Source organism: Sphingomonas sp. S2M10, from assembly GCF_012650175.1.
Classification (GTDB): Bacteria; Pseudomonadota; Alphaproteobacteria; order Sphingomonadales; family Sphingomonadaceae; genus Sphingomonas.
Genome location: NZ_JAAILI010000043.1, coordinates 57672 through 113053, shown reverse-complemented (window position 1 = coordinate 113053; position 55382 = coordinate 57672). Strand labels below are relative to the sequence as shown.

The following is a 55382-nucleotide window of genomic DNA, read 5'->3' as shown; positions in this document are numbered from 1 at the left end:
TGGACTCCCGCGCGATGACGATCGGCGCGCGCCATTCGAGCGTGTCCTCGGCGGCGCCGTCGATCAGTCCGGCGAGGCGCACCACGGCGCGCGCGCCGAATTCGGCAATGTCGATGCTGGCGGTGGTGAGCGCCGGCGAGATCAGGCGGGTGAGCGGGATGTTGTCGAACCCCGCCACCGCGATCTGCTCGGGTACCGCAACGCCGGCCCGCTTCAGTGCCATCAGCGCGCCCACCGCCATCATGTCGTTGGCGGCGAACACCGCGTCATACTCGGCATGCTCGGCCTGCAGCGTGGCGATCGCGGCGGTGCCGGAGTCCTCGTTGAAGTCGCCTTGCAACACGCGCAGTTCCAGCCCCAGCCGGGCGCAGGCGTCGCGGGTGCCGCGCAGACGCTCGCGCGCGTCGATATTGGCCTCGGGCCCGGCGATATGGACGATCCGCCGGCAGCCCCCTGCCGCGAGATGCTCGATCACCGCCACTGCTCCGGCAACGTTGTCTACGCGCAGCTCCGGGCGCACACCCTCGTGCGGAGCGCAGTTGACCAGTACCGACGGCATCGAGCGGGGCAGATGCGCGAACAGCTCGTCCGAGGTGATCTGCGGCGCCATCACCACCAGCCCGTCGACCCGGCCGCGCATGGCGTGGAGCGCGGTGACGCCGCGATCGGCCTCGCCGTGCATCACCATCAGCAGCAGGTGCAGACCCAGTTCGGACGCCTGACGATCCATGCCGCGCAGCAGTTCGGAGAAGAATTCGCCGTGCAGATCGGGAACGACGACGCCGATCGTGGAGGAGCGGGCAAGGCTGAGGTTGCGGGCACCGGCATGCGGGACATAGCCGAGCCGCGCCGCAACATCGCGAATGTGATCGCGGAGTTCGGGGCGGATGTTGGTGGCGCCGTTCAGCGCACGCGACACCGACGCCACGGACACCGACGCTTCCCGCGCGACATCACGGATCGTTGCGTTCGGCATGGCGTGGTTGCGTCCCCTCCTTCATCGCGGTTGAAACCGCTCGTTTTGTTGCTGGCGGTCTGAAGCTCTTGATGTAACCGGTTACATCAAGCAATAGCGGGTTGCAAGATTGATGATGCAGCGGCTGGAGTTGAGGCCGCGCCATGGGAGGAAACGCGTGAACGACGGCCAGATTTCGAGGCGTGCGGTGTTGATCGGGGCGAGCGCGGCGGCGGCCTGGGCGGCGAGCCCGGCGCGCGCGATGCTGCTCCAGGCGGGCGCCAAGAAGCTGCCCGCTGGGGTCGAGTCGCTGCTCGCCAAGATGACCATCGAGGAAAAGGCCGGGCAGCTGACCCTGATGGCCGCCGCCTGGTCGGGCGGCGCGGCGGTGACGCTCAATCCGGCGGGGGCTTCGTCCAACTTCGACGGCCAGCTGGCGGAGGTGCGCGCCGGACGCCTGACCGGCGTGTTCAACGGCAATGGCGCGGCGATGGCCAAGCGGATGCAGACCGTGGCGACGCGTGAATCGCGGCTCAAGATCCCGCTGCTGTTCGCCGCCGACGTGATCCATGGCTTCCGCACCGTCTTCCCGGTGCCGATGGGCGAGGCGGCGAGCTTCGACCCCAATCTGGCCGAGCGCACCGCCCGAGTCGCCGCCGTCGAGGCGGCAGCGGCGGGCATCGACTGGACCTTCGCGCCGATGGTCGACATCACCCGCGACGCGCGCTGGGGCCGCAGCGTGGAAGGGGCGGGTGAGGACGTGCTGCTCGGCAAGCTGATCGCAGCGGCGCGGGTGCGGGGCTTCCAGGGCGCCAAGGGGCTGGAGGCGGCTGACGCCGTTGCCGCCTGCGCAAAGCATTTTGCCGCCTATGGCGCCGTCGAGGCCGGGCTGGACTATAACACCGTCGACATTTCCGAACGGACGCTGCGCGAAACCTATTTCCCGCCGTTCGAGGCGGCGCTCGCGGCGGGCGCGCCGACCGTGATGGCGTCCTTCAACGAGCTGTCGGGCATCCCTGCGACTGCCAACGAATGGCTGCTGACCGACATTCTCCGGCGGGAATGGGGCTTCGACGGGCTGGTGGTCTCCGACTATACCGCCGACGAGGAACTCATCGCGCACGGCTTCGCCGCCGATGCGCGCGAGGCGACCAAGCTCGCGTTCCTGGCCGGTGTCGACATGAGCATGCAAAGCGGCTTCTACATCAAGCACCTGCCCGACCTGGTCGCCAAGGGCGAAGTACCGATGGCGCGGCTGGACGAGGCGGTGCGCCGGGTGCTGGCGCTGAAGGTGCAGCTTGGCCTGTTCGACGATCCGTTCCGCCGCATCGATCCCGCGCGGGAGAAGGCGCGGGTCCGCACCCGTGCAAACCTCGCGCTGGCCCGCGAGGCGGGATCGCGCTCGATTGTGATGCTCAAGAACGAGGGCCAGCTGCTGCCGCTGCCCCGCGCGGGCAAGAAGATCGCGCTGATCGGTCCCTTCGCCAGCGGGCTGCACGATCTGATCGGCACCTGGAATGTCTACGGCACCGACAATGAAGCAGTGGATCTGGCGACCGGCGTGAAGGCGCTGGTGCAGGATCCGGCGCTGGTGAGCGTTACCGAAGGGGCCGGGCTGGACGGCCCCATCGCCGGCGGGATCGAGGCGGCGGTGGCCGCAGCGAAGGCGGCGGACATCGTGGTCCTGGCGGTGGGCGAGCATGCCCGCATGTCCGGCGAGGCGCAGTCGCGCTCGGCCATCGTCGTGCCGCCGGCGCAGATGGCGCTGGCCGAGGCGGTCGCCGCCACGGGCAAGCCGATGGTGGTGCTGCTCCGCAACGGTCGGGCGCTGGCGCTGGAGGGGGCGGTGCTCAAGGCCCCCGCAATCTTGGTCACCTGGTTCCTGGGCTCGCAGGACGGGCCGGCGATCGCGGACGTGCTGTTCGGCGCGGTCGGGCCTTCGGCGCGTCTGCCGGTATCCTTCCCGCAGGCGACGGGGCAGGAGCCCTATCATTACGACCACAAGCCCACCGGCCGCCCCAACCCGGCAGGGCCGCTGCAGGAATACAAGACGCACTACCGCGAGTTCCCGAACAATGCGCTGTTTCCGTTCGGCCATGGCCTGACCTATGGCGAGATCGGTTATGGCGAGCTCGACCTGGGCGGCGGCAAGCTGACGGCGGACGGCAAGCTGACCGTCGCCGCCACGATCACCAACAGCGGAACGCGCGCGGCCGAAGAGGTGGTGCAGCTCTATATTCGCGACGTGGCGGCAAGCGTTACCCGCCCGGTTCGCGAGCTGAAGGCGTTCCGCCGCGTCGCGCTCAAGCCCGGCGAGCGCAAGCGGGTGACCTTCACGCTCACCCGCGCCGACCTGCTGTTCATCGGCCGGGCGTTGAAGCCCACCGTGGAGCCGGGGACGTTCCAGCTTTGGATCGCACCGTCTGCCGAAGCCGAAGGCGTGTCGGGCACGTTCGAGCTGATCTGACGGCTATTGCAAAGCAATAGCGGCCTCCGCCCATAGGGCGGAGGCCTCAGGTGGCCAAGTCGGCCAACGTGTTCTTGCGCAGGGGCAAAGCGAGGATTGCGGCCAGCGCTGCCAGCAGCAGCAGCGCGGGGCCGGCCAGCATCAGCCAGCGGATCGCGGCGAGGCTCGTCGCGGTCTGCGGTGCGCCCGCGACGAATCCGCTCGCCTGGTAGATCGCGCCGATCGCGAACCCTGCGGCGGCCAGTGCGGCCTTCTGGGCCAGGGCAAAGGCGCCGAAGGCGATCGCCTCCACCCGAACGCCGGTGCGTGCCGCGCCCCAGTCGACGCAGTCCGGCAGCAATGTCCACGCCGCCAGTCCGAAACCGGCAAAGGCGACCTGCATGCATAGCAGGAACAGGGTCGCCGCGGCGACGCCGGGGGCCGGCAGCAGCACGAACGCGGCGGGCAGGGCGAGCGCCAGTCCGCAGGCCGCCAGCCACGCGGCCCGTGCGCCCGCGCGCCGCGCCGCGATGGTCCAGAGCGGCGTCGCGATCAGGCTGGCGAAGGCCATCGCCGCCAGCGCACGCGGACCCGCCGGATCATCCGCCAGCACATAGCGGAAGAAGTAGAGCACCGACTGGGTTGTGAGCGCCGCCGCCGCCGCGCCCGCCGCCGCGGCGAGGTTCAGCGCGACGAACGCCCGGTTTCGTGCCAGCAGGGCCAATGCGGGGCCGATCCGGGGTGCGACCGCGATCGTTGGCGGCGGGCGTCGCTCGGGCACCCGCAAGGCGATCGCCAGCAGCAGCGGCACGCCGAGCAGCGCCAGCAGCGCGCTGGCCGCCGCATAGCCGCCCATCACCTGCACGAGCTGCGGGAAGATCCCCGCCACGAAGGTTGCGGCGACGGCGCCGAAGATCATTCGCAACCCGGCGAGCAGCGATCGCTCCGCGCTGGTGCCGGCGAGCCGCGTGGTCCAGGCGGCATAGGGGATGTTGGTGAAGGCATAGAGCGTGCGGAAGCCGAGCTGCGCCACCAGCGCCCATGGCCAGGCGCCCGCCGGCGCGGCGAACATCGCGACGAACGCCAGCCCCAGCGGCAGCGCGCCCCAACCGATCAGCCAGCGATAGGGCCGCCGCATCCGCTCGGCCACCACGCCCGCCGCAAAATCCGCGGCACCGTCCCACGCCGCGCCGATCAGGAACAGCGTGCCGGCCAGCGCGGGCGCCAGCCGCAGCGTGTCGATATAGAAAAACAGCAGGTAGAGGTTCACCGCCTGCCAGTAGAGGTTGAACGCGAAGTCTCCGGCGCCGAACAGCAGCAGGGCCGCCCGGGGCGCCGTCGCGGGCATATCGTTCATCGGGGCGGGGCAACCGGTGGCATTGCCGCTGTCTTAGCGGCCGCCGCGCGGCTGTCCACGCGCCGTTCAGAAGAAGCGGGGGATCGGCCCGCGCTGCGGCGTCTGGTCGGGCAGGTCGACGCCGATGCCGTCGGCATAGCACCAGCCCCAGCCTTCGGGTGGGTCATAGCCTTCCATGATCGCGTGGCCGGTTTCATGAAAATGCGCGGTGGCGTGGCGGTTGGGGGACTGGTCGCAGCAGCCGACATGGCCGCATGCGCGGCAAAGGCGCAGATGCACCCACCAGCTGCCGCGCTTCAGGCATTCCTCGCACCCCTGCGCGCTCGGCGTTACCGTGCGGACGGTTTCGGCATTCATGTGGGTGCAGCGGGGCATCGCGATCTCCTCCGCCGCGGGTGTAGCAGCGCGGCGGCGGTGGTGCGCCTGTACCTGTGGATGGGGATACGAAAAAAAGGAGCCGCAGCGATCGCCGCGGCTCCTCTCCCGGTGCGACATCGCCGGTGTCAGCGGCGGGCGTCGAGGCTCCAGCCCCCGGCGCCGAACGCGACGATCTGGAGCAGCCCGCCGGCCATCGCGACATTCTTGAAGAAGTGGATGAACTGGTTCTGGTCGCCCAGCGCCGCGTGGAAGGCGAAGGCGGTGGCGAGCGAGAAGGCAGCGAGCACCGCGGCAACGGCACGGATGCGATAGCCCAGGATGAGTGCCGCACCGCCGCCCAGTTCGACGAGCAGCGCGATGGCAAAGCCCAGTTGCGGCAGCGGCAGGCCGGACGCGGCGATATAGCCGATCGTGGCGGCGGGCGCGGCGAGCTTGGACAAGCCGCTCAACAGGAAGATGGCGGCGATGCCGATGCGGCCAACCAGCGGCAGGGCCGATTGAACCTTGGTAGGGGTCGCAGCGGTAGCGAACGGTAGGGTAGCCATGATGTGTCTCCAGTGATCGGCGGGGACCAATCTGCCTCGCCTCGTGACGGAGAGATGCGCGTTGTTGCTCGGTTCAGGGAGTGAAATAAATCTGCGCGGAATGTTCGATGAACTGGAAAAGCGTCTTTTCCACAATCTCGAACGAAATCGCCAAGACTATCCCGCTGATCCGAATATTTGCTCCGCGGTACAAGGTGCCCAACGCAGGAGGTTCCAATGGATCGTTCAACCCAGCCCGTATTGAGCCAGACCGAATGGGCGGCGGTCTCCGTCGCTTTCCAGGATGCCGCCGCTTGCGGCTGCGCGGCCGCTTCCGCGACAGCGCGCCCGTCGCTGCTGGGCCGCGTCTCCGATGCGCTGTTCGGGTCGCGCCGGCCGACGCCGCTCGCCGATCCCCGATTGGAGGCGATCCGCGCGTTCGTCTGCACCACCCGGCGGCAGCGCAAGCCTGCGGAGAACCTTGTCCCGGTGCTGGCCGATCACGGCTTCAACCCCGCGCAGATCGAAGCGATCGCGCTGCTCGCGATCTGAGGCGCGCGACATGGCCCACGCAACCGCGCATATCGGCCCGGATCTCCTGGAGACGCACCTCCAGGCCGGCCATCACCCGCTGCTGGCAGACGAACCCCCGAGCAACGGCGGCCAGGATGCCGGTCCGGCGCCTTACGACCTGCTGCTCGCCGCGCTGGGCGCCTGCACGGCCATGACGCTGCGCATGTACGCCGATCGCAAGGGCTGGCGGATCGACGCCCTGGATGTCGATCTGCGCATCCTTGGCACGCCCGAGGTCCGACATATCCGCCGCGTGCTGCGCATCGCCGGGCCGGACGAGGCTGCCCGCATCCGGCTTGCCGAAATCGCCGAGCGCACGCCCGTGACGCTGACCCTGAAGCAGGGTATCGCAATCCAGACCCACTTGGCGGAGCAGGCGGCATGACGACGGAACGCGCACTGGATGCGATTGCCCGCGATACCGGCGCGGGCAAGTTTCAGGTGGCGGTGCAGGTTGCGGGCGTCGCGCTGGTGCTCGACGAACCCGCGTCGGTCGGCGGTCTGGGATCCGGTCCGACGCCGTATCAGATGCTCGCCTCGGCGCTGGCGGCCTGCACGACGATGACGCTGCGCGTGTACGCGGTGCAGAAGGGCTGGCCGGTCACCGGCATCCGGACGCTGGCGGGCCATCAGCGCCAGGTGGGCATGGTTCCCGCCGACCTGTTCACCCGCCGGATCGAGATCGAGGGCGATCTGGATCCGGACCAGCGCGCGCGGATGCTGGAGATCGCCGATCGCTGCCCGGTGCACCGTACCCTGACCGGCGGTGCGCGGGTGGAAACCGAACTCGCTGACGCCATCGCGCCGACCGAGCCGGCCGCCGCCCACGCCGCCGATCTGGAGCATGCAGTCCGCGACGACTGACACATGTGTGTGTCGAAACATTTCTGATGCGACATCGTTGGGCCCTCCACAACATCGGGGGACGACATGGTTCGAGCTGCATGCATATCCGGGCTCGTTGCCGCGCTGCTCGCGGCGGACAATGCGCTGGCAGACGACGATCCCCGCTTCTGCCCGACCCGGCCGAGCATCGGGGGATCGAGCTGCACCACCGAGCCGGGCCGCGTTCATGTCGAGACCTCGTTCCTCGACTGGCAGCGGGACGACCGTGCGCAGGAGCGGGAGGATCAGATCCTCGCCGCCGATCTGCTGGTGCGGGTGGGCGTGGCGTCGAAGACCGAGGTTCAGGTCGGCTGGACGGGCTATGGCCGCGCGCGAACCCGCGACAAGGCCGGCGGCACGATGGAGACGGTGCGTTCGAGCGGCGACCTGCGTTTTGCCCTTCGCCAGCATCTTGCGGGAGAAAAGGGCAAGCCCTTCTCGGCGGGCATCGAAGGTTTCGTGACCGCACCGACCGGCAAGGCTCCGATCGGCGACGGCACCTGGTCCGCCGGCGCGATCGTGCCGGTGCAATATGATCTTACCGAGAAGCTGGCGGTTTCCTTCACGGGCGAGGCCGACGCCGCCGCCGACGACAGCGGGCAGGGGCGGCACCTCGCCTATAGCGGCATCACCAGCCTGCGCTACAAGCTGAGCGAAAGGGTGACGACCACCGCAGAGGTCTTTCTGGAGCGGGACAACGATCCCGCGGGCCACGAAACCCATGCGCTGGCCGCGCTCTCTACCGCATGGAAGCCGACCAAGGTGCTGCAGCTCGACGTGCTGGCCGTGGCGGGGCTCAATCACCGCTCGCCGGACGTCCGGCTGGTAGCGGGCGGGGCGGTTCTGTTCTGACCTGCCGGAGGCGACCGAATCATTTGCCCGGTGAAGGCCGCCTCGCGCGTCTGTCCTCGACGCACGCCGAGAGCGCCTGTTGGGAGCGCGCGCCGCCGCGCACGCATGTATCGAGAATGGTGCAGATCGTGGCGACAGCCGATGCATTCTGCTGCCGGTCCCTGGCGCCGCAATAGACAAGCGCCGCGCCGCGCAGCCGGTAATCGATCTTGGTCGCAAGCGGCCGGGCACCGGTGACAATGATTTCCGACTGCTCCTGCAGGGCGGAGGGTGGGGAGGGAAGTCCAGCCGAAGCCATTGCCATGATCAGAAGCGTCTCCGCCGGCATCATCGGTCGCGGATCTCAGCCGGTCAGCCATTCGAGGGCCGCGTCGATATCCGAGAAGAACGCCACGCCCTCGCGCGAGGTCAGCCGTTTCGCCTGCAGGCGCGCGAGGCTCTTCGCGGTGACGAAGGCCAGCTTGCGCGACCGGATGTCCTCGCTGCCCACCAGCCTGGAGAATTCCTCTACGCGCTCCTGGCTCTGAATGTCCATCTGGCGAATGTCGCACAGGGTAACGTGCGTATTGGGCGGGCAGGAAAGCGATGCGATCGCCCGGACCAGCTCCGCCCGCAGCTGCTGGATCGTCGCGCTGGCAAAGAAGCCGCCCATCGTCAGGCGGATCAGCTTGGCGCCTTGTTCGGGTGAGACGACGAACCAACCCTGCATCATCGCATCGCCCTCCATGTCTGTCTTGTCGCGCAAGGATCTGATCATGCCATCCGGCGGTCAAGACATGGTAGGTCGCCGGGGCCTTTTGACTAAACCTCGCCCAACTGCTCGAGATCCGCATCTCCCTGTCCGGCATCGACGAACCGCGCGCGCAGCCACGACGCGGCGGGTCCCGGCGGGGCGTCGCGCCGCCAGATCGCGCTGAAGCGGTACATGCCGCCCGGGCTCTCCGGCATGGCGAGGCGTACCAGCGTACCTGCGACGAGGTCCGGTGCGATCAGCGGCAGCGGCATATTGCCCCAGCCGATCCCCTCCCGGAGCAGCGCGTGCTTGGCGCCGAGGTCGGCGAGCCGCCAGGTCCGCGGGCTCATCACCGCGAAGTCGCGACCGGCGGTGAGCGGCGAGCGGTCGGAAAGCACCAGCTGGACATGGTCGCGCCCCGCGCCGGGCGGGATCGGGTTCATCCGGCCGAGCGGATGGTCGGGGGCCGCTACCGGCACCATCGGCACCGACCCGGCCGCTTCGCATTCGATGCCGTTCATCCCCTGCGCCAGCGGCCCGGAGATGCCGAGCACCGCCTTGCCGTCCAGCACCAGGCTGGTGATCGCGCCGAGCGCCTCGACGTGCAGGCGCAGCGTCACGGTCGGGAATTCGGCGCGGAAGGCGCGCAGCACCTCGCCGAGCCGGCGGGTCGGCAGCATCACGTCGACGGCGAGGTTCACCTCCGCCTCCAGCCCGTCGAGCAGGCCCTTCACCTTGGCGCGCAGCCCGTCGATGCCCTGCGCCACCGTCCGCGCCTCGGCCAGCACCGCTTCGCCGGCGCTGGTGAGGCGGGGCTTCTTGGTGCCCTCGCGGTCGAACAGCAGCACGCCCAGCTGCGCCTCGAGATTGGCGATGCCGTAGCTGATCACCGACACGGCGCGGTTGAGCTGCCGCCCGGCGCCCGCGAAGCTGCCGCTGTCCACCACGGCGAGGAAGATGCGGAGTTGGTCGAAGGTGGGCGTGCCCGGGTTTGACATTTCGATTTCCTGGAACGTTTCGCTCCAACTTATCCCACTGATTGGAGAAGTCGAGCCCGCCTATATCCCGGCCATCGAAACGGCGCCGCAGCCCGGCGCGCCCCCGCAGGGAGACCTAGGATGATCGAACTTCGCCCCTTTTCCAGCCTTGGCGGTGCCAACCATGGCTGGCTCGATGCCAAGCACCATTTCTCCTTCGCCAACTATTATGATCCGGCCCGCACCAGCTGGGGCAATCTGCGCGTGTGGAACGACGACACGATCGCGCCGCAGACCGGCTTTCCGCCGCACCCGCACCGCGACATGGAGATCATCACCTATGTCCGCGAGGGCGCGATCACCCACCAGGACAATCTGGGCAATCACGGCCGCACCGTGGCCGGCGACGTGCAGGTGATGTCGGCAGGCACGGGCATTGCGCACTCCGAATATAATCGCGAGGACGAGACCACCCGCATCTTCCAGATCTGGATCCAGCCGACCCGCGGCGGCGAGAAGCCGAGCTGGGGCACGCGCCCCTTCCCCAAGACCGACCGCGCCGGCCAGTTCGTGGTGCTGGCCAGCGGTTTCGAGGGCGACGGCGACGCGCTGCCGATCCGCACCGATGCCCGGGTCGTGGGCGCGACCCTGCGTGCCGGCGAGACGGCGGAATACACGCTGGGCAGCGATCGCCGCGCCTATCTGGTGCCTGCCACCGGCGCGGTGGAGATCGACGGCGTGCGGGTGAACGCCCGTGACGGCGCCGCGATCAAGGACGTCGAGCGCGTGAAGATCACCGCGATCGAGGATAGCGAGATCGTGATGGTCGACGCGGCCTGAGGCGGGGAAGGGGGGGCAGCGCCTCCCCCTTCTGCTGCTCCATCGGAACTGCCCTTCCCATGGCCGGGGTGCCCCTCCGGCAAAGCCCCTCTTGCGCTGCGCAGCCGGAGCGCCGATGTAGTCGCGGGCAATACAACAACCACGAGATCATCCCACATGCATCCGCTTTCCGGTCAGATGACCATCGATCCCGTTACCGGCGCACTCGTTCCTATCGTCATCGAGCAGTCGAGCCGCGGCGAGCGCAGCTTCGACATCTATTCGCGCCTGCTGCGGGAGCGGATCGTGTTCGTCACCGGCCAGGTGGAAGACCATATGGCCTCGCTGATCACCGCCCAGCTGCTGTTCCTCGAATCGGAAAATCCGAAGAAGGACATCTGGATGTACATCAACTCGCCGGGCGGCGTCGTCACGGCGGGGATGGCGATTCACGACACGATGCAGTATATCCGTCCGCGCGTCGGCACGGTGTGCATCGGCCAGGCGGCGTCGATGGGCTCGTTCCTGCTGGCGTCGGGCGAGCCCGGGCTGCGCGTGGCGCTGACCAACGCCCGCATCATGCTCCACCAGCCTTCGGGGGGGGCGCAGGGCATGGCGTCGGACATCGAGATCCAGGCCAAGGAAATTCTGCGAATCCGCGCGCGCATGAACGCGCTGTATTCGAAGTATACCGGCCAGCCGATCGAGAAGATCGAGACGACGATGGACCGCGACTCGTTCTTCGAAGCCGAGGAGGCCAAGGCCTTCGGCATCGTCGACGAGGTGTACGAGAAGCGCCCGGTGCCGAGCGAGGATGCGGCAGCGGCTAATTAACACTATATCCCTATCCTCGGCCGCCTGACGATTCCCGGTGCATGGAACCGTCGGGCGGGCGGGGGCGATTATGGATTGCCGGAATTTCGCCTGCGTGTAGGATGGCAGGCGAGCGTTACGCGCCCGAGGCGCGAAGGATGGATTGAATGACCAAGCTCAGCGGCGGTGACTCGAAGAGCACGCTCTATTGCTCCTTCTGCGGCAAGAGCCAGCACGAGGTGCGCAAGCTCATCGCCGGCCCGACCGTGTTCATCTGCGATGAGTGCGTCGAGCTGTGCAACGACATCATCCGTGAGGAAACCAAGTCCTCGCTGGTGTCCAAGAAGGACGGGGGCGTCCCCTCGCCGCAGGAAATCTGCGACGTGCTCGACGATTACGTCATCGGGCAGAAGAAGGCGAAGCGCGTCCTCTCGGTGGCGGTGCACAACCATTACAAGCGGCTGAACCACGGCGCCAAGGGTGCCGATGTCGAGCTCGCCAAGTCGAACATCCTGCTCGTCGGCCCCACCGGCTGCGGCAAGACGCTGCTGGCGCAGACGCTGGCGCGCATCCTCGATGTGCCGTTCACCATGGCCGATGCCACCACGCTCACCGAAGCCGGCTATGTCGGCGAGGACGTGGAGAACATCATCCTCAAGCTGCTCCAGGCCTCGGACTATAATGTCGAGCGGGCCCAGCGCGGCATCGTGTACATCGACGAGATCGACAAGATCAGCCGCAAGGCCGAGAACCCGTCGATCACGCGCGACGTTTCGGGCGAGGGCGTGCAGCAGGCGCTGCTCAAGCTGATGGAAGGCACCACCGCGAGCGTTCCGCCGCAGGGCGGCCGCAAGCACCCGCAGCAGGAATTCCTGCAGGTGGACACGACCAACATCCTGTTCATCTGCGGCGGCGCCTTCTCGGGCCTCGAGAAGATCATCGGTGACCGTCTGCAGGGCAAGTCGATCGGCTTCGGCGCGCATGTCGCAGCTCCCGACGAACGCCGCACCGGCGAACTGCTCCGCCAGACCGAGCCGGAGGATCTGCTCAAGTTCGGCCTGATCCCCGAATTCGTCGGCCGTCTGCCGGTGATCGCGACGCTCGAGGACCTCGACGTCGACGCGCTGATCAAGATCCTGACCGAGCCGAAGAACGCCCTGGTCAAGCAGTATCAGAAGCTGTTCGACATGGAGGCGGTCAAGCTCGGCTTCACCGACGACGCACTCACCGCCGTCTCGAAAAAGGCGATCGAGCGCAAGACCGGCGCGCGCGGCCTGCGTTCGATCCTCGAAGGCATCCTGCTCGACACGATGTTCGACCTGCCCAGCATGGACGGCGTCGACGAAGTGGTGGTCGACAAGGATGTGGTCGAGGGCCGCAAGGAGCCGGTCCGCATCTACGCCAAGAAGGAAAAGGCCGGCAGCGCCGCCTGATCCGGGGACGTTTCATGGAAAGGCGCGTGGGTCACCCGACCCGCGCGCCTTTTTCGTGCAGGTTAGTCCGGAGGGCGAAGCCGGTGGCCTGGAAACATCGTTCAGTCCTTGCCGGTGCTGTCCGCAGCGTTGTCCAGTTCGGGGGGCCATTGCAGGCTGTGCAGCAGTTCGGCGAATGCAGATTCAAGCTTTGCCGAGCGCGCCCAGGTGCCGCGTGCCGCCACCAGCCAGGTTCCGCCCGCCGGGCAGAACAGATAGCTCTCGGAGGTAAGCGGCTGCTCCTTGCCGTCGAGCTTCCCGATCATGCCAAAGCGCGCATGATAGGCGACCTCTGGGGTGCGGCCGGACGGGGACGGCCAGCGGTCCTGCGCCACCAGCTTCACATCGACATTGCTCTGGGCAATGTTGCGCGCGATCTCGTCGAAAGATTTCTCGCAATCGCGAGCGGGCATGGCAGGGTAGACGTAGAGCGTCACGAAGCCGAGTTCGCCGCCCTGGCGCAGCGAATACCCGGCACTGACGTCGAGCTGTTCGGCATCATAGCTGTGAATGCGCGTGCGGAGTGCATTCCCCAGTCGCTCGGGGAACGTCATCCCACTGGCGGTGTGCGTCCAGTCGCCCTCGATGCGCAGGTCCTCCTGCGCGCTGGTCGGCAGCGCGCCGAACAGCAGGGCTGGCCCGAGGATCAGGCCACAAAGCAGTTTCATTCCTCACCCCAGCAGGTCTTGCGCGTCTCGTGGTGCAGCCAAAGGGTCGCAGAGACGTGCGAGCGATGCAAGCCGCGCCATGCCGATGCGTCCTGCATGTGGGTCAGGAGCGACGGACACGCCGCGCTTCACGCAGGCAGCATAGACGTTCGTTCTGCCACCGAAAGGTGCGGGCAGTATCGCCTCTGCCGTAACCACCCGGATTCAGGTGCACACCTATCGGCCCGGGCACGAAGATTGCGGTTATCGCTGCTGTGCCCAGCGTTGGAGTGCCTCCACCGATTCGGCGCGGCGCAGGATATGCGCATCGGGATCGAGCACCACATGCGCGGCCGCCGGAACGGTGAGTGTCGCGGTGCCGCCAGGCATCGGCACTTTCTGCACCTTGCCGTCAATCGACACGTCGAGCGGAAGCGGGAAGGGACGATCGCCGGGAGCCTTCCAGCGCAACGTGAGCCGATCCCCGGCGCGTTCCTCGATCAGCTCCGGCAGCTCGGCGGCATAAAGATAGACGTCGAAGAACCATTGCAGATCCTCGCCGGTCACCTGCCGGACGATGCCGATATATTCGGGCGTGGTGCCGAATCGCGGCTTGAAGTTGCCGGGTCGGGGATCGGGACGGCCATAGACGATGCGGCGGGTCACCTCGAAGAAGTTGTCGTCGCCGATCAGGTAGCGCAGCGTGTGCAGCACCCAGGCGCCCTTGTAGTAGATGTCCTGTCCGGCGCCGCCCTTGTCCTCCTCGTACACCGCTTCTTCAGTGCGGGACTTGCCCGAGACGATCGGCGCCTTGTTGCGGATGACGCGGCGAAATTCGTCCATCATCGCGGCGTACCGGGCATCGCCCTCGCGCCATTGGCCGTACAGCGGCTGCATATATTGGGTGTAGCCTTCGTGCAGCCAGTAATCGTCCCAGTCGGCGGCGGTCAGCTGGTTGCCGAACCATTCATGGCCGAGCTCGTGCTGGAAGATCTCGTCAAAGCCCGAAGGCGTCTTGCGATAGTTGTTGCCGTACGCGTTGATGGTCTGGTGTTCCATGCCCATGTGCGGCGTCTCTACGACGCCCAGCTTCTCGTCGCCCCAAGGGAAGGGGCCGATCACGCTTTCGTAAAAATCGACCGTGGGCGCGAACTCGGCGAACAGCGCCCTGGCCTTGGCTTCGCGGCCGGGCAAATACCAATAGTGCAGCGGGAAGCTGTTTCCAAAGCGGCTCTTATAGGTGGCGGTCAGCTCCTGATAGGGGCCGATATTGAGCGCGACGTCATAGGGATTGGGGCTCGTCGCGCGCCAGTGCCATGTGGTGCGGTCGTCGGCGCGTGTTTCCACCCGGAGCAGCTTGCCGTTCGATGGGGCCTTGAGCCCTGCTGGCACGGTGATGTGCAGGTCGACCAGCGCGGGCTCGCCCTGCGGGAAGTCGAGGCAGGGCCAGAACAGGTCGCAGCCATAGCCCTCGGCGGTGGTCGCGATCCACGGCTTCTTTTCGCCGGGCGTCGTCGCCCATACCAGCCCGTCGTCCCACGGCGCGCGCACCGCGACGTGCGGCGTGCCGCCATAGGCGATCTCGGCAACGACGCGGTCGCCGGCTTGGAGCGGGCGGGGCAGCGTGATCAACAGGCGCCCCTCGGGATTACGCCACGCCGCCGGGTTCAGCGGCTTGCCGTCGATGTGGATCGCGGTAACCGGGAGATTGCGGTCGAGGTCGATCTGGAGCTCGGTCTGCGGTGCGCTGGTGCGGAGCGTCAGCGTCGCCACGCCGTGCAGCGCATAGGCCGTCGGCAGCACGTCGATCGCGAGATCGGCATGCTCCAGCCGCAGCGCTGCGCGGGCGGGCTCGATGGCGCCGCCTGACGCCTGAGTGGTCGCGGTAATCGGCGGCTCCCCGCGCTTCTGCGCCGCGGCATCCGTCGTCATCGCCACGCTCGCCAGCAGAGCGAGGCGCATCGTCGATAGTTTCAAGTTCATCCCCAGCGCTGCACGCGGATTCATGGGCGGGGCGAATCAGCGTGGTGAGGCGCAATGATAGCGCCGCCGCAGGAGGACGCGAGCGGAGACCAGCCTCTACCGGACTGGAGTTTTCCACCGCAATCTGGGTTAATGCCCCTGCGCAATTGATGCGCTCGTTCCAGGCCCCATATATAAGGCTATGGTGCTCCCAGCTGGGGGCCGACCCGGAGTTTTCATGAAGCAGTCCTATCCCGTCCTGCCGCTTCGCGACATCGTCGTCTTCCCGCACATGATCGTGCCGCTGTTCGTCGGCCGTGATAAGTCGGTCGCGGCGCTGGAAGCGGCGATGGCTGCCGACAAGGAGATCTTCCTCGTCGCGCAGCTCGATCCGGCCGAGGACGATCCCGGCCGCGAGGATCTCTACGATACCGGCGTTTCCGCCGAAGTGCTGCAGCTGCTCAAGCTGCCCGACGGCACCGTGCGTGTGCTGGTTGCCGGCAAGGAGCGCGGCAACCTGCTCTCCATCGAGGAGACTGGCGCCTACCTCACTGCGCATGTCGAGCCGGTGGAAGAAGGCGACACGTCGCTCGAAGCCGCGCAGGAAGGTGTCGACGAGGCCGTCTCCAAGCTGACGCCAGAAAACCTCAGCCCCGAGCTGAAGGCGCTGATGCGTTCGGTCGTCGAGCAGTTCGAGAATTACGCCAAGCTCAACCGCAAGCTGCCGGCCGAAACCGCCGTGCAGCTCGGCGAACTGGAGGATCCGTCGCGCCTGGCCGACGCGGTCGCCGCCAATATCTCGGTGAAGGTTGCCGACAAGCAGGCACTGCTGGTCGAGAACGACCCCCAGAAGCGCCTTGAGATGGTGTTCGCCTTCATGGAGGGCGAGCTGGGCGTGCTGCAGGTCGAGAAGAAGATCCGCAGCCGCGTCAAGCGCCAGATGGAGAAGACGCAGCGCGAATATTATCTCAACGAACAGCTCAAGGCGATCCAGCGCGAGCTGGGCAATGAGGGCGAAGAGGGCGAGGGCGACGAGGTCGCCGAACTCACCCAGAAGATCGCCACGCTCAAGCTCTCCAAGGAAGCCCGCGCCAAGGCGCAGGGCGAGCTGAAAAAGCTCAAGACAATGGCGCCGATGTCGGCCGAGGCCACCGTCGTGCGCAATTATCTCGACGTGCTGCTGGGCCTGCCCTGGGGCAAGAAGTCCAAGCTGAAGAAGGACATCGCCGAGGCGCAGGGCGTGCTCGATCAGGATCACTATGCCCTGGAAAAGGTGAAGGACCGGATCGTCGAATATCTCGCGGTCCAGGCGCGCACCAACAAGCTGAAGGGGCCGATCCTGTGCCTCGTCGGCCCGCCGGGCGTGGGCAAGACCAGCCTGGGCAAGAGCATCGCCAAGGCAACCGGCCGCGAGTTCATCCGCCAGTCGCTGGGCGGTGTTCGCGACGAAGCCGAGATTCGCGGCCACCGCCGCACCTATATCGGCTCGCTGCCGGGCAAGATCGTGTCGAACCTGAAAAAGGCCGGCACCTCGAACCCGCTGTTCCTGCTCGACGAGATCGACAAGCTCGGTCAGGACTTCCGCGGCGATCCCGCCTCGGCGCTGCTCGAGGTGCTGGATCCGGAGCAGAACAGCAAGTTCAACGACCACTATCTGGAGATCGACATCGATCTTTCGGACGTGATGTTCGTGTGCACGGCCAACTCGCTCAACCTGCCGCAGCCGCTGCTCGACCGCATGGAGATCATCCGGCTCGAAGGCTATACCGAGGACGAGAAGGTCGAGATCGCCGAGCGCCATCTGGTTGCCAAGCAGATCGATGCGCATGGCCTGAAGGAGCGCGAATTCGTCCTCACCAACGAGGGTCTGCGCGACCTGATCCGCTATTACACGCGCGAAGCCGGTGTGCGCACGCTGGAGCGCGAGATCGCCAAGCTCGCCCGCAAGAGCCTGCGCAAGATCCTCGAGGGCAAGGAGACCCAGGTCACCATCACTCCCGAGAATCTGGCCGACTTTGCTGGTGTCAGGAAGTATCGCTTCGGCGTGGGCGAGGAGGAGCACCAGATCGGTGCGGTCACCGGCCTCGCCTGGACCGAGGTGGGCGGCGAGCTGCTGACCATCGAGAGCGTCACCGTGCCCGGCAAGGGCGCGATCAAGACGACCGGCAAGCTGGGCGACGTGATGAAGGAATCGGTGGAAGCCGCGTTCAGCTTCGTCCGCGCGCGCAGCCCGAGCTACGGCATCAAGCCGAGCCTGTTCGCGCGCAAGGACATCCACGTCCACCTGCCCGAGGGCGCGGTGCCCAAGGATGGTCCGTCGGCGGGCATCGGCCTGGTCACCTCGATCGTCTCAACGCTGACGGGTGTCGCCGTCCGCAAGGATATTGCGATGACCGGCGAAGTGACCCTGCGCGGCCGGGTGCTGCCCATCGGCGGCCTCAAGGAGAAGCTGCTCGCGGCGCTGCGCGGCGGCATCAAGACCGTGCTGATCCCGACCGAGAATGAGAAGGATCTTGCCGAAATTCCTGCGAACATTCGCGAAGGGCTGGAAATCATCCCGGTTGCGCATGTCGACGAGGTGCTCCGGCTGGCGCTGACCGAACCGCTCACCGCAATCGACTGGTCGGATGCCGATGAACTCGCTACCCAGCCGCCCGCCGGCGTGCCGGCAATTGGAGATGCGTTGCATCATTGACATTCCGTAACTTTTCTGACGCAATTCCGTCCGAAAGGCTTTGACTCCGGCGGCTCGCCCGTGCTGACTCGCACGCCAGCGCAGCCGCCGCGACTCATTCGGCCATCCAATCGTATCTAACGCGGTATCCCGCACAGTTTCAGGGGGTTTGCACCAGCATGAACAAGCAAGAGCTGATCGGTCAGGTCGCCGATGTTTCCGGCCTGGCCAAGGGTGACGCCGTCAAGGCCGTCGAAGCGGTGTTCGACGTGATCACCGGCGCGCTCAAGAAGGGCGACGAAGTCCGTCTCGTCGGCTTCGGCACCTTCTCGGTCAGCAAGCGCAAGGCGTCGACCGGCCGCAACCCGCGCACCGGTGAGGAAATGACCATCAAGGCGTCGAACCAGCCCAAGTTCAAGCCGGGCAAGGTGCTCAAGGATTCGGTGAACTAAGTACCAAAAAAATGCGGGCGGGGTGCGAAACGGGGCTGGACAGGCTGCGAGGCGCACCGTAAAGGCCCGCTTCCCGTTTCGGCCGCAGGGTTTCACCCACAGGCCAATGGGCGCGTAGCTCAGTGGTAGAGCACTGTGTTCACACCGCAGGGGTCGCTGGTTCAATCCCAGCCGCGCCCACCATGTAGAGAAAGCCCGCCGGCCCCCTGGGTCCGGCGGGCTTTTTCGTTGCCCGGCGTGCCGCCTGGCGATAGGCGCACGTGGATCCCGATTGCCGGTCCTGCTGGTTGCCGCGCAGGGGCAGGCAGGAAAGGGTTGCGATGATCTGGGCGGGGGCAACGGTGGCGGCGGCGGCGTTCCAGGTTGCACGCAACGTCTTCCAGCGCGGCATGATGGCATCGAGCGGGCCCTGGGGAGCAACGCTGGTGCGATTCCTCTTCGGGCTACCCTTTTCGGCCGCGTTGATGCTCGCGGCCATTCTCGCCATCGGGCCGGGGCACCTGCATCCGCAACTGGGCTGGGCCTTCTGGTGGCCGGCGCTGCTCGGGGCTCTTGCGCAGGTGCTGGCCACCGCGGCGCTGCTCCACGCCATGTACCATGCCGGATTCGCGGTAGGGATGGCGCTCCAGCAAAGCTCGGTGCCGCTGGCGGCGCTTGCCGGGCTGCTGGTGTTCGGGGACACGCTCAGCCCGCTCGGTTGGCTGGGCGTCGGGGTGACGACCGCCGGACTGGCGTTGCTGGTCTGGCCGCGCGATGTCGGCGGGGAGGGGCGACTGCTGCCCGGCGTGGTGTTCGGCACGCTGTCCGGCCTGTTGTTCGGGCTTGCACTAAACGGCTTCCGTCATGCCGGGCTGGCGCTGGAGCCGGCGCATCCCTTCTTCGCCGCCATGACCAGCGTCACGCTGGTGCAGGCGGTGCAGACCGTCGGGCTGGTCGCCTTCCTGCTATGGCGCGATCCGGCCGCATTGTGCGCGGTGATCGCCGGTTGGCGCGGATCGCTGGGTGCGGGGCTGTTCGGCGCACTCGCCTCTTCCGGCTGGTTCTTCGCGCTCAACCTCGCCCCGGCGGCGGCGGTGCGATCGCTCGGCGTGGTGGAGATGCCGATCGCTGCGGTGGCCGGCCACCGGCTCTTTCGCGAGGCGCTGAGCGTGCGGCAGGCGATCGCCGGTCTGGCGGTCTGCCTCGGTGTGGTGCTGACGGCCGGACTCTAGGCGCGCCGGCCGTTGCAGCCCCCAGTTTCGGTCCCTCCCCTGTATACCGACAAGGGATTAGCCCGACCTCGCGTGATGTCACATAAGCATTATATCTATGTCATCATATCGTCACGATAACCGCATGATCGAGTCATGCAGGGCGTTTAGGGCCCGGTTCGGGCGCGAAAGGGGCATCGCACGCATCGCCAAGCGCCCGGTTTGCAACGAATGACGGGAGATACTGCGCGATGGCGAGCTTCAAGCGCTACGGCCAACTGTTCCTGACGACCGCCGCCACGGCGGCTCTCTCCGCCTGCAACGGCGCGGACAATGTGGCATCGCCGGGCGCCGGCAGCGTCGTGATCGTCGCGCCGACGCCGACGCCGACGCCTACCCCCACGCCCACCCCCACGGCGGACATCACTGCGGCGCAGTTCGCCGCAGCGACCACCGTCAACGGCATCTCGATCACGGCGGACGAGCAGCTGACGCTGGTGAAGGGCGGGACCAACAACAATGTGAACGGCACCAGCGCCGGCATCAGCGGGCTGTTCCCGGCGACCGCGACGTCGCTGACGACGGCGCTCGATCCGTCGTCGCTGGGCAGCTTCTTCAGCAGCACCAATTATGTCGGCGCGCTCAACGGCCCGACGGACACCGCCTTCCAGCAGTGGACCTGCAACTCGACCACCGCCAATTTCGGCGGCACCGGCGCGGCCTGCACCGCAGTGCCGGCAGTCGGCACCGGCGGTTCGACCGCGGCCTGCCCGACCGGCACCATCGATGACGGCCTGGTCCAGACCTTCCGCGCCTGCCGCCTGCCTGCCGCCATCACGACCGATCTCTCGCTTCCGAAGATCCAGGGCGTCTTCTATCGTCTGCGCGGTCAGACCGAAGTCGGCACCGATCTGGGCGCCACCGGCGGCGCCGGCGTGACGCTGACGATCGCCGCCGGCGTGGTGATCGCGGCGGATTCGTCCGAGGCGACCAACGACCTGCTGCTCGTCAATCGCGGTTCGAAGATCCAGGCCGTCGGCACCCGTGACACGCCGATCATCTTCACCTCGCAGCAGAATCTGGGAAGCAACGGCGTCAGCGACGCGACCCAGGGCCAGTGGGGCGGCATCATCCTGCTCGGCCGCGCCCGCACCGCGGTCTGCGCCACCGGCACCGGCGGCAGCAACCCGACGCCCTGCCAGCAGGCGATCGAAGGCGTCACCGGCCGCTTCTACGGCGGCACCAACGATGCCGACAACAGCGGCCAGATGTCCTATGTCCAGATCCGCTATTCGGGCATCGCCATCTCGGACGGCAATGAGCTGCAGGGCCTCACGCTGGGCGGCGTCGGCTCGGGCACGGTGCTGGATCACATTCAGAGCCACAACTCGGCCGATGACGGCATCGAGATCTTCGGTGGTGCCTCCAACATCAAGTACATCGCCGTCACCGGCGCGGACGATGACGGCTTCGACGTCGACAATGGCTGGCGCGGTTTCATCCAGTTCATGATCGCCGCGCAGAAGGTTTCGGGCGCCACGGCCGACTCGTTCTCGACCGAGATCGACTCGAACAATGCCGAGGACCTGCTGCCCCGCACTTGGGGCCGCTACGCCAACTTCACCTTCATCCAGACGGCGCTGGCGCCGGCGGCGATCCGCCTGCGCGGCGGTGCGGACATGACCTTCGTCAACGGCATCGTGAAGTCGCCGTCGGGCGTTGGCTGCGTCAACCTGGTCGCCGGCGAGACCAGCGCCACCGACCGCTCGACCATCCGCGCCAAGAACGACACGCTGCAGGACCAGGGCCCGCCGGTGTTCAACTCGGTGTTCTTCGCCTGCAACGGCCGCTGAGGCCAGCCTCTCGAGCGAACCCGGGGCGATGCCTGTCATCGCCCCGGCATTGCACCTTCTTCTGACTGGATGACACGGCCATGCAGCGACGCCACGCCTATGCCACGCTTCTTCTTCTGACCTCCCAGCTGGTGCCCGCCGCGGCGCTTGCCCAGAGCACTGCCGCGCCGACGCCTTCGACGGCCGGCCCTGCCGAGCAGGACACGGCGCAGCAGCAGGACACGCAGCCGCCGGTCGAGGTATCGGCCCCCGGCTTCGACGGGCAGGTGCCGGAGGAGATCGTCGTCACCGGTCGGTTCATTCCGAACGTGGTGCGCGCGACGCCGCAGGTCGTCTCCGTCCTGTCGAGCGACGACATCGCACGCACCGGCGAGGGCGACATCGCCGGCGCGTTGAGCCGCGTGACCGGCCTCAGCGTCGTCGGCGGCGGCTTCGTCTATGTCCGCGGCCTGGGCGACCGCTATTCCTCGTCGCTGCTCAACGGTTCGCCGCTGCCGAGTCCCGAGCCGCTGCGCCGCTCGGTCCCGCTCGACATCTTCCCGACGACGATCGTCGGCTCGGCGCTCGTCCAGAAGACCTATTCGGTGAATTATCCCGCCGAATTCGGCGGCGGCGTAATCAACCTCACGACCAAAGCGATCCCGAAGAAGGACTTCCTGACCGTCGGCGGATCGCTGGCGGCCGATGACGCGACGACCAGCGAGCTCGGCTATACCTATTATGGCGGCAAGCAAGACTGGCTCGGCTTCGACGACGGCACCCGCTCGGTGCCCGATTTCATCCGCAACGCGCCGAGCGGCTCGGGCATCATCCCGGCCGAGCAGGTGCTGCAGCTCTCCAATGCGTCGACCACGCTGCTCCAGCGCAACGACCAGCTGCCGGCGAACTGGTCGGCGGAAATCAGCGGCGGCGGTGCGCTCGATTTCGGCTCGGACCAGCTCGGTCTGGTCGCGTCGGTGGGCTATAGCAACACTTGGCGCACCCGCCTGATCACGCAGCAGGACAGCGTCAACGCGCAGGGCGATCTCCGCAACGACTATCGCACGCTGCTCACCGACAACCGGGTGGTCGGCAATGCGCTGCTCGGGATCGGCTATGCCTTTGGCGAGAACACCATTCGCCTTACTAACGTCTATATCCGCGACGTGCTCAAGCAGGCGCGCGGCTCGGCCGCCGAGGTCTACAACAACGCCAGCGGCCTGCGCTTCCAGCAGAACACCAACTGGTTCCAGCGCGAGCTGTTCGAGACCCAGGCAGTGGGCGAGTTCCGTCCGCTGGACGGCGTGAAGCTCGACCTGCGCGGCGCCTATGCCAATTCGAAGCGCAACGCGCCCTATGAGCGCCAGTTCGACTATCTCTGCTCCAATCGCACCACCACCGGGCAGACGATCACCTATGACGGCGGCAACGGCGCCACCGGCTTCCAGTGTGACGGCGCCTATCAGGTGACGCAGCGCTTCTCGCCCTTCGCCTCGATCATCTTCTCCGACCTGAACGAGAACCTGTGGACCGGGCAGGGCGACCTGATTTACACGCTGCCCAACGCGATCCCGCTGACGCTTTCGACCGGCTATTATTATTCGGACACGACGCGCTTCTCGCGGCGTCTCCAGTTCAACTACCAGACCAGCGTCGGCGGCGGCACCGCGCCGGGCTATCCCTACAACCTGCTGCGGCCCGACTATCTGCTGAGCCCGGACGTGGTGAACAACGCCTGTCCCCAGGTCGGCACCGGTGCCTGCACCATCCAGCTGCAGTTCAACACGCCGCTGGGCGCCTATGCCTATGACGCCGGGCTGCGGATCCATGCCGGCTATCTGCAGGCGGAAACCAGCGCGATCGACGGTCTGCGCGCGGTGGGCGGCGTCCGCTACGAAAAGGCCCGGCAGTTCGTCACGCCGATCGGCACCACCGGCACGCGCCTGAACAATGACTATTGGTTGCCGGCGCTGACGCTCACCTGGAACTTCGCGCCGGACATGCAGCTGCGCGGTAGCTATGCGAAGACCATCTCGCGGCCGCAGTTCCGCGAACTGGCGCCGCAGCAGTTCCGTGATCCGGACTCGGATCGCCTGTTCTTCGGCAACCCGCTGCTGCGCGATTCGAAGCTCGACAATCTCGAGGCGCGCTACGAGTGGTTCTTCGCCCGCGACCAGCGCTTCACCCTGGCCGGCTTCTACAAGCGCATCCTGAACCCGATCGAGCAGGTGGGCTTCTATACCGGCGCCGACGATCGGCTGCAGACCGGCTTCACCAACCTGCCCAAGGCGACGCTGTACGGCGGCGAAGTGGAGGTGCAGAAATATATCCCGCTGGACGGGCTGAAGGGGGCGTTCTTCGCGACCCGCCGGCTCACGGCGATCGCGAACTACACCTACACCCATTCGGAAATCACCGCCGACGACAGCTGCGTGCCGAACGTTCTGAACCAGACGATCGGCTCCTGCTCGGCGGGCTTCGGCCCGGCGGCACTGCAGTTCCGCGACGGTGCGCCGCTGACCGGCCAGTCGGACCATCTGGTGAACCTGCAGCTCAGCCTGGAGGATACCAGCCGGCTGTCGCAGCTGACCTTCCTGTTCAACTATGCCAGCGACCGCGTGACCAATCGCGGACCGTCCAATCTGTCTGGCTCCGGCTTCCAGCCGGACGTGATCGAGCGGCCGGGCATCCGGTTCGACATCGTCGCCCGCCAGGGGTTCGAGATCGCCGGCGCGGCGTTCGAACTGAAGCTGGAGGGTCGCAACCTGACCCGTACCCGCTTCAGCGAAAGCCAGACGTTCGACAGCGGCAAGATCGTCTATGCCAATCGCTACATCCAGGGCCGCACGCTCAGCATCGGGCTGAGCACGACCTTCTGATCGGTCGGCTCTATCGGCATCCGGCCCGGAGGCTTCGTCCTCCGGGCCTCACCATCCCCAAGGACGTTCGCGAAACCACTGGGTGATCACGTATTTGGTGCCGGCGCGCACCTTCATCGCGTGGTGAATCGTCGAGGGATTGACCGAGCCATCGGGGCGAAGGTTGTTCCACGCCAGCAGCTTGCCCGCCTCCGGCTGCACGATCTTGTCGATCGCCTTGAAGCGAGTCGCTCCGCCGGCATCCACCGCGTTCAGGTACAGCATCACCGTCCAGGTCCGCTGACCGGCGACGCTGCAATACTTCTCGAAATCCGCGCTGCTGGGATCGAAATAATCGGTATGCGCCTTGAACTCCTGGCCGACGGCATAGCGTTGGCCCTGCATCGGTTCGGCATGTGCGGGATCGAGCCCGATGAAATCCAGGATGCGGCGCTTCAGATCGACCGCGAGCGGATCCTCCGCCGCGAGGTCGCAGGTTTCGCTGGTGCGAAAGGCATAATCATCGCCGGCATTGGCGAGCGTGGAGGGCCGCCGATGTTCGTCGATCCGCCCCATCAGCGCCTGGCACTGCGCCGCGTCGAGGAAATTGCGGACCATGAACAAGGTCACCTTCGGGCTGGGTACCCTTTGTACGCCGGGGAAGGAAAGGATATGCTCGACCACGGGTTCGGACGGGTGACCGCTGCCCAGCGAGGAAATAGAAGACGCCTGCATGGGGCGCTTCTGCCAAAACGGGTCGATCGATGCCAGCGTGACGCGTAACTGTCATAAGGTTGCAGGCCGATCGTCACAAAGTCTGCGTAGCGCGGCGCGGTCCAGCAGGGGGACAGCGAATGCCTATCGATGTAGAACAACATGCCCGCGCCAAGCAGGCCATCACGGGCCCGGCAACAACCGGGCCGGCGCAACTCGACGCGCTGCTCGCCGAAGCCGCCCAGGTCGAGGCGTCGCACCTGCATATCGAGCCCACCGCGAAGGGCGCGACGATCTCGTTGCGCGCCTCCGGGCTTATTCACCCTTTCCGCGCGCTGGGCGACGAGGAAGCCCAGATGCTGGTGACGCAGATCGCCTCTGCCGCCGGGCTTGCGCCCTCCGCCTCGACGGCGCAGCGCGGCACGCTGCGCTGGGCGGGGGAGGCGGTGGACCTGTTCCTGCTGCCGGTCGTGCAAGGCCAGCGCGTCGTCCTTCGGCGGTCGCTGCGCCAGGCGGCGCATCGGGAGCTGGAAGCGCTGGGTATGAGCACGGCGCTGGCGAACGAGACGCGCGCGGTGCTGGAGCGGCCCGGGCTGGTGCTGGTGGCCGCACCTGCCGGTCATGGCCGCAGCACGACGCTGCGGGCGCTGCTGGCGCTTGCGGTTTCGCGAACCCGGCTGGGCCTGGCCGTGGGGCGGGGCGCGATGCCGGAGATGCTGGGTGTCACCTGGGCCGACGCCGCGGCCATGGCCACGGGCGATATGCTGCGCGCCGGGATCGAGCAGGATTTCGACGTGCTGATGATCGATTCGCTGGAAGACCGCGCCGGTGCTGCTGCGGCTGTGCAGGCTAGCCAGGCCGGGCGGCTCGTGCTGGCCGGGATCGAGGCCGCGGATGCCGTGGGAGCGATCCAGCAGATGCGACAATGGCGCGTGGAAGCCTTCCACCTTGCCTCCGCGCTGGGAATGGTTCTGGCGCAGCGGCTCGTGCGGCAGCTATGCGCGGAGTGTCGCGCACCGGAGCAGGCGACCGGATCGGTGTCGGCACTGCTTGGCTTCGATCCCGGGGCGATCGTTTACAGCGCCGCGGGCTGCGCGGCGTGCGACGGCAGCGGCTTTGCCGGCCAGACCGGCGTGTTCGAGGCCATTCGCGGCGACGCGACGATTCGGCGGTTGGTGAATGATGGCGGTGACGCGGCGATTCTCGCGCGCCACGCCTTTATCAGCACGCCCAATCTGGGCTCCGCCGCACGGGCATTGGCGCGCGCGGGCGTGACGACGCCGGAGGAGGCGGTGAGAATTTCGCGCGGATGACGCGTAAGGATCTTGCGCTCCGCTTCGGAGCCCGCTAAGCGCGCACTCCTTCACGGCGACCATAGCTCAATCGGTTAGAGCGCTGGTTTGTGGTACCAGAGGTTGCGGGTTCGATCCCCGTTGGTCGCCCCATTTTCCCCTTCATAGCAGCGCGGATCCATCCATGATCACCGACTGGGGCTTTCCCGATTTCGACGACCACGAGGGCGTTCACCTCTTCTCGGATCGGGCTTCGGGCCTTAGCGCGATCATCGCGGTGCACTCGACGGCGCTAGGTGCTGCGGCGGGCGGCGTGCGCTTTTGGCATTATGCCGATCACCGCGCCGCGATCACCGATGCGCTCCGTCTATCGCGCGGGATGAGCTACAAGAACGCCATGGCCGATCTCCCGATGGGCGGCGGCAAGGGCGTGATCCTGGCCGACAGGCCGGGAGCCGAAGTCACCCAGGCGCAGCTCGAGGCGTTCGGCCGTGCGGTCGAATCGCTCCATGGCCGCTACGTGACCGCCGAGGATGTCGGCATGTCCGAAGCCCGGATGAAAGTTGTCGCGACCCAGACCAAGCACGTCTCGGGCCTCCCGGTGGCGGCAGGCAGCGCCGGCGGCGATCCGGGTCCCGTAACGGCGCGCGGCGTCTATCTCGGTGTCAAGGCGGCGGCGAAGCGTGGCCTTGGTGTAGAGTCGATGGCGGGCGTCCGCGTCGCGATCCAGGGCGTCGGCTCGGTCGGCGGCGGGCTTGCCCGGCTGCTGGCGGCGGACGGCGCAAAGCTGACGCTGGCCGATGTCCATGGCGACCGCGCCAGGGCACTCGCCGCAGAGCTCGGCGCCGAGGCGATCGATGCCGATGCGATCCTGACGCATGAGGCCGATATCCTCAGCCCTTGCGCGCTGGGTGCGATCCTTACCGAACAGTCGATCGCGGCGCTCCAGGTGCGCGTCGTCGCGGGCGGCGCGAACAACCAGCTCGCCACGCGCGAGGACGGGCATCGCCTGCATGCGCGCGGTATTGTTTACGCACCGGATTATGTGATCAACGCCGGCGGCATCATCAACGTCGCGCTCGAATATCTGGGGCAGGGCGACCGTTCCGAGGTCGATGCCCGGGTCGAGAAGATCCCGCTGCGCCTCAACCAGGTGTGGGACGAAAGCGAGGCGACCGGCGATCCGTCGAGCGAAGTCGCTGACCGCATTGCCCAGCGCCTGATCGGCCGGTAATCGTTCAAATCCTCCCCCAGCAGAGCCGGGGAGGGGGCCGTGCGGCATCGCCGGGTGGTGGAGGGGCCGCGCCGCAAGGCGCGGTCTTTTGCATTCCGGGCAACCGCCGGGGTGTCGCGGCCGCCCCTCCGGCATTTGCTGGCGCGAATGGTCCGCCTCCCCTGCGGTCGCAGGGGAGGAATCTACAGTCTTACAGCCACCCGGCCGTCTGCGCGGCGAGCCACAGACCCATCGCGATGAACAGCAGCGCGGCGATGCGATGCACGGTCGTCAGCGGCACGCGGTCGATCACCGCCTTGCCGAGGAACACCGCCGGCACATTGGCGAGCATCATGCCTAGCGTCGTCCCCGCCGTTACCGGCAGCACCGCGTGGAAGCGCGCGCCGAGCGCAACCGTGGCGATCTGGGTCTTGTCACCCATTTCCACGAGGAAGAATGCGATCGCGGTGGTGAGAAACGCCCCGAACCTGGCGGGTTTCGGGGCTTCCTCTTCGTCGAGCTTGTCCGGGATCAGCGTCCAAAGCCCCATCGCGACGAACGAGGCGGCGATCGCGTAGCGGAACCAGGGGCTGTCCAGCAGCCCGGCGACTTCGGCGCCCACCAGGGCGGCGAGGAAATGGTTGGCAAGGGTGGCGACAAGGATGCCGCAGATGATAGGCACCGGCTTCCTGAAGCGGGTGGCGAGCAAGATTGCCAGCAGCTGGGTCTTGTCGCCGATTTCGGCGAGCGCCACGACCAGGGTGGAGGTAAGAAGGGCTTCCAAAACGATTCCAGGCCGGGCGGACGCAAATCCAACGACATCGCACCTCCCCGCCCGGCACGAGCGGAGATGCGACGCCATTGGTCTCGCCCGAACCTCGCGGCTCCGCCTGCGCCATGGCCTCTCGGCCAAGTATGTTGACGCGGGCGCCCGGTGCGCATGGCACCGGCTGGCTACTCCCCAGATGACCGGGGGCGCGTAGCGGAGGCTGCACGGCAATGCAACCCTTCGCGCCAGGCGAACGATGCGATGCAATCGCTGCTTGGAATCGGGGGAGAAACCCGGCTAATCCATCGCGGTGCCGATGCTTCACGCCCTCGCCAACCCGGCGCGCTTCCTCAAGATCGCCCGGCCGCTGACGCCGGCCCTGTTCTGGGTCGGCCTCGCGCTGACGCTGTTCGGCGCCTGGGCGGGGCTGACGCAGACACCCGCCGACTATCTGCAGAAGGACAGCGTGCGCATCCTCTATATCCATGTGCCCACCGCGTGGCTTGGCATGGGCGGGTGGAGCGGGCTGGCGGCGGCGTGCCTCGGCTATCTGATCTGGCGGCATCCGCTGGCCATCGTCGCCGCGCGCGCGATCGCGCCGGTGGGAGCGACCTTCGCGGCGCTGTGCCTGATCACCGGATCGATCTGGGGCCGACCGACCTGGGGCACCTGGTGGGAATGGGACGGGCGGCTGACCAGCATGCTGCTGCTGTTCTTCGTCTATATCGCCTGGATCGCGCTCGCCCGCGCCGACGCCGAGCGGAGCGGCGACGGGCGCATCCCGGCGCTGTTCGGCGTCGCAGGCACGGTGCTGTTGCCCGTCATCCGCTATTCGGTGGTGTGGTGGAACACGCTGCACCAGGGGGAGAGCATCGGGCTTACCCGCAGCAGCATCGATTCTTCGATGCTCTGGCCTTTGTGGTTCACCCTGTCGGGATTCAGCCTGTTGTTCGGCGCGATCGTGCTGATGCGGATGCGCGCGCTGCTCGCCCGGCAGAAGGTCGAAGCCCGGTTGCGGCGGAGGGCGGCGCAATGAATCATTGGTGGTTCGTGACGGCCGCCTATCTGGTGGTGGCGCTCGGCACCGGCGGTCTTGCCGCGGCGAGCTGGCGGGCGATGCGCCGCGCCGAAGCCACCGCGGAAGCGCTGGGGCGGCGCCGGTGAAGGCAAAGCATCAACGGCTGACGCTCGCGCTGCTGGCGGTGGCGGCCATCGTCTGCGCCGCGCTGCTCGCGCTGTCCGCGCTCAAGGACCAGGCGGCGTTCTTCTACGCACCGGCGGACGTCGCGGGCAAACCGTTGCCGCTGGGCAAGGCGGTGCGGCTGGGCGGGATGGTCGAGAAGGGCTCGCTGGTGCGCGCGAAGGACGGCGTTTCGATCGCCTTCAAGGTCACCGACGGCAGGGACGTGGTGCCGGTCCGCTTCCGCGGCGTGACCCCGGACCTGTTCCGCGAGGGATCGGGCGTGGTGGCGGAAGGCCAGTTCCAGCCCGATGGCAGCTTCACCGCCGACAATCTGCTCGCCAAGCATGACGAGCGCTACATGCCGCCGCAAATGGCGGGGAAGATGCACAAGAGCGAGTCGCTGGAGCCATGATCGCCGAAGCCGGGCTTGCGGCGCTGTGGCTCGCCACGGCTTTCGCCATTGCGCAGCTGCTGCTGGGCGCCGCCGCCGCGCGTGCCGGCGACCCAACCGCGTTGCTGCCGGCGGTGCGCAAGATTGCGATGGTTCAGGCGCTGTTCGCGCTGCTCGCCTTCCTGATCCTGGTCCGGCTGTTCGTCACCTCGGACATGTCGGTGCTGCTGGTGGCGGAGAACAGCCATTCGCTGAAGCCGATGCTCTACAAGGTCGCCGGCGCCTGGGGGAACCATGAGGGTTCGATGCTGCTCTGGGTCACCGTCCTGGCGGTCGCCGGGGCCGGCGTCGCGCTGTTCGAGCGGCGGCTGGTGGCGGAGACGCTGTCGGCGACGCTCGCAGCACAGGCGACGATCGCGATCGGTTTCTACGCCTTCCTCGCCTTCGCCTCGAACCCCTTTGCGCGGCTCAACCCCGCGCCGGCGGACGGGCAGGGGCTCAACCCGCTGCTGCAGGACCCCGGCCTCGCCTTCCACCCGCCGACGTTGTATCTCGGCTATGTCGGGCTGTCGGTGGCGTTCAGCTTCGCGGTCGCCGCGCTGCTGATGCGCGACGTGGGCCCCGCCTTCGCCAAGGCGATGCGGCCCTGGGTGCTCGCCGCCTGGATCTTCCTCACCATCGGCATCACGGCGGGCAGCTACTGGGCCTATTACGAGCTCGGCTGGGGCGGCTGGTGGTTCTGGGACCCGGTGGAGAATGCCTCGCTGATGCCCTGGCTCGCGGCAACCGCCTTGCTCCACTCGGTCAACGTGCTGGCGACGCGCGACGGGCTGCGCGCCTGGACGCTGATGCTGGCGGTGGTCGCCTTCTCGATGTCGATGGTCGGCACCTTCCTGGTCCGTTCGGGCATCCTGGTGAGCGTCCACGCCTTCGCCGTGGACCCGACGCGCGGGACCTTCCTGCTCGCGCTGCTCGGCCTCTATATCGGCGGGGCGCTGGCGCTGTTCGGCGCGAGGGTGGGCACGGTGACGCAGGGCGCGACCTTCCAGCTGGTCAGCCGCGAGGCGGCGCTGGTGCTCAACAATCTGCTGCTCAGCGTGATCCTCGGCGTGGTGCTGATCGGCACGCTCTATCCGCTGGTCGCGCAGGCGATGGGGGTGCAGCTCTCGATCGGCGCGCCTTTCTTCGAGAAGACCGCGGTGCCGATCGCACTGTTCCTGATCCTGGGGACGGCCGCGGGGCCGCTGCTGCGCTGGCGGAAGGACTCCGCCCAGGCGCTGCTCTCGCGGCTCACCGTGCCGGTGGCGGTGGCTGGCGTGGCGTTCGCGCTTTTCTTCGCGTTGTCGGGGTTCACCGCGCCGGTCGCGGTGCTGGCCCTGGCCCTTGCCTTCGGGCTGGCTGCCGCCAGCGTGGCGCCCTTGTGGAAGCGCAATCTGCGCCGCACGCCGCTGCCGATCTACGGCATGGTCGTGGCGCATCTGGGCATGGCGGTGAGCCTCGCCGGCATGGCGGCGGACACGCTGTTCAAGCAGGAACGGCTGGCGGCGATCGCGGCGGGTGACAATCTCACCGTCGGCCCGTTCAAGGTCACGCTGGTGGAAGTCCGCCCCGCTCTCGGCCCCAACTGGTCGGCGATGGAGGCGCGGCTGCAGGTCCGGCGGGGGACCGGCGCGCCCTTCGAGCTGCTACCCCAGCAGCGCTTCTTCGCCAATCCGCCGACGACGACCAGCGAGGCTGCGATCGCCACGCTGTGGGACGGGCAGATCTACACCGTGCTCGGCGCGGCGGACGGGGCGGGGCGGTGGCAGCTTCGCCTGTGGTGGAAGCCGTTCGTCACGCTGATCTGGGCGGGAGGCGGCCTGATCGCACTGGGCGGACTCCTATCGCTGCTGGGCCGGATATTGCGGGCGCGTCGCGAAGCGCGCGCGCAGGAGGAATGGGCATGAAGAAGCTGCTGATCTGGCTGCCGCTCGCGCTGTTCGTGCTGGTCTTCGCGCTGGTGGTGAACGGATTGATCGAGCCGAGTGACCGCATCGTCCGCTCGGCGATGATCGGCAAGCCGCTGCCTGCGATGCAGTTGCCCGCCATCGTCGACGGCAAGCCCGGCCTGGACACCGCGCTGTTGCCCAAGGGCAAACCGCGGTTGCTCAATGTCTTCGCCAGCTGGTGCATCCCCTGCGTGGCCGAGGCGCCCCAACTGCTCAAGCTGCGCCAGGCGGGCGCAGAGATCGATGCCATTGCCGTGCGCGATACCGCGCCGGCGCTGCAGGCCTTTCTCGCGCGCAACGGCGATCCCTATACGCGTATCGGCGACGATGCCGCGATGCGGGCGCAGCTGTCGCTCGGATCGTCGGGCGTGCCGGAAACCTTCGTGATCGACGCGCGCGGCGTGATCGTCGACCAGCATGTCGGCGACATCCGCGCCGAGGACGTGCCCCGGCTGCTCGCCGCACTGGAAAAGGCGCGATGAGGCGGAAGCTGCTGCCGTTCGCGTTGCTGCTGGCCGCCCCCGCGCACGCGGACTCGGCGCTGCCGGCGTCGCCGCTCGCCTATACCCAGCTGTCAGACCCCGAGCAGGAAGCGCAGGCCAAGGCGTTGATGGAGACGCTGCGCTGTCTCGTCTGCCAGGGCCAGAGCATCGCCGACAGCGACGCCGACATGGCGGGAGAGATGCGCGCGCTGGTGCGCCAGCGGATTGCTGCGGGCGAGCGCCCCGCCCAGGTCCGTACGTGGCTGATGGAGCGCTATGGCGACTATGTCACCTACGACCCGCCGCTTCGCTGGGCGACCGCGCCGCTGTGGCTGACGCCGCTGGTGCTGCTGGCCTTCGGGCTGCTGATCGCGCGCCGCCTGTTCAAGGGAAAGACGGCATGACGGGTTGGCTTGTCTTTGGGGGCTTCGCGCTAGGCGCACTTGCGCTATTGCTACTCATTCGCTTCCCAAGGCGCTTCTGGACGGTGCCCGCGATGGCGGTGATGCTGGCGGGCGCTGGCTATGCCTGGCAAGGGCAGCCCGGCCTGCCCGATCGCCCGGCCCAAGGCGTCACCAGCGTGCGACCGCTCGATCCCGATCTGATCGCGGCGCGCGAAGGGCTCTTCGGGCGGTTCAACTTCGACTATAGCTACTTCATGGCGGCCGATGCGATGACGCGGGTCGGTTCACCGCAACGCGCCGCGACCGTGATGCTGGGGGCGGTGCGCAAGGCGCCAAATGATCTGGGGCTATGGGCCGGCCTCGGGCTTGCGCTCGCCGAGCATGACGGCGACCAGATTTCCCCCGCTGCCCGCTATGCCTTCGACAGGGCCGAGCAACTCGCGCCCAACCATCCCGGGCCGCCTTTCTATCGCGGCATCGCGCTTGCGCGGTCCGGGGATCTGGCCGCGGCGAGGCAGGCTTGGGGCAGGGCGCTGCGCCTCGTGCCGCCGACGGCCAGTTATCGCAACGAGATGGTTGGTGTGATGCTGAAGCTCGATCCCGGACTCGCGGCGGCGGCGCGATCCGCATTATCCGCAAATCCGTCCGCTGCCCGCTAACACGTCGTTATCCCTCTATATTAGAACCGGTACCGCTCGCCCGCGGTGCTGCACGTTCCAGCGGATACAGGGGTCCGACAATGCACATCCAGAGCGGCAACGCCGCCGACTTCATGCAGCATGGCCTCAGCGACGCCGACCTAGCCGCCTATGCGCAGGCGGAAGACATGCTGTGGGTCATGCTGGAAGATCTGCTCAAGCCGGACGACCGGCCGGAAATCTGGGCCGCGTTCCCGCAGTTCCTGTCTGCGTTGCCGATGTTCTCCCGGGTAGTTCGCAACAGCCACGCCAAGGCTGCCGGCGGTGGCGTGCAGCTTGACGTGCGCGTGGCGATCGCGCTGGAGACACTGCTTGCCATGTGCGAGGCACATGAAGGGGCATTGGACCTCGCGATCGGCCGCCTGACCCGGGTAACGACGCTGCAGAACAACTCGATCATGGCACAGGGCGCGCTGTTCCATGTTCATGGCATGGCTGACCCGGAGAACCCCAAATACAAGCTGGAAGGGCGTTTCTGCGCCAAGCCGTTCCTCGAACTGCACGTCCTGGAGGGCTCCACCCACCAGTGCTGCGCCAGCTGGCTCGACAAGTCCGCCGGCGATCTGAACACCACCCCGTGGGAGCAGGTCTGGAACTCGGAATCGGCGCAGGCCGTTCGTGCCAGCATCCATGACGGCAGCTATCGGCATTGCAACAAGATGGCGTGCCCGGCGATTCAGTCCGGCACGCTGCCGACCAAGGAAGCGGCGGCGGAGCACTGGCCGACGCTGGCGAGCCTGATCACGGACCTGGAAACCGTGATGCCGGCGGGCCCCGAGGACGTGAACCTCGCCTACGACCTTACCTGCAATCTGTCCTGCCCCAGCTGCCGCACCCACAAGATTGCGGCCGACGAGGCGACCCGGCAGCGCTATGACGCGATGCAGGAACGCGCGATCCTGCCGATGCTGCGCGATGCGAAGACGGTGTTCATCACCGGATCGGGCGATCCGTTCGCCAGCAAGAACTTCCGCCGCCTGATGGAAAAGCTTACCCCGGACGAATATCCGGATCTGCGTTTCCGCATCATGACCAATGCCATGCTGTTCACACCGCGCGAGTGGGAGCGCTTTCCGGCACTCCATAAGCGGGTGTTCTCGCTGCAGATCAGCATCGACGGGGCGTCTGCCGCCACGCACGAACTGCTCCGCCGCGGGGCGCGCTGGGAAGTGATGCAGCAGAATCTTCGTTTTGCGGCGGGCTTGCTCGAGCAGGGCCTTATCGAGCGGCTGTCGCTGAGCTTCACCGTCCAGGCCGAGAATTTCCATGAGATGGGCCAGGGCGTCGCGCTCGCGGAGGCGCTCAACGCGACCAGCATCTACTTCGGCAAGATAACCAACTGGGGCACGTTTTCCCCGGCGGAATATGCGGCGAAGGCGGTGTTCCTGCCGGATCACCCGCAATATCAGGCGTTCCTTGCGGCGATGGCGGATCCCCGCCTGCGCTCGCCGCGCGTGCAGCTGGGCAACCTCGTCGAGTTCCTGCCCGAGAGCAGCGCGGTCGCTGCCTGAATGGGATCCCCGCTCGGACCAAGGCCCGAGCGGGGATCCGCCTCTTTAGCCCGCCCAGGCTTCGAACGGCAGGTCGAGCGCGTCGGCGACCGCCTGGTGACGGATCTTGCCGCCCGAGACGTTGAGGCCGTTGGCGAGGTGACGGTCGGCCTTCATGGCGGCTTCCGCGCCGTGGTTGGCGAGCTTCAGCACGAAGGGCAGCGTCGCGTTGTTGAGCGCGAAGGCCGAGGTGCGGGCGACCGCGCCGGGCATGTTGGCCACGCAATAATGGATCACGCCGTCGATCTCGAACACCGGATCGTCATGCGTGGTGGCGCGGCTGGTCTCGAAGCAGCCGCCCTGGTCGATCGCGATGTCGACCAGCACCGAGCCGCGCATCATCGTCTTCAGCATGTCGCGAGTGACGAGCTTGGGGGCCGCGGCACCCGGTACGAGCACCGCGCCGATCACCACCTGCGAGGTGCGCACCGCCTCGGCGATCGCGGCCTTGCTGGCATAGGCGGTCTTGATCTGGCTGCCGAAATGCATGTCGAGTTCGGCCAGGCGCTCGTTGTTAATGTCGTAGATCGTCACGTCTGCGCGCTGGCCGGTCGCCATCTGCGCGGCGTTGATGCCTGACACGCCGCCGCCGAGGATCGCGACCTTGCACGGCGCCACGCCCGGCACGCCGCCGAGCAGTTCGCCGCGGCCGCCCTGTTCCTTCTCCAGATAGTGCGAGGCGACCTGGACCGACATGCGGCCGGCGACTTCGCTCATCGGCTTGAGCAGGGGCAGCGCGCCCGAGTTCGACGTAACCGTCTCATAGGCGATGCAGGTCGCGCCCGACGCCATCAGGCCTTCGGCCTGCGGCTTGTCGGCGGCAAGGTGGAGATAGGTGAACAGCAGGTGGCGCGGCTCGAGCAGCGCGATTTCCTGTGCCTGCGGCTCCTTCACCTTCACGATCATTTCCGAATTGGCGAACACGCTTGCAGCATCCGGGGCGATCTCTGCGCCGACCGCGGTATAGGCAGCGTCGTCGAAATCGATGCCCATTCCTGCCTTGGTCTCGACCAGCACGCTGTGGCCGGCATGAACCAGCTCCGCCACCGAAGCGGGGGTCAGGCCCACGCGATATTCGTGATTCTTGATTTCCTTGGGAACGCCGATGCGCATGGGAACTCTCCTAAATTTTGACGGCTTTTCCTACCGCGAAACATCATCGGAAATCCCTGCAAAGCGCATGCATATCGTCGCGCCGCTTCGCATGGATCTTGCAATTTTTGCCAGTATGCGGGCAATTCATGCACGATGGATCGAATCGACACAGCAATTCTCAAGCTGCTCGCCGCCGACGCGCGCGCCCCTGTCAGCCACATCGCGGCCATGGTGGGACTGTCGCAATCGGCATGCACCCGGCGGATCCAGGGGTTGGAGGCTGGCGGCCTGATCCGGGGCTATGGGGCGCGACTCGACCATCGACGGGTCGGCTTCCGGGTAACGGCGCTGGTCGACATCACGCTCGGCACGCAGGTGGAGGAAGATCTCGCGCATTTCGAACAGGCGGTCGGCGGAATCGACGGTGTGGTCGAGTGCGCCCTGGTCTCGGGCGGGCAGGACTATCGGCTGAAAATCCTGTGCCGCGACCTCGATGATTACGAGCGGCTCCATCGCGAACATCTCGGCCGGCTGCCCGGAGTGGTGACGATCAACAGCAGCTTCGTGCTGCGCGAGGTGCCGACTCGCGGTGAAGGCGATGCCTTGTTCGGCGGTGCGCGGTGACAATCTTGCGCCCCATGGGAACGGGCGGGCGGCTGGTGCGTCTACCGGCCCTGGACACGATAGTTGATAGGGCATGTTGCGCATGCTAACGGCCCGCATCCTGATGATGATGAGAACACAGGTCGCTATGGCCAGGTCGGTTCGCTCCCTTCAGCGTCTGTCGCACCGGTGAACGCCGCCGCGACCGGAGACGCTGCTGCGCTCCTCCCCGATTCGGAACCGCATGGCGGGCATGGCCATCACGGCCAAGACCCGACATGGAAGCTCGCCCTCGGTGCTATCGGCATCGTGTTCGGCGACATCGGCACCAGCCCGCTTTACGCGTTTCGCGAGACCTTCGCGAACGAGCATCACGAGTTGCCGCTCGATACCCCGCATGTGCTGGGTGCGATCAGCCTGATGTTCTGGTCGATGATGGTCGTGGTGACACTAAAATATGTCACGATCATCATGCGGGCGGACAACAAGGGCGAGGGCGGCAGCCTGGCGCTGCTCGCGCTGATCTCGGGCCGCGGCGGCCAGCGTCGCTGGACGCAGGGCATCGTGCTGCTCGGCGTGTTTGCGACGGCGCTGTTCTACGGCGATTCGATGATCACCCCGGCGGTGTCGGTGCTCTCGGCGGTCGAGGGCCTGGCCGTCGCCGCGCCTGGCTTCCACCGGCTGGTGGTGCCGATCGCGGTGGTGATCCTCGTCATGCTGTTCTCGATCCAGCGGACCGGCACGGCGCGCGTGGGCGCCTTCTTCGGGCCGGTGATGATCTTCTACTTCGTCGTCATCGCCACCCTGGGCGTCATCAGCATGGTCCAGACGCCCTATATCCTTCAGGCATTGTCGCCGCACCATGCGGTGCATTTCTTCACGCTCGATCCGCTGCGCGCCTTTCTCGCGCTCGGTTCGGTTGTGCTGGCGGTGACCGGTGCCGAGGCGCTCTATGCGGACATGGGACATTTCGGCCGCAACCCGATCCGCATCTCCTGGCTATGGTTCGTGCTGCCGGCACTGATGATGAACTATATGGGGCAGGGGGCGCTGCTGATCCGCGATGCCGAGGCGCTGCGCAGCCCCTTCTACCTGCTCGCGCCAGAGGCGCTGCGGCTGCCGTTGGTGTTCGTCGCCACCGCCGCGGCGATCATCGCCTCGCAGGCAGTCATCTCCGGCGCCTTCTCGGTGACCCAGCAGGCGATCCAGCTGGGCTTCGTGCCGCGGTTGCGCATCGACCATACCAGCGCCGCGACCGCCGGGCAGATCTACATCCCGGTGATCAACTGGGCGCTGATGATCATGGTGATCCTGCTGGTGCTCAGCTTCCAGACCTCGTCCAACCTCACCGCGGCCTATGGCATCGCCGTCACCGGCGCGATGCTGATCGACAATTGCTTGCTGGCCGTGGTGTTGTTCAACCTGTGGCACTGGAAGAAGCGCTATGCGATTCCGTTGCTGGCCGTGTTCTTCACCGTCGATCTCGCGTATTTCGCGGCGAACCTGACCAAGGTGCCGGACGGCGGCTGGTTCCCGCTGATGGCGGGCTTCATCATCTTCACCCTGCTCACCACTTGGGCCAAGGGGCGCAAGCTGATGATCGCCCGGCTGCGCGAAAGCGCGATGCCGATCCAGATCTTCATCGAATCGGCCGCCAATGCGGCAACCCGGGTGCGCGGCACGGCGGTGTTCATGACCTCGACGCCGGACGGGGTGCCGCACGCGCTGCTCCACAACCTCAAGCACAACAAGGTACTGCACGACCGGGTGATCCTGCTCACCGTCAAGATCAGCGACGTGCCCTATGTGCCCGAGGAGAAGCGCATGATGGTCGAGGATCTCGGCAAGGGCTTTCACCGCATGATTCTCTATTATGGCTTCATGCAGGAAGCGGACGTGCCGGCGGCGCTCAAGTCGGTCGATGCCTGCGGGGCCGAGTTCAAGATGATGGAGACCAGCTTCTTCCTGGCCCGCCAGACGCTGCTGCCCTCCTCGCGGCCGGGAATGATGCTGTGGCGCGAGAAGCTGTTTGCCTGGATGCTGCGCAACGCCGAAAGCGCGATGGAGTTCTTCCGCCTGCCGACCAACCGCGTGGTCGAGCTGGGCAGCCAGGTCGAGATTTGAGCGCGACGCCTGCGCCGCTGATCGTCACCGCGCTGTTCGGCAGGCAGGACCAGGCCTGGTTCGATTCGCTGCGCCGCGCGCATTTTCCGCCCGAGCGCAACCAGCTGGACGCGCACCTTACATTATTTCATCATCTGCCCCCCTCCGTGGCGGAGGAACTGAAGCATCGCCTGAGCCAGGAAACGCGCGGTGTTCGCGCGCCGCGAGCGCGTGTCAGCGGATTGATGTCGCTCGGGCAGGGCGTGGCGTACCGAATCGAGGCGCCGGAGCTCGACGCGATTCGCGCCGGGCTGTTGGCGGCGTTCGCCGGCCTGCTCACGCCGCAAGATGCGGGGCGCTGGCGCCCGCATGTGACCGTCCAAAACAAGGTGCGCCCCGTTCTTGCCAAGGCCCTGCTAGGCGTGCTGGAGGCCGATTTCGCGCCGAAAACCGTCGAAATATCCGGTCTCGCCAGCTGGTGGTATCGCGGCGGACCATGGGAATTGCATTCCCGCCACATGTTCGCTTGACGGATCGCGCACACCGCAATAGATGGCCCGCTCTCGCTTCGGGGCGGAGTAGCTCAGTTGGTTAGAGCAGCGGAATCATAATCCGCGTGTCGGGGGTTCAAGTCCCTCCTCCGCTACCAGCGTCGCAGTTCGGATGGACTGCCGCGCAGGTGGTTTGCCGATTGCGAGTGCCGGCCAAAGGCCGGTCTCGCTGCCTCCCCGATCCGTTGCGGTCAGCATAACGTCGCAAGAGGGTGCGCCTGGCATCTTCCTCTCGCGTCCAGGCTCGCGCCTCGTCGACCTCTGGTGACCTTGCGACGCGCCTCTTCGCAGGGCACGAGATCGCGAAGGAGGCCATACGCGAACGATGCTGCGCAGACATATCTGGTGGAGGGTGCTGGCATCGGCGGGCCTCGTCGCCGCGCCGGTCTGCGCGCAGGCGCCGCAGCAGCGCAGCCTCGATCAGTATAATCTGCGGGCCTGGACCCTGGTAGACGGCGCCCCGCCGGACATATGGGCGCTTGCCCAGACTCGCGATGGGTTCCTGTGGCTTGGTACGGGCGCGGGCCTCTATCGGTTCGACGGCAACACGTACGAGCTGATCACGCCCATGCGCGGCCGTTTCCCGTCGCGCAACATCACCGCCTTGCTCGCCGACGCGGACGGCAGCCTGTGGATTGGCTATTTCGACGGACAGGTCGCGCAGTTCGGCGGCGGCAGCGTCCGCAGAATCGGCGGCCCCAACGCCATTGTCGAGCAGTTCGCGCGCGAGCCGGACGGGACGATCTGGGTGGCGATGACCGGTCTGGAAGGCGGGCTGTTCCGCGTCGGCGGGAAGGGGCTCATCCGTGTCGGCGAGGATAGGGGAATCCCCGCCGGTCGGGTCTTCAGCGTCATCGCCGGGGCGGACGGAGCGATCTGGGCAGCGACGGAGCACGATATCCGGGTGCTTCGCCCGCGAGCTGCACGATTCGAGATCGTCGCTCGTGCGCCGCACCGCACCCGACTGGCGTTGGCGCCGGACGGACAAGTCTGGGCATCGGGCGATCCTGCGGTCGCAACCGCTGCCCGTGCGGCGGGCTTGCGTATTGCGCCGCTGGCCCTCGGCTTGCGGCCGCCCGCCGCCGATCGGATGCGCTTCACGCAGGACGGGACGCTGTGGCGGACGTTGTTCGCCGGCGGGGTGCTGCAGACCAGAAGCGTGGGCGGGGAACGTGGCCCCCCGGCATTTACCCGGCTCACGACGAAGCAGGGTCTGCCCTCGCTCGTCGCGGTGCCGCTGCTGGAGGATCGCGAGGCCAATCTCTGGATCGGCACCAATCTCGGCTTGTTCCGCCTGCGGCCGGTAAGCGCAGCAACCGCGCTGCGCGTCGACGACAAGGTGCTGGGGGGCTTCGAACTCGCGGTGACGCAGGACGGCACCGTCTATGCGGCAAACCCGCATAATCTCTACCGCGCTCGTCCCGGCGAGCCGCTGCGCTGGCTGCGCAGGTTCGATCAGGTGATCCACATGATCGAAGCGGATGGCGCCGATCTGATCGTGGCGCTTCCCGAGGCGTTGTTGCGCTTGCGGCGCGACGGCTTCACCGCGATTCGTACGCCGCCGCTTCCCGGCCCCGCGGTGAGTTGGGGGCGGCATGGGGAGGCGCGGTGGATCTCGGTAGAGGATGTCGGTGCGTTTCGGCTGGCGGGAAACCGTTGGCACCCACTCGAGGCGACCGATCAGCCTGCTGCCCGGATGTACGCCGCATCGGGTGTAGGCGGCGAAGGCTGGTTCTACGGCCGCGATCGGCTGTATCGACGCGACCATAGCGGGCTTCGCGCCGTCCCGGGTGACGGGATCGGCGGCATCGCGATGGTGTCGACAGGGCCGGCCGGAACCCTGGTGGGCGGCGAGCTCGGGCTCGGCCGAGTCGAGCAGGGGCGCCTGCGTGCGCTTTCGGATGACCGAATACCCGACCTCGGCGGCATCACCGGCATTGCACAGACGCCCGACGGATCGGTTTGGATCAACGGCGTACGCGGGTTGGTGCAGACCAGCAAGACGGCGCTGGACCGGGCCTTCGCCGACCCGAACGCACCCCTGCAGCACCAGCTCTTCACCGCGGCGGACGGGCTGCCTGGCGTCGCCCAGCAGGGGTCGCAGAAAAGTACGGTGATCCGCGGCGGCGACGGCCGCATCTGGGTGGCGGACAATGTCGGTATCGGCTGGATCGATCCGGCGCGCATCGTCCACAACAGGCTGCCGCCGCCGGTGTCGATCCTGCGACTCACCGCCAATGATCGCAGCTATGCGGCGCCGCGGGATGTCGCTTTGCCGCCCGGCACGGCCAATCTGCGGATCGCCTATACCGCGCTGAGCCTGGCGGAGGCGGAACGCGTGCGCTTCCGCTACCGGCTGATTGGCGTCGATCGGGACTGGATCGACGCGGGTACCGCACGCGAAGCCTATTACGCCAATCTCGGGCCGGGCAGCTGGCGTTTTCAGGTGATCGCCGCCAACAATGACGGCGTGTGGAACAGGCAGGGCGCGACCCTGACCGTTACCATCGCGCCGCGCTTCTATCAGACATGGTGGTTCCGGCTGCTGGCCCTGGGTGCCGGTGCGGGCGCGCTGTGGCTGCTCTATGTCTGGCGGCTGCGAGAACAGCTGGCGCGGACACGGGCGCGTGCCGAAGCCAAGCTGGCCGAACGCGAGCGCATCGCGCGCGAACTGCACGACACGCTGCTCCAGAGCATGCAGGGCCTGATACTGCGCTTCCAGGCGGCCGCCTATGCCACCGAGCCGGGATCGCGCGCGCACGCCATGATCGACGGTGCCCTGGAGCGTGCCGACGACGTCATGCTGGAAGCGCGCGACCGTGTGCTGGCGCTGCGCCGGATCAGCGGCCCGGGCGATCCGCAACCGTTGATCGACGAACTTTCCCGCTGCATGGAGGAGGAAGGGCTGATCGTGACGGTCACCCGCGAAGGCCCGCCGCTGCGCTTCCCGCCGGAGATGCTCGAGCAGATCGCCGCGATCGTGCGCGAGGCGCTCGCCAATATACGCAAACATGCGGGGACGCGGCTGGCGCAGATACGGGTGGAAAGTCGCGAGGGCTGGCTCCGCATCGCCGTCGAGGATCGCGGGCGCGGCATCCCGACGGAGGTCATCGAGGCGGGCGGTCGACCGGGTCATTTTGGATTGCGCGGCATGCACGAACGCGCCGACGACTTGGGCGCGACGCTGGAGGTTCTCCGCGGGGACCCGATCGGCACGACAGTCCGGCTTACCGTGGAACGTTGACGGGTGGGGCCGCGCTCTCGGCTACAGGCAAGGGCCCCAAATTATCCTGAGTAGCAGATGCGACAATGGGGGCGCGTTCCGCCTCGACGCCCCGGGTCGGAATAGTAAAGCCTGCCGCATCCATTAGTTTTTGGCTAAGGCTGTTCGAACATGGTCGATTAGGCACCTATACTTAGGCTGACGTTCAGGTGCAGAACGTGCGGGAGACTGGGTAACGTGGCAGGGGAGGGGCGCTCTTTCGGAGTGCCGCAATCGGCGGAAGAGGGGCGCGAGCGATGGCGGCGCTGAAAACGGTTCCATCTGCGGATGTCCGACTGGGGATGTTCATCCATGGCTTCGAAGGCTCATGGTGGGAGCACCCCTTCTGGCGCACGCGGTTCCTCCTGACCGATCTGCAGGACCTTCAGAAGCTTCGCGCGTTTCGCGGCGGCGTGATCATCGATGTGGCCAGATCGCAGGCAGCCCCGGCAGCGAGCGTCGACGCGCCCATGGAAAATGACGAGGCTAAACCTGTCCCTGCGGCCTCGTCGATGACGCTTGGTGAAACCGATGCGGCGGCGGCACGTGCGAAGGCCAGCTTCTCCTTGGAACAGGCCCGGGCCGCCGCCCTCGTTGCAGGAGCGTTCGAGACCGTGCGCGGCACCTTCGACGATGTGCGCCTTGGCCGCGCCATCGCTCGCGAGAAGGTAGCCGCGCTTGTCGACGACATTGCCGGCCAGCTCGACCGGAACGCATCGGCTCTGTTCCGTGTGCTGCAGCTGAAGAGCAAGCATCAATATACCTACCTCCATTCTGTCGCCGTCTGCACGCTGATGGTCAATCTGGCCCGGCACCTGGGAATGGACGAGGAAGATGTCCGCGCCCTGGGTCTCGCGGGCCTGCTGCACGACGTCGGCAAGGTGGCCATTCCCGATTCCGTGCTGGACAAGCCAGGCCGCCTTTCCGCCGAGGAGTTCGCCTTGGTGCGCGAACATCCAGAGCGCGGCATGTCACTGCTGCAGGAAGACCCGACCATGCCTGCGCTGGCAATGGAGGTGTGCCTGCACCATCACGAACGCTGGGACGGCACGGGCTATCCGCATGGGCTGAAGGAGGAGAATATCAGCCTGCCCGCGCGGATGGGCGCGATCTGCGACGTGTACGACGCGTTGACCTCCCACCGATCGTACAAGCGCGCATGGCTGCCGGCGCGCGCTCTCGATGCGATGTGGGGCTGGGAGGGGCATTTCGATCGGGAACTGCTGTTCCAGTTCATGCGGAGCATCAACCTGTATCCACCCGGGCTGCTGGTGCGGCTGGCTTCCGACCGACTGGCGCTGGTGCTGCACAATGGCGAACGTGCGACGCGAACCCGGCTGCTGGTCTTCTACTCCTTTGCCGATGCCGCACCGACAGAGCCGAAGACGCTCATCTTTACCGGTGAGGGGAAAGAGGATGCCGTCATCGGCTTCCTCGATCCAGCCGACGCGCCCATGGCGATCCCCGACCTGGATTTGTACCCGCCGCACCCTGTAACAAATTAGGCATAATACCGGAACGGCGCGGCCGACCCGATCGTCTATAACGAACAATAGGAAGAGGGTTGCTTGAACGGAGTTGCGTAGATGCGTGCATTACATGAGTTGCCGCCGGAGCAGGTTGAAGGCCGCGGTGTCGATCCCGCCGCATCGCGCAGCCTGTTGCTCATGGCGATGGGAAGCGTGTTGTTCTGGGCGAGCGTCGCGGTCTGGATCCTGCGCTGATCGCTGCCAAGTTCGTCTTGGCGGGATGACAGCTTTTCCGTTCCGGCGCGGCGTTGCAGATATGCCCCGCGACGCCATGTTGCTTCCGACGATGCCCTGTCTCTAGAAGCGGCATCGAAGATTCGTCGGAAAGCAGAGCATGACCGCCACCCATTCTACCCGCATGTTGATCCTGGGCTCGGGCCCCGCCGGCCTCTCGGCCGCCATCTATGGCGCGCGCGCGGGCCTCGCCCCCATCGTCGTCCAGGGCATCCAGCCCGGTGGCCAGCTGATGACCACCACCGATGTCGAGAATTATCCCGGTTTCCGCGAGGTGATCCAGGGCCCGTGGCTGATGCAGGAGATGCAGGCCCAGGCCGAGCATGTCGGCGCGCAGATGATGTGGGACACGATCGTCGAGGTCGATGTCAGCCAGCGTCCGTTCCGCATGGTCGGCGACGGCGGCACCGTCTACACCGGCGATACGCTGGTGATCGCCACCGGCGCGCAGGCGCGCTGGCTGGGCCTCGATTCGGAAGAGCTGCTCAAGGGCAGGGGCGTCAGCGCCTGCGCGACCTGCGACGGCTTCTTCTTCCGCGGCAAGAAGGTGGCGGTGATCGGCGGCGGCAACACCGCGGTCGAGGAAGCGCTGTACCTCACCAACCACAGCCATGACGTGACGCTGATCCACCGCCGCGATTCGCTGCGCGCCGAAAAGATCCTCCAGCAACGCCTGTTCGCCAACGAGCGGATCACCATGGCCTGGAACAAGGAAGTCTCCCGCTTCATCGGCGGCGGCCAGCCCGAGGGCCTCGTCGGCATCGAGCTGAAGGATACGGTGACCGGCGAGCTCTCCACGCTGGAGGTAGACGGCGGCTTCGTCGCGATCGGCCACCATCCGGCGACCGAGCTGTTCCGCGGCCATATCGCGCTGGACGACGACGGCTATATCCAGGTCGAGAAGGGCACGACCAACACCAGCGTGCCCGGCGTGTTCGCCTGCGGCGACGTGATGGACAAGCACTACCGCCAGGCGATCACCGCCGCAGGTACCGGCTGCATGGCAGCGCTCGATGCCGAGCGCTTCCTGGCCGCAGCCGATTTCGAGACGGTGGCCCAGGCGGCTGAATAGAACGTTCCGCCGAGCAAGCGACGGTCAGGGCGCGCGCTGCTCGGCGAGCGCCTCGATCACCCGCTCGTACAGCCAGGCCTTGTCGGTGGTGCCGGCGAAGACGTGGCTGGCGGTGTCGAACTGCTTGCGGCGGACGCGCGTTCCGGCGGCGGCAAAGGCCGGCTTGTGCAGAAACTCGGCGAAATCTGCGGCGATCTTGTCGCGTGTGGCGAGCAGCACCGTCATCGGCACCTCGGCGCCGGTGATTGCCGCCGCCAGTTCGCTGCCGAGGCCGACTTGCGTCACCTGCCTGCGCACCGCGACCCGCTCGATCATCTGGCGCATCCAGCCGCGACCGGGTTCGGCTTCCTCGGGTTCCTCCGGCGCGGCCGGCGGTCCGACGATTACCGGGTTGGCGAGCAGCAGCGCGTCGATCCGCGCTTGGGCATGGAACAGCGCCAGCGCCGTCGCGCCGTCACCATTGCCGAAAGCGATCACGCGGCGCAGCTTCGCCTCGCGTCGGAAGATGCCGGCAGCCGCGACAATGTCCGGCGCGCTTTCCAGGAAGCCGAGATTGCTGCCCGCCGAATCGCCGATGCCGCGGCGATCGAAGCGAAACACCGGATAGCCTGCCGCGGCGATGCGGTGTGCCAGTTGCGACATGCTGCGATGCGGGCCGCTGCGGATCTCGTTCCCTCCGGAGACGATCAGCAAGCCGGTGCTCCCCGACGCGCTGTCCAGCGTGCCGACCAGCATGTCGCCCAGGCAAGGGAAACCGATCAGGCTTCGCACATCCGCACCCAAGCGGCGAGATCGTCTGCAAGCAGTGTGGCGAGCGCGACGTCGTTGTCCGGGCTCGGCTCACGCCACAACGGGCGACCGGGGACGAGGCGGTCGGCCGGGCGGGTGTCGCCTTCCAGGCGGAGCGTGCGCGCCGGCTCGACATGGCAATCGGGCAATTCGTCGAGGAAGGTGTCGGGCAGGCGATGGCCGCCATAGCCGGGGGCACCCCCGGTGCGGTGAATGCGGCGCAACGCGCGCAGGAGGGCGTCGCCCGGCTGTGGCGCGAAGTGCCAACGGTGGCGGATCACAACGCTGCCGTCGAACAGCGCGCCGCTGCGAAGGGCCATGGAATAGGCCCGGCCGCCCGCGGTGCGTGCCGCGGCGGCAAAACCCGCCCGCAAGTCCGAAATGGCGATGCGTTCGCTGGGGATCAGGCTTTCGCCGGTGCCGGGAAGCTCGGGCAGCACGCCCGCAATCCTGTGTTTCTCGGCAAGCGATCGCAAGATCGTGGCGGCGAATGCGCGCATGCGGTTCGCCTCCTCGAACAGCGGCAATGCCGCGATGACAACCGGGCCGCTGCCGGGACCGAAGCGTAGCATCGCTTCGCGGCCGCCTGCCCAGTCATAGGGTTCGATCACCCCAATACCTTTTGTGCGGCGAAACGGGTGAGCGTGCCGAAGCTTTCCAGCATCTCGCCATCCACCTCATCATCCTCGATCAGGATGCCCAGCCGGTCCTCGATCTCGGTGAGCACGCCGGCCACCGCCAGCGAATCCAGCTCTGGCAGCGCGCCGAACAGGGGAGTATTCTCGTCGAAAGCAGCAACGCGATCGTCGCTCAACCCCAGCACGTCGCGCAGCACGCCGCGGACGGTGGTTTCGATGTCGAGCATGGCTTCAGGCCGCAATGGGGTTCCCCTGCAAGAAATTTGCGCTTCCGTAAGGCTTGGCGGCGGCGCTGCCAAGACTATGGGTGGTGGCATGATCGCGCTGGATCCTACCCCGCATCTTATAGACGCGTTGCCGCTGCGTGGCGCGCCGGACGCCGTTGCTCTGGAGGACAAGGCAGGCTCGCTGACCTATGCCGAGCTCGAGGCGGCGGTCGGCGGCATGGCGCAGGCGCTGGCCGCGCACGGGCTGGAGCCTGGCGAGCGGGTGGCGAGCTGGCTGCCGAAGACGCGCGCCGCCTGTTTGTTGCCGCTCGCCGCGCCACGCGCCGGCCTCGTCCATGTGCCGATCAACCCGGCGCTCAAGCGCGCGCAACTCGCCCATATTCTGACGGACAGCGGCGCCCGGGTGCTGGTGACCCAGCAAGCCCGGCTGGCGGCGCTCGAGACGGGCGACGTGCCCGCCGAGTGCCGGATCCTTACCGAGGCGGAACTGGCCGGCACCGGCAGCCTGCCGCCGGCGCGAGGCGATGCCGATGCGCTGGCGGCGATCCTCTACACCTCGGGTTCCACCGGGCGGCCGAAGGGGGTGATGCTGAGCCACGCCAATCTATGGCTCGGAGCCATCAGCGTCGCGCATTACCTGAAGCTCGTGCCCGAGGATCGCGTCCTGGCCGTGCTGCCGCTTAGCTTCGACTACGGCCAGAACCAGCTCTTCTCGACTTGGGCCGCGGGCGCGCGGGTGGTGCCGCTCGACTATCTCACCGCGCGCGACGTGGTGAAGGCGGTGGCGCGTTTCGGAATCACGACGCTGGCGGGGGTGCCGCCGCTGTGGGTGCAGTTGCTGGAAGCGGACTGGCCTGCGGACACTGCGGCCTCGCTCCAGCGGCTTACCAACTCGGGCGGCGCGCTCACCCGGCCGCTGGTGCAGGGGCTGCGCAGCCGGTTCGCCCAGGCCGACCTCTATCCAATGTACGGCCTCACCGAGGCATTTCGGTCGACCTATCTGGATCCCGCACTCGTCGACACGCACCCCGAATCGATTGGTCGCGCGATCCCCTTTGCCGAGATCCTGATCGTCGATGCCGGGGGGCGGCGGGCGGCGCAGGGCGAACTCGTCCATGCCGGCCCGCTGGTCGCCAAGGGCTATTGGCGCGATCCGGAGCGGACGGCGCTGCGCTTTCGTCCGGCACCCGCCTTTGCCGAGCATCCGGGCTTGGCGGTATGGTCCGGGGATACGGTGGCGGAGGACACCGCTGGACTGCTGCGCTTCGTCGGTCGCGACGACGAAATGATCAAGTCTTCGGGCAACCGGATCAGTCCGACCGAGATCGAGGAAGCAGTGGTAGCTGGCGGTGAGACCAGCGAGGCGGTGGCGTTCGGCATCCCGGACGAGCGGCTCGGCCAGGCGATCCTCGTGATCGCGCGTGGGGATGGTAGCCGCGAGGCCGACCTGCGCGAGCGGCTGCGGCGCGAGCTTCCCAGCTTCCAGCAGCCGGCACGCTATGTCTGGCGGACGCGCTTGCCGCGCAACGCCAATGGCAAGCTCGACCGGTCCGGGCTGAAGACGGAGATCCTATGAACGCCAAACCCACCGGGCCCATTCCCGCCGACTATGCCGGGCAGCCCGACCTGCAGGTCGCCGGCCGCAACGCCGCCGACTGGGCGGAAGCGGGCACGCCGCTCTATCTGTACGACGCGGGCGCGGTGCACGCGCGGATTGCGCGGTTTCGGGCGGCGATGCCAAAGCAGGTTGCGCTGCACTATGCGATCAAGGCCAATCCCTTGCCTTCGCTGATCGCTGCCATTGCGCAGCATGTCGACGGGATCGACGTCGCCTCGGCAGGCGAGATGGACAAGGCGCGCGCGGTGATGGACGCCTCGGCGATCAGCTTCGCCGGCCCCGGCAAGCGCGACATGGAGCTGGAAGCTGCGATCCGCGCCGGGGTCACGCTCAACCTTGAGTCGGAGGGCGAAGCCGAACGCGCATTGGCGATCGGCGAACGGCTGGGCATCGCGCCGGGGCTGGCGGTGCGGGTGAATCCGGATTTTGAGCTGCGGGGCTCCGGCATGAAGATGGGCGGCCGTGCTTCGCCCTTCGGGGTCGACGCTGCGCGGGTGCCCGCACTCGTCCGGCGGCTGATCGCCGGGGGCGCGGTCTGGCGCGGCTTCCACATCTATGCCGGCTCGCAGGCGCTCTCGGCCGAGGCGGTGATCGAGACCCAGGCGGCCACCATCGGCCTCGCCGCACGGTTGGCGGACGAAGCCGGCACGCTTCCGCCGCTGGTCAATCTCGGCGGCGGCTTCGGCATCCCCTATTTCCCGGGCGACCTGCCGCTCGACGTCGAGGCGGTCGGCGCGGCGCTGGCAAACGAACTGGACCGGCTCGACACCCACTATGCCATTGAGCTCGGCCGCTGGCTGGTGGGCGAAGCCGGCATCTATCTCGCCCGCGTGGTCGACCGCAAGGAAAGCCAAGGCGAGACCTTCCTCGTCGTTGACGGTGGGCTCCACCATCATCTCGCCGCCACGGGCAATTTCGGCACCGTCGTGCGCCGCAACTACCCGATCGCCGTCGCGCACCGGATGCAGGACGCGCCCGAGGAAGTGGTGACCGTGGTCGGTCCGCTCTGCACGCCGCTCGACCGGCTGGCGGACCGCGTTGCGCTGCCGCACGCCGAGGTGGGCGACCTGATCGCGATCTTCGCCTCCGGCGCGTACGGTGCCAGCGCCAGCCCACAGGCATTTCTCGGCCATCCGCCGGTTCGCGAGCTTCTGGCAGGGGTCTGACGCCTAACGCTAAATTTACGCGTCCTGCGCCATAGCTCGCCGTCCGGCACGGGCGCGCGAAACGCCGTTACGTTGCCGCTTGGAGGCACGGTGATGGCGGTTTCGTTCGGGGTGAAGGCGGCGGCGCTGGCGCTGACGGCACAGCTATCGGCATGCGGCGGCGGCCCGCGTCCTGAGCTTCCTGCCGCGGGCTTCGTCGGCGCCAGGCAGGCGCCGAGCGAGGAATATGTCATCGGCCCTCTCGACCAGCTCAGCATCTTCGTCTGGCGCAATCCGGAGATCTCCACCAAGGTACAGGTGCGGCCCGACGGCCGCATCACCACTCCGCTGATCAACGACATGCCGGCCGTCGGCAAAACGCCCGCGATGCTTGCCGACGACCTGAAGCTCGCGCTCGGCGAGTATATCAAGGATCCGATCGTCTCGGTGATCGTCGAGAATTTCTCGGGCACGTTCAGCCAGCAGATCCGCGTCGTCGGCGCGAGCGAGAAGCCGGCGTCGCTGCCGTATCGCGCCAACATGTCGATCCTCGACGCGATGATCGCGGTAGGCGGCCTCAACGAATTCGCCGCCGGCAATCGCGCCCGGCTGGTCCGCTACGACCCGCAGACCGGCAAGCAGCGCGAATACAAGCTGCGCCTGTCTGACCTGATCAAGGGCGGTGACACGTCGGCCAACGTCCGACTGGAGCCAGGCGACGTGATCATCATCCCGCAGAGCATGTTCTGATGGGCAGCCTGTTCGACGAGGTTCGCAGTGCACTCCATGCGGTTTGGATGCGCCGCACGCTGGCGCTGGCGATCGCGTGGGCGGTGTGCGTGGTCGGCTGGGTAGCGGTGTCGCGGATCCCGGACAGCTATGAGTCCAAGGCGCGGGTGCTGGTGGAGCTGCGCCAGGTACTGCCCAGCGATGGCGGTGTGGGTACCGCCAGCCAGCAGCAGGACATCGACCGCATCCGCCAGACGCTGACCAGCGCGATCAACCTGGAAAAGGTCGTTCGCGGTACCGATCTCGCCAGGACGATCACCAAGCCCGCCGATCTCTCGGCGCGCATTGCCGGGTTGCAAAAGGCGATCAAGCTCACCGCGCAGCAGGACAATCTGTTCGAGATCGCGGTGACCGGCGCCGATCCGGCGATCTGCCGCCAGGTGGTGGAGAAGCTGATCGCGCTGTTCCGCGACAACAAGCTGGCCGACAGCCGCGACGAGAGCAGTCAGTCGCTTGCCTTTCTCGACCAGCAGCTCGCCGAGCGCCAGCAGGCATTGCAAGCGGCCGAGGCCAAGCGCGCCGACTTCCAGTCGCGCTTCCTCGGCAGCCTGCCGGGCACCGGCTCGCTCGACGACCGAATCGGCGCGGCACAGCAGCAGCTCCAACAAATCGAGAGCGACCTAGCGGCGGCGCAAAGCGGCCTCAGCGCGGTCAACGCGCAGATGGCGGGCACGCCGGCGAGCGTGGCCGGGCAGGGACCGGCGACTGTCGGCAGCGGCCCGGCACGGGCGCGGCTTGCCGACCTGCAGGGCCAGCTCGCCGACGCCCGGGCACGGGGCTTTACCGAGATGCATCCGGATGTGATCGCGCTCAAGCGGCAGATCGCCGGTGCCCAAGCCGCCGCCGCGCGCGAGCCGACGAACGGCGGCGGCGGTAGTTTCGCTAATCCGCTCTATCTCAGTCTGCGATCCATGCAGGCGGACAAGGCGGCGCAGGTCGCAGCCCTCAGCCAGCGGCGTGCGCAGATCCAGGGCGATCTCGCCGCCCTCAGCGCCAAGCTCACCCAAGCGCCACAGGCGGCGTCCGAACAGGGCCAGATCGACCGCGACTATCAGGTGCTCAAGGACCAATATGCCAAGCTGCTCGCCGACCGCGAGCAGCTGCGGATCAGCAGCCAAGCGCAGAGCCAGACCGATGCGGTGAAGTTCAGCGTCATCGATCCCCCGACCCAACCGCAGTCCCCCAGCGCACCCAGGCGATCGGTGCTGCTGACGGCGGTGCTGCTTGCCGGGCTGGGCGCGGGCATGGCGGCGGCGTTCCTGCTCGCCAAGCTGCGGACGACATTCGACACGGCGACCCGCCTCGAAAAGGCCAGCGGCATGCCGGTGATCGGGTCTATCGGCGAAGTGATTACGCCGCGCCAGCACGCACGCCGCCGGCGCCAGCTTCGGAAGTTCCTCGGCGGGGCGGCGGGGCTGGGCGCCGCTTATGCCGTGATCCTGCTGGTGGCCATGTTCCACCGCGGTCCGGGGGCCTGAGCGATGAACGACCATTCCCCCAAGCGCTTCCAAGGCTCGCTGATCCAGCGTGCGCTGGCGATGATGCCCGGCCTTCCCGCGGAAGAAACGCCATCGCACTGCGCCGTACAGGCGGCGATGCCTGCCCCGGAGCGTCGTCTGGCGCCGATCGATCGTAATCGACTGGCCGCCGCCGGCATGCTGGTGCCCGGCGGGCCGATAACGCCGCTCGCCGAGGAGTTCCGCATGGTGAAGCGGCAGCTGCTGCTTACCGCGCGAGGCGTCGCCGGGGTCGATGCCGATCGGGCCCGGATGATCCTGGTCTGTTCGGCGCAGCCAGACGAAGGCAAGACCTTCTGCGCGATCAACCTGGCGCTTTCGATGGCGGCCGAGAAGGACGTCGAGATCCTGCTGGTCGATGCCGATTTCGCCAAGCCAGACGTCTCCAAGCGGCTGGGCATGGGGGAGGGGCCGGGGCTGCTCGATGCGCTGGCCGGGCAGATCGATGTCGAGGCGTGCATCGTTGATACCGATGTGCCGCAGCTCGCGATCTTGCCTGCCGGCACGCGCAGCGTGAGCGATACCGAAATGCTGGCGAGCGACGGGGCGCGAGCCATGCTCGACCGCCTCGCCGCCGCCAATCCGCGCCGTATCGTCATCTTCGATTCGCCCCCGGCGCTCGCGGCCTCTCCCGCCTCGGTGCTCGCGCTGCATGTCGGCCAGACGATGATGGTGGTGCGCGCCGACCGAACCAGTGAAGAGGACCTGCGGGCCGCCGTCGCCGCCCTGGACGGGTGCGAGCATATCCAGCTCGTCCTCAACGCGGTGTCGTTCCAGCCGCAGGGCCGGCGCTTCGGCAGCTACTACGCGCAGGCCGGCCGGTGATTCGCGGCACGGTCGTACTGGCCGTCTGCGCGGCCGCGATCGTGCCCGCGGCTGCACAGCGCCGCGCGACCATCACGCCCTATATCGAGGTGAGCCAGGTCGCGACCGCCGAGCTCAACGGCGGGGAGACGCTGACCTATTCGCAGCTCGGCGCCGGTATCGACGGCAGCATGCGCACCCGCCGGATGCAGGTGCAGGTAAGCTATCAGTACCAGCATCGCTTCGCCGAGAAAGGTAGCTTGCAATCCGGAGACAGCCACAACGGCCTCGCCCAGGCGCGCATCACGGCAGCGCGAGGATTGACCTTGGAGGCCGGTGGCGTGGCGACACGAACCCGCACCGATGCGCGCGGTGAGGCGCTGACCACCAATGTGGCCAATGCCCGCAATCTCAGCCAGCTCTATTCCGGCTATATCGGCCCCAAGCTCGACACGCATGCCGGGCCGCTGTTCGTGCAGGGTGCCTATCGCTTCGGGTTCAGCAAGGTCGACGACGGCGCGGCGACGGGCGTGTCGCCCATGCTCCCGCGTGTCGACCGGTTTGACCGGTCGACCTCGCATGCGGTGAACGCCAGCATCGGTGCCAAGCCGGGCGTGGTGCTGCCGATCGGGCTGAGCCTCACCGGCGGCCTCGTGCGCGAGAACGCCAGCCAGCTTGACCAGCGCTTCGCCAGCAGCTCCGGGCGCGGCGATGCGATCGCGCCGGTCAGCCGCACGGTCGCGGCGGTCGGCGGCGTTGGGTACGAGAAGATTACGGTGCGCCAGCGCGACCCGTTGATCGGCGCGAACGGCGTGCCGGTGATCGACGGGGCAGGGCGCTATGTCACCGATCCTGCGTCCCCCGCGCGGCTCGCCTATGATTTCGACGGGCTGTTCTGGGACGGCGGCGTCCTCTGGCGGCCCAGCCGGCGGACCATGCTGGAGCTGCGGATCGGCCGCCGATACGGGGCGATGCGCTATACCGGCAGCTTTACCTTCCAGCGTAACGGCGGCAGCGGCATCCAGGTGGCGGTGTACGATACGGTCGAGACTTTTGGCCAGCAAGTCGGCGGCAGTCTCGCGGCGCTGCCCGTGGGCTTCGTCACCACCGCCGATCCGTTCGGCGCGCAGGCGGGCGGGTGCATCTACGGCAGCAGCGGCGCGGCGGCGGGCGGGTGCATCGCCAGTACCTTTTCCTCGTCCGCGACGGCGGCCTATCGCGGGCGCGGCCTGACGACCAACGCGGTGTGGAGCCGCGGCACGACCCGGCTGGGGCTGGGCGGCGGCTTCGCCCGCCGCGATTTCCTCACGCCCGCCGGCGCTGGCGCCGACAGCGGCAGCTGGGACGAAAGCTTCTACGCCCAAGCCTTTGCCGCGCTCGCCGCCGGTCCAAAGGGGACGATCGGGCTCAACCTGCTGGCCAGCTATTATGACGGCGACATTCCCGGCAGCACCGCCGTGCTCGGCTGGGGCGCAAATGCGGCTTACACCCGCCGCCTGGGGCAGCTGAACCTCACCGCCGCAGCGGGACTGTACGGCTCAACCCGCGACGGCCCGGACCAAGTATCGGCACAGGCGCTGATCGGCGCGCGTTATGGCTTTTGAGAGACTGCACGCATGATGGAAGATCATTACGGGCTGCGCGGCCGGCCGTTTCAGCTGACCCCCGATCCGCGCTTCTGGTTCGATACCGCCACGCACGGCAAGGCGATGGCCTATCTCGGCTATGGTCTCAGCCAGGGCGAGGGCTTCGTCGTCATCACCGGCGATCCGGGGGCGGGCAAAACCACGCTGCTCGGCCATCTTCTCGCGGAGCTGGACGGCGAACGGCTGAACGTGATCAAGATCGTTTCCACCCACCTACGCGCCGACGACCTGTTGCGGCTGGTGGCGCAGGGGCTGGGCCTGCCGGGGGATGACGTCTCCAAGGCGTCGCTGCTGCTCGCCATCGAGCGCGGCCTGAACGACATCGCGCGTGCCGGCCGACGCACGCTGCTGGTGGTGGACGAGGCACAGGCGCTGCCGGGCGAGAGCCTTGACGAGCTGCGCATGCTCTCCAACTTTCAGGCCGGCGGCTATCCGCTCCTTCAGATCTTCCTGCTCGGCCAGCCCGAGTTCCGGCTGGTACTGCAGCAGCCCGCCTTCGAGCAGTTGCGCCAGCGAGTAATCGCGATGCATCACCTCGCGCCGATGGAGGTGGAGGAAGTCGAATCCTATCTGATGCATCGGCTCACGCTGGTTGGCTGGAACGGGCGGCCGCGCTTCACCGCCGACGCGATGGCGGCGATGCACCGCTGGTCGGGGGGCATTCCCCGCCGCCTCAA

Annotated in this window: 52 protein-coding genes, 3 tRNA genes and 1 riboswitch (2 of these 56 cut by a window edge); of the genes, 40 read left to right on the top strand and 15 right to left on the bottom strand. The window is 67.3% G+C overall.

Annotated elements, in window-relative coordinates; translation table 11 throughout:
• Window positions 1-976 carry the 5' portion of a LacI family DNA-binding transcriptional regulator gene (locus S2M10_RS10385; protein WP_168845989.1) on the bottom strand. Its footprint begins 59 nt before the window's first position, so 976 of the gene's 1035 nt are visible here — the first part of the coding sequence; its start codon is at window positions 974-976; the stop codon falls past the left edge of the window.
• 241 nt (window positions 977-1217) lie between these two features.
• Here S2M10_RS10385 and bglX point away from each other — a divergent pair, with 241 nt between their 5' ends.
• On the top strand, window positions 1218-3422 hold the full coding sequence (bglX, locus tag S2M10_RS10380; RefSeq protein WP_211090984.1) for a beta-glucosidase BglX: 2205 nt from the start codon (window positions 1218-1220) through the stop codon (window positions 3420-3422).
• Window positions 3423-3468: 46 nt separating this feature from the next.
• Here the strand turns inward: bglX and S2M10_RS10375 are convergent, their stop codons facing one another.
• The 3 genes from S2M10_RS10375 to S2M10_RS10365 all read right to left on the bottom strand — a co-directional run bounded on the left by S2M10_RS10375 (window position 3469) and on the right by S2M10_RS10365 (window position 5681).
• Entirely contained in the window at window positions 3469-4758 is a 1290-nt protein-coding gene (locus tag S2M10_RS10375) for an MFS transporter (RefSeq protein WP_168845987.1), read from the bottom strand.
• Between the two features lie 66 nt (window positions 4759-4824).
• Entirely contained in the window at window positions 4825-5133 is a 309-nt protein-coding gene (locus S2M10_RS10370; protein ID WP_168845986.1) for a UBP-type zinc finger domain-containing protein, read from the bottom strand.
• Between the two features lie 128 nt (window positions 5134-5261).
• Entirely contained in the window at window positions 5262-5681 is a 420-nt protein-coding gene (locus S2M10_RS10365) for a DoxX family protein (protein WP_168845985.1), read from the bottom strand.
• A 216-nt stretch (window positions 5682-5897) separates the two neighbouring features.
• On the opposite strand from S2M10_RS10365, the gene S2M10_RS10360 reads away from it, so the two are divergent.
• The 4 genes from S2M10_RS10360 to S2M10_RS10345 all read left to right on the top strand — a co-directional run bounded on the left by S2M10_RS10360 (window position 5898) and on the right by S2M10_RS10345 (window position 7970).
• Window positions 5898-6212 (top strand): hypothetical protein, encoded by a 315-nt coding sequence (locus S2M10_RS10360; RefSeq protein ID WP_168845984.1) that lies wholly within the window; start codon window positions 5898-5900, stop codon window positions 6210-6212.
• A gap of 10 nt (window positions 6213-6222) precedes the next feature.
• Window positions 6223-6618 carry an OsmC family protein gene (locus S2M10_RS10355; protein ID WP_168845983.1) on the top strand — a complete coding sequence of 132 codons (396 nt, stop codon included), beginning with the start codon at window positions 6223-6225 and terminating at the stop codon, window positions 6616-6618.
• The gene (locus tag S2M10_RS10350) at window positions 6615-7097 is read left to right on the top strand and encodes an OsmC family protein (RefSeq protein ID WP_168845982.1); all 483 of its coding nucleotides are present in this window, start codon (window positions 6615-6617) and stop codon (window positions 7095-7097) included. The genes S2M10_RS10355 and S2M10_RS10350 overlap by 4 nt, the downstream gene beginning before the upstream one ends.
• A gap of 66 nt (window positions 7098-7163) precedes the next feature.
• A complete protein-coding gene (locus S2M10_RS10345) occupies window positions 7164-7970 on the top strand; it encodes a transporter (RefSeq protein ID WP_168845981.1) in 807 nt (268 codons plus the stop codon).
• A 19-nt stretch (window positions 7971-7989) separates the two neighbouring features.
• On the opposite strand, the gene S2M10_RS10340 is transcribed toward S2M10_RS10345, so the two are convergent.
• Genes S2M10_RS10340 through S2M10_RS10330 form a run of 3 tightly spaced genes read right to left on the bottom strand, consistent with a single transcriptional unit; the run spans window position 7990 to window position 9701 of the window.
• Window positions 7990-8298 (bottom strand): hypothetical protein, encoded by a 309-nt coding sequence (locus tag S2M10_RS10340; RefSeq protein ID WP_168845980.1) that lies wholly within the window; start codon window positions 8296-8298, stop codon window positions 7990-7992.
• 15 nt (window positions 8299-8313) lie between these two features.
• Window positions 8314-8727, bottom strand: coding sequence for a hypothetical protein (locus S2M10_RS10335; protein ID WP_168845979.1), 414 nt, complete (start codon window positions 8725-8727; stop codon window positions 8314-8316).
• Window positions 8728-8771: 44 nt separating this feature from the next.
• A complete protein-coding gene (locus S2M10_RS10330; RefSeq protein WP_168845978.1) occupies window positions 8772-9701 on the bottom strand; it encodes a LysR family transcriptional regulator in 930 nt (309 codons plus the stop codon).
• A gap of 120 nt (window positions 9702-9821) precedes the next feature.
• Between S2M10_RS10330 and S2M10_RS10325 the strand changes: the two genes are divergently transcribed.
• The 3 genes from S2M10_RS10325 to clpX all read left to right on the top strand — a co-directional run bounded on the left by S2M10_RS10325 (window position 9822) and on the right by clpX (window position 12745).
• Entirely contained in the window at window positions 9822-10520 is a 699-nt protein-coding gene (locus tag S2M10_RS10325) for a pirin family protein (protein ID WP_168845977.1), read from the top strand.
• Window positions 10521-10697: 177 nt separating this feature from the next.
• The gene (locus S2M10_RS10320; protein ID WP_174596075.1) at window positions 10698-11333 is read left to right on the top strand and encodes an ATP-dependent Clp protease proteolytic subunit; all 636 of its coding nucleotides are present in this window, start codon (window positions 10698-10700) and stop codon (window positions 11331-11333) included.
• Between the two features lie 146 nt (window positions 11334-11479).
• Window positions 11480-12745: an ATP-dependent Clp protease ATP-binding subunit ClpX gene (gene clpX, locus S2M10_RS10315; protein ID WP_168845976.1), complete on the top strand. Its 1266-nt coding sequence runs from the start codon at window positions 11480-11482 to the stop codon at window positions 12743-12745.
• 101 nt (window positions 12746-12846) lie between these two features.
• Here clpX and S2M10_RS10310 read toward each other — a convergent pair whose 3' ends face one another.
• A complete protein-coding gene (locus S2M10_RS10310) occupies window positions 12847-13452 on the bottom strand; it encodes a hypothetical protein (RefSeq protein ID WP_168845975.1) in 606 nt (201 codons plus the stop codon).
• 243 nt (window positions 13453-13695) lie between these two features.
• Window positions 13696-15393 (bottom strand): M1 family metallopeptidase, encoded by a 1698-nt coding sequence (locus tag S2M10_RS10305; protein ID WP_211090973.1) that lies wholly within the window; start codon window positions 15391-15393, stop codon window positions 13696-13698.
• 238 nt (window positions 15394-15631) lie between these two features.
• On the opposite strand from S2M10_RS10305, the gene lon reads away from it, so the two are divergent.
• The 6 genes from lon (at window position 15632) to S2M10_RS10275 (ending at window position 24420) form a co-directional block, all read left to right on the top strand.
• Window positions 15632-18088 (top strand): endopeptidase La, encoded by a 2457-nt coding sequence (gene lon, locus S2M10_RS10300; protein WP_168845974.1) that lies wholly within the window; start codon window positions 15632-15634, stop codon window positions 18086-18088.
• A 158-nt stretch (window positions 18089-18246) separates the two neighbouring features.
• Window positions 18247-18519 carry an HU family DNA-binding protein gene (locus S2M10_RS10295; RefSeq protein ID WP_064311555.1) on the top strand — a complete coding sequence of 91 codons (273 nt, stop codon included), beginning with the start codon at window positions 18247-18249 and terminating at the stop codon, window positions 18517-18519.
• 108 nt (window positions 18520-18627) lie between these two features.
• A tRNA-Val gene (locus S2M10_RS10290) sits at window positions 18628-18702 on the top strand.
• Window positions 18703-18839: 137 nt separating this feature from the next.
• Entirely contained in the window at window positions 18840-19730 is an 891-nt protein-coding gene (locus S2M10_RS10285) for a DMT family transporter (protein WP_168845973.1), read from the top strand.
• Between the two features lie 230 nt (window positions 19731-19960).
• Window positions 19961-21562 carry a hypothetical protein gene (locus S2M10_RS10280; RefSeq protein ID WP_168845972.1) on the top strand — a complete coding sequence of 534 codons (1602 nt, stop codon included), beginning with the start codon at window positions 19961-19963 and terminating at the stop codon, window positions 21560-21562.
• Window positions 21563-21642: 80 nt separating this feature from the next.
• A complete protein-coding gene (locus S2M10_RS10275) occupies window positions 21643-24420 on the top strand; it encodes a TonB-dependent receptor (protein ID WP_168845971.1) in 2778 nt (925 codons plus the stop codon).
• A gap of 48 nt (window positions 24421-24468) precedes the next feature.
• On the opposite strand, the gene S2M10_RS10270 is transcribed toward S2M10_RS10275, so the two are convergent.
• The gene (locus tag S2M10_RS10270; protein ID WP_168845970.1) at window positions 24469-25134 is read right to left on the bottom strand and encodes a 2OG-Fe(II) oxygenase; all 666 of its coding nucleotides are present in this window, start codon (window positions 25132-25134) and stop codon (window positions 24469-24471) included.
• A gap of 119 nt (window positions 25135-25253) precedes the next feature.
• Between S2M10_RS10270 and S2M10_RS10265 the strand changes: the two genes are divergently transcribed.
• From S2M10_RS10265 to S2M10_RS10255, 3 genes are all read left to right on the top strand, one after another.
• The gene (locus tag S2M10_RS10265) at window positions 25254-26426 is read left to right on the top strand and encodes an ATPase, T2SS/T4P/T4SS family (protein WP_168845969.1); all 1173 of its coding nucleotides are present in this window, start codon (window positions 25254-25256) and stop codon (window positions 26424-26426) included.
• A 55-nt stretch (window positions 26427-26481) separates the two neighbouring features.
• Window positions 26482-26558: transfer RNA gene (locus tag S2M10_RS10260), tRNA-His, on the top strand.
• Window positions 26559-26589: 31 nt separating this feature from the next.
• Complete coding sequence (locus tag S2M10_RS10255; RefSeq protein ID WP_168845968.1) at window positions 26590-27639, top strand: Glu/Leu/Phe/Val dehydrogenase; 1050 nt, start codon at window positions 26590-26592, stop codon at window positions 27637-27639.
• Window positions 27640-27829: 190 nt separating this feature from the next.
• Here the strand turns inward: S2M10_RS10255 and S2M10_RS10250 are convergent, their stop codons facing one another.
• Window positions 27830-28402: a TMEM165/GDT1 family protein gene (locus tag S2M10_RS10250; RefSeq protein WP_168845967.1), complete on the bottom strand. Its 573-nt coding sequence runs from the start codon at window positions 28400-28402 to the stop codon at window positions 27830-27832.
• A gap of 24 nt (window positions 28403-28426) precedes the next feature.
• A riboswitch (yybP-ykoY riboswitch) is annotated at window positions 28427-28594 on the bottom strand.
• Window positions 28595-28703: 109 nt separating this feature from the next.
• Here S2M10_RS10250 and ccmC point away from each other — a divergent pair.
• The 8 genes from ccmC (at window position 28704) to S2M10_RS10215 (ending at window position 35044) form a co-directional block, all read left to right on the top strand.
• Entirely contained in the window at window positions 28704-29423 is a 720-nt protein-coding gene (gene ccmC, locus S2M10_RS10245; protein WP_211090972.1) for a heme ABC transporter permease CcmC, read from the top strand.
• Entirely contained in the window at window positions 29420-29551 is a 132-nt protein-coding gene (locus S2M10_RS22955; RefSeq protein ID WP_282098039.1) for a hypothetical protein, read from the top strand. Before ccmC ends, S2M10_RS22955 begins: the two co-directional genes overlap by 4 nt.
• Window positions 29548-29982 carry a cytochrome c maturation protein CcmE gene (gene ccmE, locus S2M10_RS10240; RefSeq protein WP_168845965.1) on the top strand — a complete coding sequence of 145 codons (435 nt, stop codon included), beginning with the start codon at window positions 29548-29550 and terminating at the stop codon, window positions 29980-29982. Before S2M10_RS22955 ends, ccmE begins: the two co-directional genes overlap by 4 nt.
• Window positions 29979-31907 (top strand): heme lyase CcmF/NrfE family subunit, encoded by a 1929-nt coding sequence (locus S2M10_RS10235; RefSeq protein WP_168845964.1) that lies wholly within the window; start codon window positions 29979-29981, stop codon window positions 31905-31907. The genes ccmE and S2M10_RS10235 overlap by 4 nt, the downstream gene beginning before the upstream one ends.
• Window positions 31904-32431, top strand: a complete 528-nt coding sequence (locus tag S2M10_RS10230) for a redoxin family protein (protein WP_168845963.1) — start codon at window positions 31904-31906, stop codon at window positions 32429-32431. Before S2M10_RS10235 ends, S2M10_RS10230 begins: the two co-directional genes overlap by 4 nt.
• The gene (locus S2M10_RS10225; protein WP_168845962.1) at window positions 32428-32835 is read left to right on the top strand and encodes a cytochrome c-type biogenesis protein; all 408 of its coding nucleotides are present in this window, start codon (window positions 32428-32430) and stop codon (window positions 32833-32835) included. The genes S2M10_RS10230 and S2M10_RS10225 overlap by 4 nt, the downstream gene beginning before the upstream one ends.
• Window positions 32832-33494, top strand: coding sequence for a cytochrome c biogenesis factor-like protein (locus S2M10_RS10220; protein WP_168845961.1), 663 nt, complete (start codon window positions 32832-32834; stop codon window positions 33492-33494). The genes S2M10_RS10225 and S2M10_RS10220 overlap by 4 nt, the downstream gene beginning before the upstream one ends.
• Window positions 33495-33574: 80 nt before the next feature.
• The gene (locus S2M10_RS10215) at window positions 33575-35044 is read left to right on the top strand and encodes a radical SAM/SPASM domain-containing protein (RefSeq protein ID WP_168845960.1); all 1470 of its coding nucleotides are present in this window, start codon (window positions 33575-33577) and stop codon (window positions 35042-35044) included.
• A gap of 45 nt (window positions 35045-35089) precedes the next feature.
• On the opposite strand, the gene ald is transcribed toward S2M10_RS10215, so the two are convergent.
• Window positions 35090-36196, bottom strand: a complete 1107-nt coding sequence (gene ald, locus S2M10_RS10210) for an alanine dehydrogenase (RefSeq protein ID WP_168845959.1) — start codon at window positions 36194-36196, stop codon at window positions 35090-35092.
• 135 nt (window positions 36197-36331) lie between these two features.
• On the opposite strand from ald, the gene S2M10_RS10205 reads away from it, so the two are divergent.
• The 8 genes from S2M10_RS10205 (at window position 36332) to trxB (ending at window position 45532) form a co-directional block, all read left to right on the top strand.
• Window positions 36332-36802, top strand: a complete 471-nt coding sequence (locus S2M10_RS10205) for an Lrp/AsnC family transcriptional regulator (protein ID WP_168845958.1) — start codon at window positions 36332-36334, stop codon at window positions 36800-36802.
• 168 nt (window positions 36803-36970) lie between these two features.
• Window positions 36971-38905 carry a potassium transporter Kup gene (locus S2M10_RS10200; RefSeq protein ID WP_168845957.1) on the top strand — a complete coding sequence of 645 codons (1935 nt, stop codon included), beginning with the start codon at window positions 36971-36973 and terminating at the stop codon, window positions 38903-38905.
• A complete protein-coding gene (locus S2M10_RS10195; RefSeq protein WP_168845956.1) occupies window positions 38902-39414 on the top strand; it encodes a 2'-5' RNA ligase family protein in 513 nt (170 codons plus the stop codon). Before S2M10_RS10200 ends, S2M10_RS10195 begins: the two co-directional genes overlap by 4 nt.
• A 42-nt stretch (window positions 39415-39456) precedes the next feature.
• A tRNA-Met gene (locus tag S2M10_RS10190) sits at window positions 39457-39533 on the top strand.
• A 227-nt stretch (window positions 39534-39760) separates the two neighbouring features.
• On the top strand, window positions 39761-42679 hold the full coding sequence (locus S2M10_RS10185) for a sensor histidine kinase (RefSeq protein WP_168845955.1): 2919 nt from the start codon (window positions 39761-39763) through the stop codon (window positions 42677-42679).
• A gap of 275 nt (window positions 42680-42954) precedes the next feature.
• Window positions 42955-44202: an HD-GYP domain-containing protein gene (locus S2M10_RS10180; RefSeq protein ID WP_168845954.1), complete on the top strand. Its 1248-nt coding sequence runs from the start codon at window positions 42955-42957 to the stop codon at window positions 44200-44202.
• An 81-nt stretch (window positions 44203-44283) separates the two neighbouring features.
• Complete coding sequence (locus S2M10_RS10175; protein WP_168845953.1) at window positions 44284-44421, top strand: hypothetical protein; 138 nt, start codon at window positions 44284-44286, stop codon at window positions 44419-44421.
• A 139-nt stretch (window positions 44422-44560) separates the two neighbouring features.
• A complete protein-coding gene (trxB, locus tag S2M10_RS10170; protein WP_168845952.1) occupies window positions 44561-45532 on the top strand; it encodes a thioredoxin-disulfide reductase in 972 nt (323 codons plus the stop codon).
• Window positions 45533-45556: 24 nt separating this feature from the next.
• Here trxB and S2M10_RS10165 read toward each other — a convergent pair whose 3' ends face one another.
• The 3 genes from S2M10_RS10165 to S2M10_RS10155 are packed head-to-tail and all read right to left on the bottom strand — an operon-like array spanning window position 45557 to window position 47186.
• On the bottom strand, window positions 45557-46303 hold the full coding sequence (locus S2M10_RS10165; protein WP_168845951.1) for an alpha/beta hydrolase: 747 nt from the start codon (window positions 46301-46303) through the stop codon (window positions 45557-45559).
• Complete coding sequence (locus S2M10_RS10160; RefSeq protein WP_168845950.1) at window positions 46291-46932, bottom strand: hypothetical protein; 642 nt, start codon at window positions 46930-46932, stop codon at window positions 46291-46293. The genes S2M10_RS10165 and S2M10_RS10160 overlap by 13 nt, the downstream gene beginning before the upstream one ends.
• Entirely contained in the window at window positions 46929-47186 is a 258-nt protein-coding gene (locus tag S2M10_RS10155; protein WP_168845949.1) for an acyl carrier protein, read from the bottom strand. Before S2M10_RS10155 ends, S2M10_RS10160 begins: the two co-directional genes overlap by 4 nt.
• A gap of 88 nt (window positions 47187-47274) precedes the next feature.
• Here S2M10_RS10155 and S2M10_RS10150 point away from each other — a divergent pair, with 88 nt between their 5' ends.
• The 7 genes from S2M10_RS10150 to S2M10_RS10120 all read left to right on the top strand — a co-directional run.
• Window positions 47275-48762: an acyl-CoA ligase (AMP-forming), exosortase A system-associated gene (locus tag S2M10_RS10150; RefSeq protein ID WP_211090971.1), complete on the top strand. Its 1488-nt coding sequence runs from the start codon at window positions 47275-47277 to the stop codon at window positions 48760-48762.
• Window positions 48759-49970 carry a pyridoxal-dependent decarboxylase, exosortase A system-associated gene (locus tag S2M10_RS10145; RefSeq protein ID WP_168845948.1) on the top strand — a complete coding sequence of 404 codons (1212 nt, stop codon included), beginning with the start codon at window positions 48759-48761 and terminating at the stop codon, window positions 49968-49970. Before S2M10_RS10150 ends, S2M10_RS10145 begins: the two co-directional genes overlap by 4 nt.
• A gap of 93 nt (window positions 49971-50063) precedes the next feature.
• Window positions 50064-50699 carry an XrtA/PEP-CTERM system exopolysaccharide export protein gene (locus S2M10_RS10140; RefSeq protein WP_168845947.1) on the top strand — a complete coding sequence of 212 codons (636 nt, stop codon included), beginning with the start codon at window positions 50064-50066 and terminating at the stop codon, window positions 50697-50699.
• The gene (locus S2M10_RS10135; protein WP_168845946.1) at window positions 50699-52216 is read left to right on the top strand and encodes an XrtA system polysaccharide chain length determinant; all 1518 of its coding nucleotides are present in this window, start codon (window positions 50699-50701) and stop codon (window positions 52214-52216) included. The genes S2M10_RS10140 and S2M10_RS10135 overlap by 1 nt, the downstream gene beginning before the upstream one ends.
• 3 nt (window positions 52217-52219) lie before the next feature.
• Entirely contained in the window at window positions 52220-53080 is an 861-nt protein-coding gene (locus tag S2M10_RS10130; protein ID WP_168845945.1) for an AAA family ATPase, read from the top strand.
• Window positions 53077-54663 (top strand): hypothetical protein, encoded by a 1587-nt coding sequence (locus S2M10_RS10125; RefSeq protein ID WP_168845944.1) that lies wholly within the window; start codon window positions 53077-53079, stop codon window positions 54661-54663. Before S2M10_RS10130 ends, S2M10_RS10125 begins: the two co-directional genes overlap by 4 nt.
• A gap of 12 nt (window positions 54664-54675) precedes the next feature.
• Window positions 54676-55382 carry the 5' portion of an AAA family ATPase gene (locus tag S2M10_RS10120; protein ID WP_168845943.1) on the top strand. The gene runs 358 nt beyond the window's last position, so 707 of the gene's 1065 nt are visible here — the first part of the coding sequence; its start codon is at window positions 54676-54678; the stop codon falls past the right edge of the window.

What these genes read in the sequence shown, in the direction of transcription:
- S2M10_RS10175 (WP_168845953.1), top strand. Translation starts at nt 44,284, where the DNA reads ATGCGTGCATTACATGAGTTGCCGCCGGAGCAGGTTGAAGGCCGCGGT.
- S2M10_RS10295 (WP_064311555.1), top strand. Translation starts at nt 18,247, where the DNA reads ATGAACAAGCAAGAGCTGATCGGTCAGGTCGCCGATGTTTCCGGCCTG.
- S2M10_RS10145 (WP_168845948.1), top strand. Translation starts at nt 48,759, where the DNA reads ATGAACGCCAAACCCACCGGGCCCATTCCCGCCGACTATGCCGGGCAG.
- S2M10_RS10265 (WP_168845969.1), top strand. Translation starts at nt 25,254, where the DNA reads ATGCCTATCGATGTAGAACAACATGCCCGCGCCAAGCAGGCCATCACG.
- S2M10_RS10345 (WP_168845981.1), top strand. Translation starts at nt 7,164, where the DNA reads ATGGTTCGAGCTGCATGCATATCCGGGCTCGTTGCCGCGCTGCTCGCG.
- S2M10_RS10350 (WP_168845982.1), top strand. Translation starts at nt 6,615, where the DNA reads ATGACGACGGAACGCGCACTGGATGCGATTGCCCGCGATACCGGCGCG.
- S2M10_RS10150 (WP_211090971.1), top strand. Translation starts at nt 47,275, where the DNA reads ATGATCGCGCTGGATCCTACCCCGCATCTTATAGACGCGTTGCCGCTG.
- S2M10_RS10375 (WP_168845987.1), bottom strand. Translation starts at nt 4,758, where the DNA reads ATGAACGATATGCCCGCGACGGCGCCCCGGGCGGCCCTGCTGCTGTTC.
- S2M10_RS10285 (WP_168845973.1), top strand. Translation starts at nt 18,840, where the DNA reads ATGATCTGGGCGGGGGCAACGGTGGCGGCGGCGGCGTTCCAGGTTGCA.
- S2M10_RS10365 (WP_168845985.1), bottom strand. Translation starts at nt 5,681, where the DNA reads ATGGCTACCCTACCGTTCGCTACCGCTGCGACCCCTACCAAGGTTCAA.
- S2M10_RS10155 (WP_168845949.1), bottom strand. Translation starts at nt 47,186, where the DNA reads ATGCTCGACATCGAAACCACCGTCCGCGGCGTGCTGCGCGACGTGCTG.
- S2M10_RS10230 (WP_168845963.1), top strand. Translation starts at nt 31,904, where the DNA reads ATGAAGAAGCTGCTGATCTGGCTGCCGCTCGCGCTGTTCGTGCTGGTC.
- S2M10_RS10360 (WP_168845984.1), top strand. Translation starts at nt 5,898, where the DNA reads ATGGATCGTTCAACCCAGCCCGTATTGAGCCAGACCGAATGGGCGGCG.
- S2M10_RS10310 (WP_168845975.1), bottom strand. Translation starts at nt 13,452, where the DNA reads ATGAAACTGCTTTGTGGCCTGATCCTCGGGCCAGCCCTGCTGTTCGGC.
- S2M10_RS10140 (WP_168845947.1), top strand. Translation starts at nt 50,064, where the DNA reads ATGGCGGTTTCGTTCGGGGTGAAGGCGGCGGCGCTGGCGCTGACGGCA.
- S2M10_RS10270 (WP_168845970.1), bottom strand. Translation starts at nt 25,134, where the DNA reads ATGCAGGCGTCTTCTATTTCCTCGCTGGGCAGCGGTCACCCGTCCGAA.
- lon (WP_168845974.1), top strand. Translation starts at nt 15,632, where the DNA reads ATGAAGCAGTCCTATCCCGTCCTGCCGCTTCGCGACATCGTCGTCTTC.
- S2M10_RS10275 (WP_168845971.1), top strand. Translation starts at nt 21,643, where the DNA reads ATGCAGCGACGCCACGCCTATGCCACGCTTCTTCTTCTGACCTCCCAG.
- S2M10_RS10205 (WP_168845958.1), top strand. Translation starts at nt 36,332, where the DNA reads ATGGATCGAATCGACACAGCAATTCTCAAGCTGCTCGCCGCCGACGCG.
- S2M10_RS10370 (WP_168845986.1), bottom strand. Translation starts at nt 5,133, where the DNA reads ATGCCCCGCTGCACCCACATGAATGCCGAAACCGTCCGCACGGTAACG.
- S2M10_RS10130 (WP_168845945.1), top strand. Translation starts at nt 52,220, where the DNA reads ATGAACGACCATTCCCCCAAGCGCTTCCAAGGCTCGCTGATCCAGCGT.
- ccmC (WP_211090972.1), top strand. Translation starts at nt 28,704, where the DNA reads ATGCTTCACGCCCTCGCCAACCCGGCGCGCTTCCTCAAGATCGCCCGG.
- ald (WP_168845959.1), bottom strand. Translation starts at nt 36,196, where the DNA reads ATGCGCATCGGCGTTCCCAAGGAAATCAAGAATCACGAATATCGCGTG.
- S2M10_RS22955 (WP_282098039.1), top strand. Translation starts at nt 29,420, where the DNA reads ATGAATCATTGGTGGTTCGTGACGGCCGCCTATCTGGTGGTGGCGCTC.
- S2M10_RS10235 (WP_168845964.1), top strand. Translation starts at nt 29,979, where the DNA reads ATGATCGCCGAAGCCGGGCTTGCGGCGCTGTGGCTCGCCACGGCTTTC.
- S2M10_RS10180 (WP_168845954.1), top strand. Translation starts at nt 42,955, where the DNA reads ATGGCGGCGCTGAAAACGGTTCCATCTGCGGATGTCCGACTGGGGATG.
- S2M10_RS10355 (WP_168845983.1), top strand. Translation starts at nt 6,223, where the DNA reads ATGGCCCACGCAACCGCGCATATCGGCCCGGATCTCCTGGAGACGCAC.
- S2M10_RS10325 (WP_168845977.1), top strand. Translation starts at nt 9,822, where the DNA reads ATGATCGAACTTCGCCCCTTTTCCAGCCTTGGCGGTGCCAACCATGGC.
- S2M10_RS10340 (WP_168845980.1), bottom strand. Translation starts at nt 8,298, where the DNA reads ATGCCGGCGGAGACGCTTCTGATCATGGCAATGGCTTCGGCTGGACTT.
- S2M10_RS10185 (WP_168845955.1), top strand. Translation starts at nt 39,761, where the DNA reads ATGCTGCGCAGACATATCTGGTGGAGGGTGCTGGCATCGGCGGGCCTC.
- S2M10_RS10225 (WP_168845962.1), top strand. Translation starts at nt 32,428, where the DNA reads ATGAGGCGGAAGCTGCTGCCGTTCGCGTTGCTGCTGGCCGCCCCCGCG.
- S2M10_RS10320 (WP_174596075.1), top strand. Translation starts at nt 10,698, where the DNA reads ATGACCATCGATCCCGTTACCGGCGCACTCGTTCCTATCGTCATCGAG.
- S2M10_RS10220 (WP_168845961.1), top strand. Translation starts at nt 32,832, where the DNA reads ATGACGGGTTGGCTTGTCTTTGGGGGCTTCGCGCTAGGCGCACTTGCG.
- trxB (WP_168845952.1), top strand. Translation starts at nt 44,561, where the DNA reads ATGACCGCCACCCATTCTACCCGCATGTTGATCCTGGGCTCGGGCCCC.
- bglX (WP_211090984.1), top strand. Translation starts at nt 1,218, where the DNA reads ATGCTGCTCCAGGCGGGCGCCAAGAAGCTGCCCGCTGGGGTCGAGTCG.
- clpX (WP_168845976.1), top strand. Translation starts at nt 11,480, where the DNA reads ATGACCAAGCTCAGCGGCGGTGACTCGAAGAGCACGCTCTATTGCTCC.
- S2M10_RS10215 (WP_168845960.1), top strand. Translation starts at nt 33,575, where the DNA reads ATGCACATCCAGAGCGGCAACGCCGCCGACTTCATGCAGCATGGCCTC.
- S2M10_RS10330 (WP_168845978.1), bottom strand. Translation starts at nt 9,701, where the DNA reads ATGTCAAACCCGGGCACGCCCACCTTCGACCAACTCCGCATCTTCCTC.
- S2M10_RS10305 (WP_211090973.1), bottom strand. Translation starts at nt 15,393, where the DNA reads ATGCGCCTCGCTCTGCTGGCGAGCGTGGCGATGACGACGGATGCCGCG.
- S2M10_RS10135 (WP_168845946.1), top strand. Translation starts at nt 50,699, where the DNA reads ATGGGCAGCCTGTTCGACGAGGTTCGCAGTGCACTCCATGCGGTTTGG.
- S2M10_RS10335 (WP_168845979.1), bottom strand. Translation starts at nt 8,727, where the DNA reads ATGATCAGATCCTTGCGCGACAAGACAGACATGGAGGGCGATGCGATG.
- S2M10_RS10280 (WP_168845972.1), top strand. Translation starts at nt 19,961, where the DNA reads ATGGCGAGCTTCAAGCGCTACGGCCAACTGTTCCTGACGACCGCCGCC.
- S2M10_RS10255 (WP_168845968.1), top strand. Translation starts at nt 26,590, where the DNA reads ATGATCACCGACTGGGGCTTTCCCGATTTCGACGACCACGAGGGCGTT.